Origin of the sequence: Budvicia aquatica DSM 5075 = ATCC 35567, from assembly GCF_000427805.1 — a bacterium.
In the GTDB taxonomy this organism is placed as follows: Bacteria; Pseudomonadota; Gammaproteobacteria; order Enterobacterales; family Enterobacteriaceae; genus Budvicia; species Budvicia aquatica.
This window is the reverse complement of the sequence record NZ_KE386583.1, coordinates 1-57671: the sequence shown is the minus strand read 5'-3', so window position 1 is coordinate 57671 and position 57671 is coordinate 1. Positions and strand designations below refer to the sequence as shown.

The following is a 57671-nucleotide window of genomic DNA, read 5'->3' as shown; positions in this document are numbered from 1 at the left end:
TCAGTACGGGTAACGCGGCGGGTATCGTGCTCACAGCTAATTAAACGCCCCTGCCGATCTCTGGCATGGCCGTTAGAAAAGTGACTAGGGCTACGAAACACGCTGGTCTGCCCGGTGGCTTCATCCCAACGCATAATGGCATTATTAGGAATATCGCTCCAAAGCAACATTCTGGTATCACCAAACCAAACCGGTCCTTCAGCCCATCTTGAGCCGGTTGATATCATTTCAATTTTAGCGCTGGAAAGGCAATATTGATTAAAACTGGCATCTAGCGACTTTACTTTAGGGTCGGGATAACGCTGAGAAGGCTGCCACTCGGCAAAAACTTTGGGGGCCAACACCAGAGAGGCCGCTGCCATGCCACCTAATTTCAACAAATTACGACGGGTTGTAGCCATCAAGATACTCCTTTGTTTTTATTAAAATATGTTGTTTTTACAATAATTATTTTTAGTAAAGGGCAGGATCCGGTACAGAGGATCAGAACAGGTTCTATTTTTTTAGGTTCTATACGAGGTATTTACCGGGTCGAAGCTAATAGGTTTGAAATCTCTGGAAACGATATAAAAATGCCCGCCGGAATACTGGCGGGCAATAAGACGCTATCGGGTTAATTAAGTCACCGGAGCCGGATTAAATACCGCCAGCGCATTATGTAACCCCCATTGATCGGAGAAGGTCTTTTTCCTGCCGCTGGCAATATCCAAAATAAAGTGGAATAACTCCCAGCCAACATCCTCAATGGTTGCATCCCCGGTTGCAATGGTTCCTGCATTGATGTCCATCAGATCGTACCAACGGTTAGCTAATGCTGTCCGGGTGGCCATCTTAATCACCGGAACGGCTAATAAACCGTAAGGCGTGCCGCGCCCGGTAGTAAAGACTTGAACGGTAATACCGGAAGAAAGCTGCTGAGTTCCACACACAAAGTCACTGGCCGGAGTGGCGGCAAAGATCAGACCACGTTTGGTTGGCCGCTGACCCGGAGACAGTACTTCAACAATGGCGCTTTTACCTGATTTAGCAATTGAGCCTAATGCTTTTTCAACCACGTTGGCTAAGCCGCCTTTTTTATTTCCCGGAGACGGATTAGCACTACGGTCAGTTTTGCCCATATCCAGATAATTGTCATACCACTCCATCTCTTCAAGCAGACGTTTACCGACTTCTTCATTAATTGCTCTCGGAGTGAGTAAGTGAATGGCATCACGTACTTCTGTTACTTCAGAAAACATCACGGTCGCTCCGCACCGAACCAGTAAGTCAGAGGCAAAACCCACCGCCGGGTTAGCGGTTACGCCGGAGAAAGCATCGCTGCCACCACACTGCATACCCGCCACCAGCTCAGAGGCCGGGCAAGTCTCACGGGTACGTTGGTTTAAACGAATAAGGTGCCGCTCTGCGGTTTGTAGAATGTCGTCAACCATAGACTTAAAGCCTACGTGGAGTTCATCCTGCAGGCTAATGATGCTGGCTGAATCTAAAGATATCGGATAGACGTCAGAAGTGCCCTGTAGCAACTTCTCAGGCTGTAGTTTTTCACACCCCAGGCCAATTACCATAATCTCGCCGCCAAAATTAGGGTTCAGCGCAATATTATGAATAGTCCGGATAGGAACAATAGCTGCAGGCGCATTAATTGCCACGCCACAGCCATATAGGTGATTAAGGCCAACCACGCCGTCAACGTTAGGGTAACGAGGGAGCAGATCGCGTTCGATAATTTTGACTACATAGTCCACCACGCCCGCCACACAGTGAACGCTGGTCGTAATGCCCAATAAGTTTTTAGTGCCTACACTTCCGTCAGCATTTTTGTATCCTTCAAAGGTATAACCTTCTAAAGGGGGTAATTCAGGGGGGACTTTAGTGGCTAAAGGCAGAGTATGAAGCGGAGGGGCTTTAGGCAACACCACCAGTGATTCATCAATCCAGCTTCCCTGTTTAATATCACGGATTGCATAACCAATAACTTCACCATATCGGATAATATCACCGTCTTTAGTAATATCCGTCAGGGCAACTTTGTGTCCTTGAGGAATATGTTCAATAAGCTCAAGGCCATCTTTAAAACGTGACCCGGCATTTAAACCATTGTCATTAACAATAATAGCAACATTATCTTTCTCATCGACCTTTATATAAAAAGCATCGGTTTCAATAATGTTATTTTTTGATGTTGGCATTGTTACACAATCTCCAGTTCATTAAATCAAAACCTAATATATAGGTAAAAATATTCTATTTATTCGGAAGAAATTTAAGCTTAATTCAGCGTTTTCCTGATTCTGTCAGTTAAAAATCGCCATAAATGTGACGTTGATCACTTAATGTAAGATGATATTTTGAGAATTAAGGAAATAAATAGCATTTGTGATTTATCACGCACCTGACTGTGCACATGCAATAAAAACAACTAAATTATATTTTCATTGCTATGCATATGCACAATTTCATTTAGTCTGATTGGGCTTATACTAGACCAAACATAATATAAACACGTAACAACCTATATCCGTGAGTTTATTTAAACATCACCTCACACCTTATTTAATTCAATTATTATAAATTAATTAGGCGTACGTTTGTTTAGTTTTATTAGATTATTCAGTAACAGATTAAAAATATAAGTATAAATTTATTGAGGATAACAAAATGAGTCTGGATACTACCGTTAGCGTTCCCGAAAAGAGAACACACGTACGTTATATAATACTATTGATAATATTTATTGTTACGGCAATAAACTATGCTGACCGGGCAACACTCTCTATTGCCGGAACTGAAGTAGCCAAAGAACTACAGCTAGATGCCGTTGCTATGGGATACATATTCTCAGCGTTTGGCTGGGCTTATCTGTTAATGCAAATTCCCGGCGGCTGGTTACTCGATAAATTCGGTTCAAAACGAGTTTATACATACAGCCTGTTTTTCTGGTCACTGTTTACCTTTACCCAAGGCTTCGTTGATATGTTCCCGATTGCTTACGCGGCAATCTCGATGTTTATCATGCGATTTATGTTGGGCTTTTCAGAAGCACCTTCATTTCCCGCCAACGCCAGAATTGTTGCCGCTTGGTTCCCGACCAAAGAACGAGGCACGGCTTCCGCTATTTTTAACTCTGCTCAATACTTCTCACTGGCGCTATTTTCACCGCTATTAGGCTGGTTGACCTTTGCCTGGGGATGGCAACATGTATTTACCGTAATGGGCGGATTGGGCTTCGTCTTAACCTTCCTTTGGGTAAAATTCATCCATAACCCGACTGACCATCCAAGCATGAACAAAGCCGAACTTGATTACATCTCTCAGGGCGGTGCTGTGGTTGATATGGACCACAAAAAAGAGGGCGATAAAAAAAGCGGCCCTAAGCTTCATTACATTAAACAGTTACTTTCCAGCCGAATGATGCTTGGCGTGTTCTTTGGCCAGTATTTTATTAATACTATTACTTGGTTCTTCTTGACCTGGTTCCCTATCTATCTGGTTCAGGATAAGGGAATGTCAATTTTAAAAGTTGGGTTTGTTGCTTCAATTCCGGCGCTGTGCGGATTCTTTGGCGGCGTATTAGGCGGTGTATTCTCCGATGCGCTGATCAAACGCGGCTATTCACTGACCGTGGCCCGTAAAATACCAATCATCTTAGGCATGTTATTAGCATCCACCATCATTCTTTGTAACTACGTTGATAGCACCGCACTGGTTGTAACCTTAATGGCACTGGCATTCTTCGGTAAAGGTTTCGGGGCTCTGGGCTGGCCGGTTATTTCTGATACGGCACCAAAAGAGATCATTGGCCTGTGCGGTGGCGTATTTAACGTATTCGGCAACGTCGCCTCCATCGTGACTCCTCTGGTTATCGGTTATCTGGTCAAAGAGCTCCACTCATTTAACGCAGCCTTGATCTTCGTCGGTTGTTCCGCGCTTATGGCTATGGTTTGCTACCTGTTCGTGGTAGGTGATATCAAACGTTTAGAACTTAAGTCTTAATTAAACAGTAGCCTGTACACAGACATATATTTTCAGAGGTACAACATGAGCAATGCAATATTTCCGAATAGCTTTAAACAGAAAATCGTAGCCGGTCAGCAGTTATTTGGATGCTGGTCAGCGTTGGCTAACCCGATTTCGACAGAAGTACTTGGTCTGGCTGGATTTGACTGGTTGGTACTTGACGGGGAACACGCCCCTAATGATATTTCGACCTTTATCCCACAGTTGATGGCGCTTAAAGGTAGCGGCAGTGCACCGGTTGTCAGACCGCCACAAAATGAACCGATCATTATCAAACGCCTGTTGGATATTGGATTCTATAACTTCCTTATCCCTTTCGTTGAAAGTAAAGAAGAAGCTGAATTAGCCGTCGCCTCGACCCGCTACCCTCCGGCCGGAATCCGTGGTGTATCGATTTCTCACCGCAGTAATCACTATGGCACCGTCGCTGATTATTTTGGCCAGATTAACCAGAACATTACGGTTCTGGTACAAATCGAAAGCCAGCTTGGCGTTGATAATATCGACGCTATTGCCAGCACCGACGGTGTCGACGGTATTTTTGTTGGCCCGGGCGATTTATCTGCCGCGCTGGGATACATCGGTGAACCAAATCATCCAGAAGTACAAAAAGTCATTCAGCATATTTTTGCTCGGGCAAAGGCTCACGGCAAACCGTCCGGAATTCTAGCACCGGTAGAAGCTGATGCCAGAAGGTACCTTGAGTGGGGCGCGACCTTTGTTGCCGTAGGCAGCGACTTAGGCTTATTCAGAGGCGCAACTCAGAAACTTTGTGACACGTTCAAAAAGAAATAGCCATCCATTATAGGTCGTTATTTATTTTGAATAACGATCTATACCCAAAGTAATTCGAGTGAGCGAGCGCAGCTAACAAAGATGTAGCTTGAAGTATGGCGGGTATAAAACAAATTGTTAATTAAAGACATATAGGGGTAAATATTATGAAAATCGGCTTTATTGGTCTGGGAATTATGGGTAAGCCAATGAGTAAAAACCTGATTAAAGCAGGTTATTCACTGGTCGTGATGGACAGAAATGAAAGCGTGATTAAAGAACTTACTCGTGAAGGCGCTGACAGTGCATCAACCCCTAAGGAAGTGGCTGAGAAGTGTGATGTCGTTATCACCATGCTGCCAAACTCTCCGCACGTCAAAGAAGTTGCTCTGGGTGAAAACGGGATTATTGAAGGCGCTAAGCCGGGTACTATTTTTATCGATATGAGCTCCATTGCACCGTTAGCCAGCCGCGAAATTAGTCAGGCACTGGCGGCAAAAAATATTCATATGCTGGACGCACCGGTCAGCGGCGGTGAACCAAAAGCTATCGACGGAACATTATCCGTGATGGTTGGTGGTGATAAGAAAATATTTGATCGGTGCTATGACCTGATGAAAACCATGGCAGGCTCCGTTGTTCATACTGGCGATATTGGCGCAGGCAACGTCACTAAACTGGCGAACCAGGTTATTGTTGCACTCAATATTGCAGCCATGTCAGAGGCATTGGTGCTGGCAACAAAAGCCGGCGTAGATCCTGAACTGGTTTTCCAAGCTATCCGTGGCGGACTCGCTGGCAGTACCGTACTGGAAGCTAAAGCACCGATGGTATTAGCGCGTAACTTCAAACCCGGGTTCCGTATTGATCTGCACATTAAAGACCTGGCCAATGCGCTGGATACATCTCACGGTGTCGGCGCTCAACTGCCATTAACCGCTGCCGTGATGGAAATGATGCAGGCATTAAAAGCTGACGACTTAGGTACTGCAGACCACAGCGCCCTCGCCTGCTATTACGAAAAATTAGCCAAAGTTGAAGTGGTTAAAAAGTAAAAATTATGGGCACCGGATCGTCGGTGCCCAAGTATTCCACGGCTAAAAGCTATATCTGTCTATAGCAGCACGGGTAATTTATGAAAATAGTAATCGCTCCGGACTCCTATAAAGAGAGCCTCTCCGCATTCGACGTTGCTCGGGCAATTGAATGTGGTTTCAAAGAAATCTTTCCTACGGCGGAATATATAAAAATTCCCGTCGCTGACGGTGGCGAAGGAACTGTCGAAGCCATGATTGCCGCAACCGGCGGTTCAAAAATAGACGTTGAGGTCACTGGCCCGCTAGGTAATAAGATCAACTCATTCTGGGGAATTTCCGGCGACGGAGAGTGTGCTTTTATAGAAATGGCTGCAGCCAGCGGCCTTGAGCTTGTCAGCGTATCAGACCGGGATCCATTAAAAACCACCTCTCGCGGCACCGGTGAACTGATCGGTTCGGCGCTCAGTCATGGTGTAAAACACATTATTATTGGTATTGGCGGCAGCGCGACTAATGATGGCGGAGCCGGCATGGCTCAGGCACTTGGTGTCAAACTATTGAATCAGTCAGGTGAAGAAATCGGTTTTGGCGGCGGAAGCCTTAATGATATTGCGACCATCGATATTAGCGGCCTTGATGCACGATTATCATCCTGCCGAATTGAAGTTGCCTGTGATGTCACTAATCCGCTAACTGGCAAAAATGGAGCGTCACATATTTTTGGCCCACAGAAAGGTGCTACGCCAGAAGTCATTGAAATTCTGGATAATAACCTAGCCCATTATGCAAAAATCATCGAAAAAGATCTGGGCATCAGCGTAGAAAACAAGCCAGGTTCCGGCGCAGCCGGAGGAATGGGAGCAGCCCTGTTTGCTTTCTGCCATGCAGATTTGAGAAAAGGGATCGAGATTGTTACTGAAGCCTTAAAAATTGAGCCGCATATTCAAGATTGCACTCTGGTCATCACCGGTGAAGGAAGAATGGATAGCCAAAGTGTTAATGGCAAAGTCCCGGTGGGTGTGGCTGCTATTGCTAAAAAGTATAATAAGCCGGTCATCGGCATAGCCGGAAGTCTGACTTCCGACGTTGGAATTATTCATCAGCATGGTATCGATGCCGTATTCAGCACAATCTATAAAATCTGTACGCTTGAAGAGGCGTTTAAAAATGCGTTTGATAACATTCAGAAAACGGCAAGAAATGTAGCCGCAGTAATAAAGATAGGATCGTTATAAAATAGCAGCACGAAAGCAATGCGTAGTATTTCAATAACTCTCCAACTTGATTAAAAAGCCCTCATTAAGAGGGCTTAAATGTTTCAAACTAATGACTGGAATCTAATTGAATAGAAATATAAAGCAGTAATTTGTCATCAAAATTGGATAAGTCCAGACCACAAATATCAGTAATCTTATTTAATCTATAATCCAGCGTATTTCGATGAATAAATAATTTTTTCGCAGTCAACGTATTGTTAGTACTATTTAAATACCAAACTTTCAGCGTTTTTATCAGTAATCCGTTAGCGTCATGAGACTTTAACTTTTGTAATGGCCGGCTCAGCTCTTCCGATTCCCAACCATATCTAAGGTTATCTAAAAGCACCGGCAAGATTAAATCCTGATAAAAATAGCTGCGTTGCTTTGGATACCTAGACTTACCAACGTCTAATACGGCACGGGCAGTACGATAAGAATGTTTAATACCAGCATTACCATGAAAATAATTTCCCAAAGATATTCTGATTTTTAACTTACCAATATCAGTCATTTGAGATAATAGCGCATCCAAAGTCTTTCGGTGTTCTTCAGGATCCCAATGCCCATTGGCATTGAAAGCCGGGGTTAATACCACTATTTCAGTTAATGACATAATGGCAATCAAGTTTTCCTTTTCAGGATTCACCAGCAGAGTTTGTACCAGCTGAAGCTCTTTCATGCCGGTTTCTACCCCTAACTGACCACTATCAATCTCAATAACAATAGCGACCCGAGGGCGATTTAAGTCAATACCCAGTCGCTGAGCCCACTCTTTAAGCGAAGGCGTTATATTATCTGCAGTAATTAGATTAAGAACTAACTCTTCTCTAAGGCGGCTGTCATGAGCCATTAAGTTTAATAACCGGCCTTGCTCAATCATCATTTCTGCTGACATGCATAAAAGTTCGGCGTACTGTTTCAAGTCATCCGGGTCACCGGTTAAACCAATCACGCCGACCACTTCACCATTACACTTCATTGGCAAATTTATACCCGACCGTACACCGTATAAACTTTTGACCGTGGCTTCGTTAATTTCCACCACTCGACTTTGAGATAAAACTAATAGCGCACCTTCGTGAAGTTCGCCAATACGATCAATGTCACCACTTCCAATAATCCGGCCGCTTGCATCCATGACGTTAACGTTCTTATGAATTATCGACATCGTCCTGTCGACAATTTCCTGAGCTTGTTTCGGACTGAGTTGGTAAGTAGACATAATGTCTCTCCAAGTATACATCTAAAAGAAATAGAACCCTGTTGTTACCATTTCGATCAGACCGACTAATAAATAATAAAATACCGGATTAGTTTTATTTAACAAGGATAACTATAGTGAATATTATATGATGAAAATATATATCTAACCATAAAAATATTGTATATCACGCATCGCCAATGAAAATAAAAAATCTCAGGCTAAAAATAACATTTCATTATAACCAACAGGAATAAAAAGGGTTGCAGACAAAGACCAAGCCAATATCATGGCCAAACAGTTTGAACTGCAACCAAGAGGATTAATTAAAATATAATTTAACAAGCGATAATAATAGTAAAATCAGATTATGAGTTGTTTACAACGTCAACCGATTTAATGGTCCAACAATAAATGTGTATGACAGCAATCCAATCAATCCCATTGATCCAACATAAAGAATGGCGAAATCAAATGAATTGGTCCATGATAATATAAAGCCAATGACTAAAGGTGTTATTATGCTCGCTAAATTTCCGCACATATTAAATACGCCACCGGCTACGCCTAAGATCTCTTTCGGCGAAGTATCACTCAAAACACACCAGCCTAAATTACCAAAGCCTTTAGCGAAGAAAGCCATACTCATCGCAGCAACGACAATCACGTCTGAGTTGGTATAATTAGCCATAATAATGGTACAGGATAATAGCATTCCACAAATAATTGGCAGCTTTCTGGCTACCGTCAGGCTATATCCTTTTTTGAGTAAATAGTCAGAGAAAATACCGCCGATAAGGCCACCAATAAAACCTGCAATTGCGGGTATTGAGGCAATGAAACCCACTTTAAGTATCGACATTCCTTTTGCCTGATACAAATATGTCGGAAACCAGGTCAGGAAGAACCATGTTATTGAGGTAACACAGAACTGGCCGATATAAACCCCGATCATCATTCGGTTAACGCAGACTTTCTTTATTTGAGCAAAAGTAATTTTTTCCTTTTTCTCTTCTACACCTAACTCAGGAACCCCGCCACCTTCTCTGATATAGTCGATCTCAGCCTGATTCACTTTCTTATGGCGCATCGGATCGCGGATATAGAGTAACCAAAGTACGCCTAATACAACCCCAATGATACCAATGTAATAAAAGACATAATGCCAACTCCAAAAATGAAGTATAAAGGTCATTAACGGCGTAATTAATCCTAGTGATATATATTGGGCAGCCTGATAAACCGAAGTGACAAAACCCCGTTCACTGTTAGGAAACCATTGAACACTCAGGCGGCTATTTGCAGGAAAAGCAGGCGCTTCGATAGCCCCCATTAATAGTCTTAATATAATTAACATCATCAGTGGGGAAGCAAATAGATATATTGTTCCCTGAAACATGGTAACAATGGACCATCCGATTAAGGCACAACCATAAACTAATCTTGATCCATACTTATCTAATAGCCAGCCTCCGGGTATTTGCATAATGACATAAGAAATACCAAAAGAAGAAAATGCCAATCCCATCATTTCAGGATCAAAATTAAGCTCCTTACTCATAAATGGAGCAACAACAGAAAGCGTTGCTCGATCGGCATAATTAAATACAGTGGCAGCAAAAAGGAATAATAATATAATATATCTTGTATTGGTTCTTTTATTTAATTGTTCGTTCATTTGCAACTCCTAAAATTATGTAGGATTATTCGCAATATAATTTTTATTATTAAGTAAGATATTCTGATGGCTGATGTTCAGATAATTTATGCACCAGCCACCGAATGATTACAGAGACAGAAAAAATTAAGGACGTTTCCCAAACTCACACTGTTTAACCGTCCATTTGCGAGCCTGCTCACTCAGGGTAAAGCCAAGGCCGTGACGATCGGATAACCACATACGGCCATCGCGCAGTTCAAGCTGTTCATTGAATAACGGATTTAACCACTCAAAATGCTCAAGCCATGGTTCAATAGGATAAGCGGCGGCAAGATGTAGATGAATTTCCATAGCAAAATGTGGTGCAAGCTTACGACCATGTTTTGCCGCTAAATCCATAATCTTCAGGAAAGGAGAAATACCACCGACTCGCGGGGCATCCGGTTGAACAAAATCACTGGCATTACCAAGAATCAGCTGTTCATGCTCGCGAAAACTGGTCAGCATCTCACCGGTAGCAATCGGAGTATCTAATGCTGTCGCTAAAGCCGCATGTCCTTCAACATCATAAGCATCAAGCGGTTCTTCAATCCAGACTAAATCAAAAACCTCCATTTTTCGGCCAATACGAATCGCTGTTTCACGGTCCCATTGCTGGTTTGCATCAACCATTAACGGAAAATCATCGCCCAGCTCTTTGCGTACTGCGGTTAAACGCTTTAAATCTTCAGCCGTATCAGGCTGACCTACTTTAATTTTTATGCCGCCAATTCCGCTTTCCCGCGAAATAGCCACATTTTTTATCACTTGATCTAACGGAGTATGCAGAAAGCCACCGGAAGTGTTGTAACACTGTACTGAGTCACGGTGAGCCCCTAATAGTTTAGCTAACGGCAATTTTGCCCGTTTAGCTTTCAGGTCCCAAAGCGCAGTATCAAAAGGAGAAATCGCCTGAACCGCCATACCACTACGGCCAACAGAGGCTCCGGCCCACAAAAGTTTGGTATAAATCTTATCGATATCATTTGGGTCTTCACCCAGTAAATTATCTGCGATCTCTTTAGCGTGAGCATAAATTCCTTGCCCACCGGCACGCTTAGAGTAGCTAAAACCAATGCCTTCAAATCCATCACGCGTATGAATTTCAGCAAATATAATCGCCACTTCAGTAAGTGGTTTTTGGCGCCCGGTAAGGACCTTAGCATCGCTCACCGGCGTTGCCAGAGGTAAAAAGGCTAATGAAACTTTAACCCATTCAATACGATCTCCGGTTTCAGCCGCAGTGCGGGAGTGGGCAACCTGAGCATAGGAAACGGCATCTGAGTTAGCGCTGACTGACATTATATTTCTCCTTGTGAACCTATTTGAAATAGTATTGATTTAAAATGATTGCGCTAACATTTTTACATCGAACAAAAAACATCCGCCACCACCGGTTGTCATTTATGCGTCAATGATCACATAAAATATTTAATAAACAATAAACTATGAGTTTAAATTATAATAAAAAAATGAAGGTAACGTCATAATTTCATTAGCTAAATGATTGCGCAATCATTTAGCTAATGAACCGAACCCAAAAATCCAGCCGGCTTTATTTACCGTCAGATACATAAGGCCTGTTTTGCTATAGTATAATTTCCCCATCTCTAATTTTTATCGTGACAAAAGGATAGGCATGAAGGCTAAAAACGTTCCGCAAGGTTCAGGCAAAGTTAAATCCCCTACACTGGAAGACGTTGCCCGCGAAGCTGGCCTATCCCCGATGACGGTTAGCAGAGCGCTGAATACTCCCCAGATCGTTCGAGCTGCCACCGTTGAAAAGGTAAAAAAAGCCGTAGCCGTAACCGGATATATTCCTAATTTGCTGGCCGGGGGCCTTGCGTCGAAAAAAAGTAAACTGATTGCCGTTGTTGTTCCCCAAATCAATAACAATATGTTTGTTGATTCCGTTCAGGCATTAAGCGATCAGTTGGCAAAACGTGGCTATCACATGCTGTTATGCGTAAGCGGATATACCGAAGAGGTAGAAACAGAAATTGTTTCGGCTATTTTATCCCGCCGCCCGGATGGAATTGTTCTGACAGGTATACAACATTCCCCCGAGATGAAACGCATCATCCTGTCATCCGGCGTACCCGTGGTTGAAATATGGGATCTGACGCCAACGCCGTTAGATATTCTGGTCGGTTTTTCTCATGAAAAAATAGGCAATAAAATTGCCCAATATATGCATGACAAAGGCTATCGTAAATTCGGGCTGATCTGGACTGAAGATCGGCGCGCCTCAGTACGTAAAAAAGGGGTCATTGACGCCTTAGAGAGCTATGGCGATAGTACGGTTGCAACCGTCACCGTTGAGCTACCAGCTACACTATCTCGTGGGCGACAAGGCCTGGGCCAGTTGCTTGATTTAAATCAGCAATATGATGCGATTATTTGTAGCTCAGACACCCTGGCTCAGGGTGCTATTATTGAAGCCAGCGCTCGTGGTTTAAGCGTACCTCGGAATCTGGGTGTTATTGGATTTGGTAACTTAGATTTTGCCCAACATAACGTCCCATCGATCTCGACCATAAGCATTGATAGATGGCGGGTGGGAATTGATGCGGCCAATATGCTGGCTGATAAAATTGAAGGGAAAGAATTAGCCGAACATGTAATCGATATCGGCTTTGAACTCATAGAAAGGGAATCTAGCTGATAGCCGCACTGCCCGAGTCAGGTATCAGAATAAATAAACGGATGGATATATCACTGATATCCATCCGCTTCTAAGGCTAATCGCTAAAGCTATTACTCATCTTCCAGATAGGTATAACCATACAGCCCGGCTTCAAACTCTTGCAGGAACTGAGCTTCTAAATCACTGCTCAAGTTAGCGGCAATAATTTGCTCACGATAGCGGGTCATCAGCGTTTCCGGATTCAGCTGCACATACTCCAGCATTTCTGCCACCGTATTGCCCTCTTCCGACTGCTCAACTTCCACCGTTCCGTCACCGAATACAAATACGTCAACGGATGCAGTATCGCCAAACAGGTTATGCATATTTCCCAAAATTTCCTGATAGGCTCCGACCATAAAGAAGCCCAACAGCGGTGGGTTTTCTGCATCATACGGCGGCATTGGCATGGTTGTAGCCATACCATCACCGTCAATATAGTGGTCGATGGTACCGTCAGAATCACAGGTTATATCCAGCAATACGGCACGGCGCTCAGGATCTTTATCTAATCCGCTGAGCGGCAATACCGGGAATAGCTGATCGATTCCCCACGCATCCGGCATTGACTGGAACAGGGAGAAGTTGACATACAGCTTGTCTGCCATACGCTCATGTAATTCATCAATAATCGGACGGTGCGCACGATTACTCGGATCTAACTGCTGCTGAATCTGATGACAAATAGTCAAAAACAGCTGTTCCGCCGCAGCCCGGTGCGGCAAGTCTAAAATTCCGTGAGCATATTGGGTATGCACGTCATTGAGATCCAACTGGCTGTCATGCAGCCATTCTCTCAGTGACCGACGGTTCTCCGGCTCTTGCATTTCCAACCAGGTATCCCACAGGCTAGACAGCGCTCGTGGAGCATCTTCTTCAGGCTGCTGAGGCTCACTAAATTCGTTGCGCTCAACGCCGATAACGTTAGACACCAGCACCGTATGGTGAGCGGTAACCGCACGGCCAGATTCGGTAATCACTGTCGGATGAGGCAAGCCGTGCTCGTTACAGGCGTCGCCAATACCCCAAATGACGTTATTGGCATACTCATTCAGGCCATAGTTAACCGAGCAGTCAGACTGAGAACGGGTACCTTCATAGTCAACGCCTAATCCGCCGCCAACGTCGAAACACTGAATATTGACGCCCAGCTTATGTAATTCAACGTAAAAACGGGCAGATTCACGCACACCGGTCGCAATATCGCGAATATTGGATAACTGAGAACCTAAATGGAAATGCAGCAGTTGCAGGCTGTCCAGACGCTCTTCCTTGCGTAAAATCTCAACCAGCGTCAGCACCTGAGTGGCCGACAAGCCAAATTTAGATTTCTCACCGCCACTGGCCTGCCATTTACCTGACCCCTGCGACGCCAAGCGCGCACGCACACCAAGGCGAGGAATCACATCAAGGCGACGGGCCTCTTCCAATACCATCTTAATTTCGGACATCTTTTCGATGACCAAATAGACTTTATGGCCCAGCTTTTCGCCGATCAGCGCCAGACGAATATACTCACGATCTTTATAACCGTTACAGACAATCACTGAACGGGTAAAGCCAGCATGGCCCAGTACCGCCATCAGTTCTGCTTTGGAACCCGCTTCTAGCCCAAGTGGCTCACCGGAATTCACCAGGGCCTCAATCACCCGACGGTGTTGATTAACCTTAATCGGGTAAACTAAGAAATAGTTGCCTTCATAACCAAACGATTCACGGGCACGTTTAAAGGCTGCATTAATCGAACGCAAACGATGCTGTAGTATTTGTGGAAAACAAAACAGTGACGGCAAACGCTGCCCTTTGCTCTGCATATCCTGAACCAGATTAGCCAGATCTACCCGCGCATCCGGGATATCAGGATCCGGACAAACTGTAATATGGCCTAATTCATTAACACCATAGTAGCCACTCCCCCAGTGAGCGACATTGTAAGTGCGCATCATTTTGCTTGCGGAACCGTTTGTCATAACAGCAAAACCTCTTAAGATCTTAAAACGAGATAATTCGCCCCGGGGCGACAGAACAAGTAAAACTCCCGAATTACTTAACCTTTTGCTACCCAAAATAGTTCAAGACGTAAAAAAGCGATAAGTGATATGAGTCCCGATACGCTTACTCAGGTAAGTGACCGGTTAAACAAACACTGCCAACACATCTACAACTTGAAGCATGGCGGGTATATCTGAGTGACAACCAGTGACTCTGGTCGGCACCCTATTCCAATGGATTCCATTATGAACCACGGTGGCAAGCAAACATATCCCAATAAACTGAATCAACTCAGTGATGCAGGGAAGTGAGAGCAACCAGCAATAATGCAACTTGAAAAACGCAGGAAATATAGCGGAATAAGGATAGACGATAATCTTGCTATTTCATATTGTTAATAGCCCTATCGGGCGGTCTGCGCTGATATTTTTGTATAGAAATATGTCAACCGGATAGTTTGATTTTGGCATTTAAAAAATGCAATAAAATCAATCAATAAAAATTAATAGCAGCCAATTAAATCATTCAGAAATAGGGTTTAATAACAATCAGACCAAAAGGGCTATTTATCTAATAAGAAAGGGGTAATAAATCATAAAATAAATAGTAATTGGCTGATTAACAACCCGCTTTAGGTTTATCACAAGTTAATTATTGGACGGCCTCTACGCCAAAATAGGCCATTTTGCATTTAGCACAAAAAGAAGAAAAATTACCGAATTAAACGGCAAAAACTTCCCTAAAGTACAGTTCAGCAGATGAAATCCTAGCGAGCTAAATTAAAAACCACTGGTAATCATCTCAGTGACTCCTTAGAATAGCCATCCAGATGTTAATCCGTCTATACCGATTAACCCACATATTCTGTGAATGACTTTATTTGTACGCGCGTTCTCTCTTTGTCCCTTGACTGATGCTAGATGCAGAGCCACGAAAGTGATAACGCCGCACCGTTTTCAATCTGTCTCTAGAGGTAAAAGAAGAAATGGCCCAACACCTGTTTACTTCCGAATCCGTATCCGAAGGGCATCCTGATAAAATCGCCGATCAAATATCTGATGCAGTTCTCGATGCGATTATAAAACAAGATCCTAAAGCCCGCGTTGCTTGTGAAACCTACATTAAAACCGGTATGGTTTTAGTCGGTGGCGAAATTACAACCTCAGCCTGGGTTGATATTGAAGAACTTACCCGTCGTACCATATGCGATATTGGCTACACCCATTCTGACATGGGTTTTGACGCCAATTCATGCGCCGTACTGAGCGCAATTGGTAAGCAATCCCGTGACATTAATCAAGGGGTTGACCGCAGCGATCCATTAGAGCAAGGCGCTGGCGATCAGGGCATCATGTTTGGCTATGCGACCAACGAAACCGACGTATTAATGCCTGCGCCAATTACCTATGCCCACCGCTTAATGGAGCGTCAGGCTCAGGTGCGTAAAGATGGCACCCTGCCATGGCTGCGCCCTGATGCAAAAAGTCAGGTTACCTTCAAGTATGAAGATGGCAAGATTACCGGCATTGATGCCGTGGTGTTATCGACCCAGCATGCAGAAAGCATCGGCCTGAAAGACCTTCAGGAAGCGGTAATGGAACACATTATCAAACCAGTGCTGCCTGAAGCATGGCTTTCAGCCAATACTAAATACTTCATCAACCCGACAGGCCGCTTTGTTATCGGCGGACCAATGGGTGACTGTGGTTTAACCGGCCGTAAAATTATCGTTGATACCTACGGCGGTGCAGCACGTCACGGCGGCGGCGCTTTCTCTGGTAAGGATCCGTCAAAAGTTGACCGCTCTGCAGCCTATGCCGCTCGCTATGTGGCGAAAAATATCGTGGCTGCCGGTTTAGCCGATCGCTGTGAAATTCAGGTTTCTTACGCTATTGGCGTAGCAGAACCGACTTCAATCATGCTTGAAACCTTCGGCACTGAGAAAATATCACACGACCGCCTGACTCAGTTAGTGCGTGAGTTTTTTGATCTGCGTCCTTACGGCTTAATCCAGATGTTAGATTTAATCAAACCTATCTATCAGGAAACGGCTGCTTACGGTCACTTTGGCCGTGAACATTTCCCATGGGAAAAAACCGATAAAGCCGCTGAACTACGCGAAGCTGCCGGCCTGAAATAAAACGGGCATTGGTCATATTAACGGTGGCTACTGTCAGTGGCTGCCGTTTTTTTATTGCTCAACGATAATCCCCCCGCTATGCTAGCCGCTATGACAACACTTCGCCTCCCCATTGCTACTCAACAGGCCGTAATGCGCTGTTTACGCCACTATCTGGCGTTGGCTAACGCTTACCTGAAAGTCGATTATCCCGAACCTAAAGTCAGCTATCAACAACGCGGCACTACCGCAGGAACCGCTCACCTATCAGTCTGGGAAATTCGCTTAAACTCAGTATTGTTAATAGAGAATGGTCAGCAATTTATTGACGAAGTGGTTCCCCATGAGTTGGCTCACCTGTTGGTTTACAAACAATTTGGCCGGGTTGCCCCTCACGGACAGCAGTGGCAATGGATGATGGAAAGCGTACTTGGCGTTTCAGCCAGCCGCACTCATGCCTTCGACGTGATGTCGGTTCAGGGCAAAACTTTTGCCTATCGTTGCGATTGCCAAACTCACGCATTAACCGTTCGACGCCATAATAAAATAGCGCGTAAAGAGAGTGAGTACCGTTGCCGTAAGTGCCGCCAGTTGCTTAAACCGGATATCAATTAGCTTAGCCTGACCAAGTTATTCAGCCAGCTAAATAAAGCATATGGTTCGGATATTCTCACAGCTAAAAGTGCCTCAGGGTTGAAGAGAAACAGCGACACGATTAAGCTTGTTAAGTTAAATTAACAAGTTGTTCTATTAATTAATCATGGTGACTTTGGCTGAATTGCCGGAGAAACCCCCTTTTGAGATATCCTGTTGGTTCAGGAAGATACCGGAAGACAGAATAAAACTATGCGAATTCCACGCATTTACCACCCTAAGCCTCTCAGCGCCCCTGACGATATCGCGCTAAGTGATGACGCAGCCAACCATGTCGGGCGCGTTCTTCGTATGCAACCGGGGAACAAAGTTGCGCTTTTTGACGGAAGTAATCAGATATTCAACGCTGAAATTACGCATATAGATAAAAAGCAGGTTCGGGTTCAGATTACTGACCAACGGCTTGAAGATCGTGAGTCACCGCTAAATTTACATCTCGGACAGGTTATCTCCCGCGGTGAAAAAATGGAATTTACCATTCAAAAATCCATTGAGTTAGGGGTTAATACTATTACACCGCTAATATCAGAACGCTGCGGCGTTAAGCTGGATCAAGAACGTTTTGAAAAGAAAGTCCAACAGTGGCAAAAAATTGCCATCGCCGCCTGTGAACAGTGCGGGCGCAATCGGGTTCCGGAAATACGCCCGGTCATCCGGCTAGAGGAGTGGTGTGCGGAACCAGAAAGTGGACTTAAATTGAATTTACACCCGCGAGCCAGCCTGAGTATTAATACGCTTTCCATGCCGGTTAGTGATATTCGCCTGTTAATTGGCCCCGAAGGCGGGCTATCGCAGGAAGAAATTGATATGACAGCCCGCTATGACTTTACCGATATTCTACTCGGCCCACGGGTTCTTCGTACCGAAACCGCAGCGCTGACTGCAATTGCTGCTCTACAGATTCGCTTTGGCGATCTGGGATAAAGGAGATAAACATGATCAAGCTCGGCATTGTGATGGACCCTATTTCATCCATCAATATTAAGAAAGACACCAGTTTTGCTATGCTGCAGGAAGCCCAAAAGCGCGGCTATGAGCTGCACTACATGGAAATGAACGATCTGTATCTCCACACCGGTGAAGCCCGTGCCCGTACCCAAACGCTGTCGGTTCAAGCGGATAAAGAACACTGGTATGACTTTCATGGTGAGCAAGATATTGCGCTACACGATTTAGATGTCATTCTGATGCGCAAAGACCCGCCGTTTGATACTGAATATATTTATGCCACCTATATTCTGGAACGAGCGGAAGTTAAAGGCACCCTGATTGTTAATAAACCGCAAAGCCTGCGTGACTGTAACGAAAAGCTGTTTACCGCATGGTTCCCTGATTTAACGCCTTCAACGCTGGTTTCACGCAGTGCTGAACATATTCGCAAATTCTATGCTGAACACGGCGATATTATTCTGAAACCGCTGGACGGCATGGGTGGTTCATCCATTTTCCGCGTTAAGCCAAACGATCCAAACCTGTCAGTGATTATTGAAACCCTGACTGAGCTGGGAACCCGTTATTGCATGGCGCAAAACTTTGTGCCACAGATTACTGAGGGCGATAAACGCGTTCTGGTGGTTGACGGTGAACCGGTACCTTACTGCCTTGCCCGCATTCCTAAGCAGGGAGAAACCCGCGGTAATTTAGCTGCCGGCGGACGTGGCGAAGCCCGACCGCTAAGCGAAAGTGACTGGAAAATTGCCCGCAGCGTGGCCCCTACGCTAAAAGAAAAAGGCCTGATCTTTGTCGGTCTGGATATTATCGGTGACAAATTGACTGAAATTAACGTCACCAGCCCGACCTGCGTAAAAGAGATTGAAGCTGCATTCCCGGATGTTTCTATTACCGGCATGCTGATGGATGCAATTGAACGTCGCCTGGCGAAGTAATTACTCTATCTATATCCAACATAATTCGAGTTGCATTGCGGCGGCCTCACTGAAGTGAGGCCCATGGATGGGCTGAGTAGTCCCGAATCACTGACTCAAATAAGTGCTTCGGGTGAACGAACGTAGCTAACAAAGATGCGACTTGAAGTATGACGGATATACATAACCTTAGCCGTCGTCTAAGACGGCTAAGGTTTTTACCATCATCACTATTTCAGTTCTGGTTAATAGCTAAACACCGACAGGCTAATTTGGTTATAATCGGGCCTATATACGTTCCGTGCGTCCTTAAATCCTAAATTTATTCAGGCGGTTAATCTAAAACACCATGAATTTACAAAACCATTTTCTTATCGCTATGCCTTCGCTGGAAGATCCCTATTTTAGCCGTTCAGTGGTTTATATCTGCGAACATAACGAGAATGGGACCATGGGCGTGGTTATCAATAAACCGCTGGAGCAGCTAACGGTTGAAGAAGTACTGTCTAAATTACATATAGATCCGATTCCGAAAGTATCCCGTCTACACCTAGAGTGCCCGGTGTTTGACGGAGGGCCACTGGCTGAAGATCGGGGATTTATCCTGCATACTCCGCTGCAAAAATTCTCATCCAGCATTCAGATTGCTGACTCAGTAATGATTACTACATCTAAAGACGTACTTGAAACATTAGGAACGGCATCTCAGCCGCCTGAAGCTCTGGTTGCCTTGGGCTATTCCGGTTGGGAAGCAGGACAGTTAGAACATGAGCTGTTAGAAAATAGCTGGTTAACGGTTGAAGCTGACAGCAATATTCTATTTCATACGCCAATTGCCGATCGCTGGCAGGCCGCAGCTCAAAAGCTGGGCATTGATATTCACACCATAGCGACTCAGGCAGGCCATGCATAATGACTAACCGCACTGTATTAGGATTCGATTTTGGTACTAAAAGTATCGGCGTTGCTATCGGGCAGGAAATTACCGGAACAGCCCGCCCGTTGACCGCATTCAAGGCTAAAGAAGGTAATCCTGACTGGCAGCAGGTAGAAAAGTTGCTGAAAGAATGGCAGCCGGACCTGGTGATTGTCGGCCTACCCCTGAATATGGATGGTACTGAACAACCGGTTACCGCTCAGGCGCGTAAATTTGCTAATCGATTACATGGTCGCTTTGGCGTTCAAATTGAGCTTCATGATGAGCGCTTAAGTACCGTTGAAGCCAGAGCCGATTTATTCGACCGCGGCGGGTTTCGTGCACTGAATAAAGGCAGCGTAGACGCCGCTTCGGCAGTAATTATTTTAGAAAGTTGGTTTGAAAAACAGCTGGGGTAATGGCTTTCTCTTCAGATTACTGACAACGTGCTTTAATTGGCTTTCAGCGCAGGTTTCGTCCGCATAATCAGCATCGGGATATTGATTTTTTCTGGCGGCCGAAGGGCGATGTTTTGAGGCTAAGGGGCAATTGCTTACCACTCAGATTACTGACAACGTGATTTAATTGGATTTCAGCGCAGGTTTCGTCCGCATAATCAGCATCGGAATATTGATTTTTTCTGGCGGCCGAAGGGCGATATTTTTAAGATAAGGGGCAATTGCTGACCCCTTTTGATTAATACGCTATTGCTGCTGAGGCTATTTCAGCAGGTTATCCAACGTGCCACTCCAGTCAATGCTTAACTTGACGTTACAGGGCTGTTTAGAAGCGTAAAAAACGGTATATCCCTGTTTGTTAGATATCCCTTTATATTCCGGAGTATCAGGGCAGCCGGACAGCATATAGCTGCCTTTCGGCACCGGAATCGGGTTACCTGCACCTAGCAGAGCAAAATATTTACCGTATTCTCCGGTACCGACTTTTTGAACCAAGACATAATCACTTGGGCTCAGTTGAGTACGGCTGACAATACGGGCTGCACGTCCTTGATCGTCAGTAACGCCAAACAGCGGTTTTTTAAACGCAGGATCGGTTTCTGAATCTTTGATGATCACCAAATAAAACGGCGTATTTGGCAATGGATTATCAGTCTGAGGATCTAATAATCCTACGGTTGATTCAAAAGTTCCTTCAGAACCATATTTAGCCAAAGTCCCTTTGTTATAGATATATGCACCAAAACCAATACCTGCCAATATCAATAACACCACGATCCATTTAAACATCTTCACCGTTAAACGTTCCTTTTTCCTGTATCCCCTAGGGTTAATGCTGAAAATAGTTCAACATACTTAAGGTAAATAGAAAAGCCGTTTATTGACCCTGAATACACATTTATCTGATATCAGGAGAATAATATGATTCGCCAATCATCCCCTGATTAACCAATGCATTAATACTCTGCTCCATTGTCTGCATTCCTAAGGCCGAGCCGGTCTGTAATAAGCTTTGCAATTGATGGCGCTTATTTTCTCTAATCATATTACTGACCGCCGGCGTATTGATCAGAACTTCATAGGCTGCAACTCGGCTGCCTTTTAAATCAGGGACCAGCCGCTGGCAGACAACGGCCTGTAGCGTATTGGCCAATTGAGAACTGACAAACTGCTTTTCCTCAGCCGAAAATACGTCAATGATCCTTTCCATCGACTGAATAGCCGAGCGCGTATGCAATGTGGCAAATACCAAGTGGCCGGTTTCCGCAGCGGTCAAAGCCAAGCGGATAGTCTCGGCATCTCTGAGTTCACCTAATAAAATGATGTCGGGATCCTGACGTAAAGCGGCCCGTAGCCCCTGCGAAAACGACGCCGCGTGGTTGCCGATCTCCCGCTGCTGAATCAGGCTGCTATTACTGTGGTGAATAAATTCAATAGGGTCTTCCAGAGTAATAATATGTCGGTGCTCTCTTTGGTTAATCCCGGCAATCAGTGCAGCCATAGTGGTCGATTTACCGCTTCCCGTAGCGCCGGCAATAATTACCAGCCCGTCGCTACGATGGCTAATCTCGACAATAGCGTCAGGGATTTTCAACGCACTGGAATCAGGAATTTTCGTTTGAATAAAGCGAAAAGCCGCCGATATGCCAGAGCGCTGCTGAAAAATATTCGCCCTTAACCGCACGCCGTCACTCCATGACAGTGCGCAATCTAGCTGCCCCTGAGACTGGAACACTCCCAGTTGCTCAGCGCTAAGGCGGGATAAAATCTGTTCCTGCAACTTTATAGCATCCAGTTTACCTTCACCACAGGCCCGTAAATTGCCATTCACACGCAACATCGGTAAATGACCGGCAGAAAGGTGCAGATCTGACGCGTTTTGCTTTACACTAAGGGACACTAATTCGCATATATCCATAACCGACTCCCTGAATAGACTCATGACAACTATCCAACAAAATCTTGATACAGTAAGGCGTCAAATTGCACAGTCAGCACAGCAGTGCAATCGGGATCCACAGCAAATTCAGTTAATTGCAGTCAGTAAAACAAAACCTGTGATGGCGATTCAGGAAGCAATTGACGCAGGCCAGCGCCGATTTGGTGAAAACTATGTGCAGGAAGGCGTAGATAAAATCCAACACTTCGCCGATAGCTCTTTTGCCAGCCAGCTTGAATGGCACTTTATCGGGCCATTGCAATCCAATAAAACCCGCCTGGTTGCAGAGCATTTTGATTGGATGCATACGCTGGACCGAGAAAAAATAGCCCAGCGCTTAAGTGACCAGCGCCCTGCCGGAATGCCGCCGTTGAACGTGCTAATTCAAATTAATATCAGCGATGAGCAAAGTAAATCAGGCATTACCTTAGCCGAATTACCGGTATTAGCGGCACAAATCAGCACGCTGCCTAACATTGTTTTTCGTGGTCTGATGACCATTCCGGCCCCCGAACCGGATCCGGAACGCCAAATTGCAGTATTCCGCCAAATGGAGCAGGCCCTTGATCAGCTTAAAGCTGATTATCCTCAAGTAGATACCCTGTCAATGGGGATGACCGATGATATGGCTGCAGCAATCCGTGCCGGCAGTACTATGGTACGTATTGGAACTGCGATCTTTGGTGCCCGCGACTATTCGTCAGCGACTCATTAACGTTTTAGCTGGTTCAGTCAAGCTACTGTTTAAACATATAAAGTGAGACCTTAATTATGCAGCATCGTAAAATTGCATTTATCGGCGCCGGAAATATGGCAAAAGCGATCATTGCCGGATTAGTCAACGGCGGATACCCGGCCGGACTAATTACTGCCAGCTCTCCGTCGCTCACTAAAGAGTCTGAACTGCATAAGTTATATGGCATTAACTGCACCAATGATAACGTCGAGAGCGCACGTCAGGCCGATGTGGTAGTTTTAGCCGTTAAACCCCAAATGATGGCCGAGGTTTGTACTCCACTTCATCAACAACTCGATCTTAGTGGCAAGCTAATCCTCTCTATTGCCGCCGGAATTAACGTTGAACGCTTTTATCAAATTCTGGGACCGGTCGATATTATTCGCATTATGCCCAATACCCCATCGCTGATTGGCTTCGGTATGAGTGGCCTATACAGCCCGCCAGACGTTTCAGCACAGGATAGAACCTTTGCTGAAGCGCTGATGAAATCCGTTGGTAAAGTCTGCTGGGTCGATAACGAAAGTGGTATAAACGGTGTAATCGCAGCCGCAGGCAGTGCTCCGGCCTATTTCTTTCTGTTTATGGAAGCCATGCAACAAGAAACTGAACGCCTTGGGTTCAGCACTCAAGCCGCACGAGAATTGGTGCAGCAGGCAGCTTTGGGGGCGGCACATCTGGTAGAGGCTAACCCGCAGATTGAAATTAGTACCTTACGTCAGCAGGTAACATCTAAAGGCGGAACAACGGACGAAGCACTGCGTGTCTTTAATGACAACAAACTGTCAGACATCGTGGCATCAGCCATGCAGGCTGCGATAACTCGCGCTACTGAAATGGAAAAATCACTTTAAAATAGGGAGTTGGCAATCAGTTACCGGCTTCATTGCCATTTTTCATTGAATTACTATATGCTAACCCCCAAATTTAGTGAGTTAACCATTTGTCTGTTGTATATACCCACAATAATTCAAGTTTCATCGCTGCTTGCAGCGGCCTTACAAAGGCAAGGCCCATTTATGGGCCGAGTAGTCCCGATGAGCCTACTCAAGTAAGTGATTCGGGTGAGTAAGCTCAGCCAACAAAGATGCAGCTTGAAGTATGACGGGTATATAGGCCTGAGCCAATCAGACAGCTAATAACCAAGGATTGAACATGCAATTTTTATCTTTTGTGATTTTTACCGTGCTCGATCTTTATGTATCGATACTCTTGCTGCGGGTTTGGATGCAGTGGACTCGGGCTGATTTTTATAATCCATTCTCACAGCTTGTCGTCAAGTTAACCCAGCCGGTTATCGGGCCGTTACGCAGAATAATTCCGGCTATCGGGCCGCTTGATACAGCATCAGTATTGCTGGCCTATGTTCTGGTATTGGCGAAATACGTACTGACCATTGTGTTAGCTAATGGCGTATTTGTATTCCTGCCTATGTTTGTGCCATTAGCCCTGTTTGAACTGCTGACCGCTGCAGGAAAACTGGTGTTCTGGGTTATTATTATTCGCGCGATAATGAGCTGGATAAGCCAAGGCCGCAACCCTGTCGATCAGCTATTAATTCAGTTAACTGAACCGTTACTTTCACCTATTCGCCGAGTTTTACCCGCCATGGGTGGCATTGATTTCTCCAGCATGATTGTCATTCTGATTCTGTATGCGCTGGACTATCTGAAAAGCGATCTGATGGCGCTGCTTCTCTAATGAGTGCGGTTGAACAACTCTCCGACGCCATGGTTTTACGCTTATACATTCAGCCTAAAGCCAGTCGGGATCAGATTGTTGGTCTGCACGGAGAAGAGTTAAAAGTGGCCATCACCGCACCGCCGGTAGATGGCCAGGCTAACGCCCACTTGATCAAGTTTCTGGCAAAACAGTTCAAAGTCGCCAAAGGAATGATTGTTATTGAAAAAGGCGAGCTGGGCAGGCATAAGCAAGTAAGAATTAATAATCCACAGCTCATTCCTGCAGCAATAACCACCATTATTCAGCCATAAAATTAGCCAATCTTTCGGCTGCTGGCCTTCTAGTTTATAGCTTGCCCGTCGTCTTCAATAAATCACACTGATAGTCTTGAATATCACCGGTATAGCCTAAATTCAGTGACAAAATATTCAATTTATTGGCTAACAATAGATACATCGGAACATGGGTATTACTGGTATAAGGAACCAGCGCCAAACCATAGCTTCCCATATGATTCTCTGCATCAGGAACTTCTTCAGCTAAGCGCAGGAACAGGCTCATCTGCTGGAACTGATCTTCGGTTAAAGTCCGGGCAATATAGTCATTGCCATTGATACCGTCTTCAACCTTAGACCATTGCTCACTGAACTGGTCTAACTGGGAGTAAAGATGGGCCTTTACGTCAGGTTTAATGCAAGAAATATGAATATGGAGCTGATCCTGACTGCGTCCATAGGAAGAATTAATAGTCAGAGAGACTATATCTCTTGGTAACGGTTCATCGGACTGTTGACCAATGAAGCCACGTTCATCCCAGGCTTTTTGAAAGTAGTCAGTTACCGTTGAATCAAGTAATTCGGGGCTTTCAATACCCTCGATCTTTGTCGTCGGAATCAATAAGAAATGCAATGGACCATGCTGGTCTCTAAATACCACATACCCGCGATCGACATTAGGTTCTAAAACCACGTTAAGACAAGGCGACGACTCAGGCAGTGCTGAGGATTGAGGAACGCATTCTTGGCTAACAATATCCCACAGTTGGTCTGACTGGCTGCGAAACCAGCCCCAAATAATGGCTAAAATAACCAACAGGATGACTAAGGTTCCTATCATCCACTTAAACACCTTTGGGAACTTGTTTTTATTTATCATCAAACACTTTCAAATTAAATATCAATAATCACTCTTTGCAATTATAACAGAGATGTAACAGAACATATCAATCCAACGAATAATGTTTCCGCCAGACAATATGCCGACTTAAAACGTAATAAAATGCCCCTCTTTATCAGAATTACTCATCAGCCTAAAAGCTTTGAGTTATGCTATGCACCATCAGAATTTTATTACTCATCTTTAACTCACTGGTGGACTCCCCTAATGCAAAAACTCGTTCTGGCAACCGGTAACCCCGGTAAAGTTCGTGAGCTGGCAAACTTATTGGCAGACTTTGGTTTTGACGTTATCGCTCAGACCGACCTCGGTGTCGATTCGGCAGATGAAACCGGGCTGACGTTTATTGAAAATGCCATTATCAAGGCCCGCCATGCGGCACAGGTTACCGGATTACCGGCGATTGCCGATGACTCGGGCATTGCCGTTGACGTATTAGGGGGGGCGCCGGGTATCTATTCAGCCCGCTATTCTGGTATTGATGCCAGCGATAAAGACAATCTCGAAAAGCTGCTTGAAACCCTGAAAGATGTACCTGAAGGCCAGCGTCAGGCCCAGTTCCATTGTGTACTGGTCTATATGCGCCATGCAAATGACCCAATCCCGTTAGTTTTTCACGGTAGCTGGCACGGTGAAGTGCTGTTCAGCCCGGCCGGTGAAGGGGGATTTGGGTATGATCCTATATTCTATATTCCGGAACTGGGTTGTACCGCGGCCGAGCTCAGCCGTGAACAAAAGAGCCAAATATCTCACCGCGGGCAAGCGCTGAATATGTTACTGGATGCCTTACGTAATGCTTAATTTGCCACCGCTGAGCCTCTATATTCATATTCCATGGTGCGTACAGAAATGTCCGTATTGCGATTTCAATTCTCACGCCCTGAAAGGCGGGATCCCGGATCTCGAATACGTAGACCACCTGTTATCTGATTTGGATAGCGATGTAGCCCTGACCAGCGGCCGTACCATCAGCACTATCTTTATCGGTGGGGGAACGCCGAGCCTGTTAACCTCTGAGGCGATGCAGCGCCTGCTAGACGGGGTTCGCAGCCGATTAACCCTGGCTAATGATGTAGAAATCACCATGGAGGCTAACCCCGGTACCGTTGAGGCCGAGCGTTTTAGCGCCTATCAGAAGGCCGGGGTTAATCGAATATCGATCGGCGTTCAAAGCTTTAGCCAGAGCAAGCTGGAGCGCTTAGGCAGAATACATGGCCCGCAAGAGGCGAAACGCGCAGCAAAGCTGGCTCAGGATCTGGGCTTGCGCAGCTTTAATCTTGACCTGATGCATGGTTTACCGGACCAGTCGGCTGATGAAGCGCTGGACGATTTACGTCAGGCCATTGAGCTGAATCCTCCACATCTTTCATGGTATCAATTAACCATTGAACCCAACACGCTGTTTGGTTCCCGCCCGCCGGTTTTACCTGATGATGATGCTCTTTGGGATATCTATCTGCGCGGTCATGCATTACTCAGTGAAGCTGGCTACCAACAATATGAAACCTCAGCCTATGCTAAGCCCGGTTATCAGTGTCAGCATAACCTTAACTACTGGCGTTTCGGTGATTATCTGGGTATCGGCTGCGGCGCTCACGGAAAGCTCAGCTTTTCTGACGGGCGTATTCTGCGCACGGTTAAAACCCGCCATCCCCGTGGTTATATGACCGGCAAGTATCTTGATAAGCAACATCTGGTTGAAGCTGACGAACGCCCGTTTGAGTTCTTTATGAATCGTTTTCGGCTGTTAGAGCCGATGCCGCGATCGGACTTCACCCGACTGACCGGACTTGATGAAAGTGTAATCAGAGACAAGATCGATAATGCATTAGAGAATGGCTATCTGGTGGAGACAGAGCACCAATGGCAGCTGACCGAGAAAGGAAAATTATTCCTGAACTCGTTGCTGGAACTGTTTTTGTAGCAGACAAATCAACATAAAGCCTGCCGGATGCGTAAGACTGTCAATTAGGGGCAGTCACTAAGCTGAATATGTTCATTAGCCTAGTTATCCTCGGCCTATCTCCCTCGTCACCCCGTTGAAAAACGGGGTACAGCCTTTAGGCTCTGTATTCGCTGGTTAGATAAAACCTGGATCCCGGCTTTCGCCGGGATGACGATATTGTAGGCTTAGATGGTCTAGAAATGCTTAATTGACAAGCATTACGCCGGGATGCGTAAGACTGTCAATTAGGGGCAGTCACTAAGCTGAATATGTTCATTAGCCTAGCTATCCTCAGCCTATCTCCCTCGTCAACTCGTTGAAAAACGGGATGACGACATCATCAGCTTATTGCGGTAACGCTTTCAGTAATTCAGCGCGCTGTTGTTCAAGTTGAGAAACGCGTCCGCAAGCTTCTTTACCGAACTGGTTAAAGCCCTGCTCCTGCTTTTTCCACTCGTTTTGAATATCCTGCTGTAAGCCACCTAAATTACCTAATAAAGCCTGTAATGGATTATCAGATTTAGCCACATTGCCAACCTGCTTAGCCCCTAACTCATTGATGCTGTCCTGAAGTACGCCACCCAAAGTTTGATTGAGTAAGGTACGCCCGTTGGCTTCAACCTGAGCAATTGCCTGATGATGGAAAGCTAACCCTTCGGCACGAGGCTCCAGCACTTTTTCCATCTCTTTGGTTAGGTCTGAGCTTAAGGTCGTCAGACGCTTACGCACATTGCTTTCACTACCTAATTGTTTAACGATAATGCCATCCAGCGCGTTTTGCGCCACGTTCAAGCGAGAACGAACGCCGTCATTAACATAAGGCAGAGTAGTACGCAGATTCTCCTGATAGCTCACCGCCTGCTGACGTGCCGCAGCCGATAACGTTAGAGCTTTACCATTTCGAGTCACATCACCATTCTTAGCAATCACCAACTCACCGCTGGCACCGGCAACCTTCACCGATTGCGGGCTAATAAAAATATCATCCTGCGGTTTAATATTACAGTCGTAAGCCGCATTCGCCTGCATGGCCACTAGCATAACTAAGGCTGCGCCGGTTTTTCGTAACATAACTCTTCCTCGATAATTGATGTGCTAATCGTATTTCACCAGTGTATAGACACCGTCTTACCTTGAGCGTTCATTTATATATAAACGGGTTTAGGGAAGTGAAGAAACAAAAACGCCTATAAAAATAGGCGTTTATTTCAAATCAAAAAAGACTACTACTGCCATTATTAATCGAAGTAGTTAATATCCATTAATTCGCTGGTTTTAACATTAGTCATGCCTTTGGACTCTAACCATTTGCTGACTATGGCACGATGTTCTTCGGTACATTTACCAATTTTTTGCAGGCAAACAAGGCCATCCCACTGTAAATAACCACCGCCTTCAAAAGAGAGGTCCTGAGCTTCGAACACTTCGTTGATTAAGCTGTCGATTGTTGCATCAACTTTTTCAACTTCGGTTCCTTCAGGAAACTCCCAGCTCACCATAAAACCGATTTCCTGAAACTCATCAAGACGCATCTTTTTACGTAAACGACGACTACGTTGCTGTGCCATTATTCAATCCTCTCAAACATCAAATCCCAAACGCCATGCCCTAAACGTTGACCGCGCAGCTCAAACTTAGTGAGCGGACGAGAATCAGGGCGCGGCACATAAGTACCATCAGCAGACAAATTACGATACGCAGGAATTGCATTCATAACGTCCAACATATGTTCGGCATAGTTCTGCCAGTCGGTGGCCATATGGAAAACGCCACCCACTTTTAATTTCTGTAATACTAACCCGGCAAACTGCGTCTGAAGAAGACGACGCTTATGATGACGAGCTTTGTGCCACGGATCGGGGAAAAATAGTTGCACCATATCCAGTGAAGCATCGGGAATCATTTTCTCCAAAACTTCAACCGCATCGTGACACATTACCCGTAAATTGGCTACGTTAGCCTCATGAGCAGAAGACAAACAGGCGCCAACGCCCGGGCTATGAACTTCAATACCAAGGAAATTCTGCCCCGGATTCGTCTCAGCCATTTTGACCAGAGACATCCCCATACCAAAACCTATCTCTAGCGTTACCGGGGCTTCGCGGCCAAACAAGCCAGATAAATCTAATGGCTCTGGTTGGAACTCTACGCCCATCACCGGCCAAAAATTATCTAACGCAAACTGTTGCCCTTTGGTTAAACGCCCCTGACGGCGGACAAAGCTGCGTATACGGCGCAACGCTCGGCCGTTCTCATCAAATTCAGGAGAAACTACATCATTCATCATAGAGATTCTGTTTTTTTAAATAGGGTATATAACGGGACATAGCCGCACTATTGCTACGTCTATACCCAAGTTACTTCGAGTGCAGGGGTATTGGCTGCATCTTGAAGGACGACGGGTATAATCCAAATTCAGTCGGCTATAATACCTTATATTGCGCCGGTTCTTAAATAATCCTACTGACAATCGATGCTGAAATTAAAGATTCAGTACTTCCATAGCAGAAAGATAACCGATAAAAAGGCAAGTTACAGTTTACTCTGTTGCTTGTCTGTGCTGGAATCACGCCATAATTTTTATCATGCTGGAAATATCACACTTTATGATGCAAGCGCAGCCATTTGCACAGGCCGTCCTGAATTGGTATCAACAATTCGGCCGAAAAACACTCCCCTGGCAAATAGAAAAAACGCCTTATCATGTATGGCTGTCTGAGGTTATGTTGCAACAAACCCAGGTGGCAACGGTGATCCCCTATTTCCAGCGCTTTATAGAGAAATTCCCCACCATCTCGGATCTGGCCGCGGCACCGACTGATGAAGTCCTTCATCTATGGACCGGCCTTGGCTACTACGCCAGAGCCCGTAATCTGCATAAAGCGGCTAAAAAAGTCGCCGATAGCCATCAGGGAATATTTCCTACCGACTTTGAAACCGTCAACGCGCTGCCGGGTATTGGCCGGTCTACCGCCGGTGCGGTGCTGTCTTTATCGCAAAACCAACACTACCCGATTCTCGACGGTAACGTTAAGCGGGTTCTCGCCCGCTGTTATGCTATTGAAGGTTGGCCGGGCAAAAAAGATGTCGAGAATCGGCTATGGGAAATCAGCACCGAAGTAACCCCGGCGAAAGGCGTTGCCCAGTTTAATCAGGCCATGATGGATCTCGGCGCTCTGGTCTGCACCCGCTCCCGACCAAAATGCGAACTTTGCCCGCTTAACATGGGGTGTATTGCCTATGCCAATCAGAGTTGGGCCAGTTACCCCGGTAAAAAACCAAAACAGCAGATACCAGTAAGAAACGCATGGTTCCTGTTACTTAAGAACAATGATAAAGTCTGGCTGGAACAACGACCGGACGCTGGACTTTGGGGTGGTCTTTATTGCTTCCCGCAGTTTAGCGATATTGAGTCAATGGAACTCTGGCTGGAAGCGCGCGGTATGTCTGCCCGCAACCTAGAACAACAAATCGCGTTTCGCCACACATTTAGTCATTTCCATCTGGACATAGTCCCGATGTTACTCGACCCGCTGCCCGCAACGAGCTGCATGGACGAAGGCCCCGGCCTTTGGTATAACCTGAGTCAGCCACAGTCAGTCGGGTTAGCGACGCCGGTCGAACGATTATTACATCAGCTTAAATAGCAATACGAGGATTGAGCATGAGCAGAACGATTTTCTGTACTTACCTGCAAAAAGAGTCCGAAGGACAAGACTTCCAGCTTTATCCCGGTGAAATTGGTAAACGTATTTTTAATGAGATTTCAAAAGAAGCCTGGGCCTTGTGGATGGCAAAACAGACCATGCTTATCAATGAAAAGAAATTAAATATGATGGATACTGAGCACAGAAAACTGCTTGAACAAGAAATGGTGAATTTCCTGTTTGAAGGAAAAGAAGTTCACATTGAAGGCTATACGCCGCCTAGCCAATAATCTCTATACTCTGAATAGTTGAAGCTGCATCAAGGCAATAGGCCAGTGCAGCTTCAAATACCACGGATATACATTTATACAGTGTGCCATCATCACTATGACAGTTAACTTAAAAAAAATCTGTGCGATATTGCTGATAACCCCGCTATTGTTCTCATGCGGTGGCGGTAAAAAACAGCAGGATGACAGCGATCTCTATGTTAAAGACACCAATGCTTTTGACATTCTTATGGGGCAATTTGCCCATAATGTAGAAAACATTTGGGGCATAAAAGAAGTCTTAATCGCCGGTCCAAAAGACTACGTTAAATACAGTGATCTGTACCGCACTCGTAGCCACATTAACTTTGACGCTGGTACGATTACCATTGAGACGTTAGCGCCGGAAAATCCGCAGGCTAGCCTGCGTCAAGCCATCATCAATACCTTACTGATGGGCGAAGATCCGCAAACTACCGATCTCTACTCTGATGCCAACGATATTCATATCAGTAAAGAACCCTTTCTTTACGGGCAGGTCATGGATCAGGATGGAAATCCTATCCGCTGGGAGTGGCGCGCCAGCCACTTCGCTGACTACCTGCTACAAAATAAACTGAGAAAGCGCACTTCAGGCCTGAAGGTTATCTGGTCGGTTGAAATACCGTTAGTACCAAACCACCTGGATAAACGGGCTCATAAATATCTGCCTTTGGTTCGTAAGGCGGCACTAAAATATAAAGTCGAAGAGTCACTGATTCTGGCAATTATGCAAACGGAGTCCAGCTTCAACCCTTATGCCGTCAGTCGTTCAGATGCCATGGGTCTGATGCAGGTAATGCAGCATACTGCCGGTAAAGACGTATTCAAATCTCAGGGTAAATCCGGTGTTCCAAGCCGTAATTATCTGTTTGATCCGGCAAGTAATATCGATACAGGTACCGCTTACCTTGCCATACTGCAAAATACTTATTTGGGCAGTATCAGCAACCCGACATCTCGTCGCTATGCGGTTATTACTGCATATAACGGTGGTGCAGGCAGCGTGTTGAAGGTATTCTCCAGCGATAGAACCAAAGCGCCGGATGTGATTAACCGGATGTCACCGGGCGATGTTTATGAGACTCTGACGACCAAACACCCGTCGGGCGAATCACGTAACTACCTCAAAAAGGTAAATAACGCCCAGAAGAGTTATCGTCGATAGCGGCGGCAGCACTAAAACCACCCAGCAGAGGGCGTTTTACGCCCTCTGACAAGCACTGAGTTTGACTTAAAAGGATATGACCTATGGCTGGAATCAGCTTACCCCAGATTATTACTGTTGCCGCGGTGGTTGCTATCGCGTTCTATTTTCACAAAAGTAAACAACGCAAACGAGATGCGGAAGCGCAGGCCAAGCAACAGCTGATTGACGACCAAAAAAAGAATCAAACCCCACCCGAATAAACCATTTCGGCTATAGCAGATTGATAACCTCATGATGCCGTTAATTAAATTAATTACACGGCATTAAATTAACCAATCAACGTTTATTTAGCAATAAAACTCAAGCTGAATCATGTCAGCTTACTAATTTAGCCGATAATTAAACATTCTATTTTTCTTGGTCATAAATCGATTGATTTAAATATAATTTGGAATGTTTTATCATTAATAAAACTTAATGGCGTGACCACCGTGGGCTTGGTTACAGTGACCCTTAAAATAAAAATTAACTTAACCTCTTAATTTCAATAGCGGAATTTAGATATAAATCACAAATTTGAAAATTTAATAAAATTATTTATTTATGACAACCATCACAATTCATCTATTGACTTTACTTTAAATAAAAAATTTTCATTTAAATTCTGTGATGTCAATTCACATTTATCCATTATTAAAAAAAACCGAGAAGCAGATCATAAAATAGGGATCTACTTTCGGTATATTGCTAATAAATAGTAACCCCCATATTCTCCACTTCAATCTAATCACCGGATTAAATCTAATTAATCAGGTTGGTCATTATCAAAAATTAATTACGGTTAATGTGCACTCAAAGGCATAAATAAACATCAATAAATCATGACTTGTTAATAAATTTCTTTATTTATCGCCATTTAATAAAAAGGCTTAAACATGACAACTCTCATAGACTTTTTCACCCCGGATGCCTTCTCTATCCATCAGTCGGCCTCAGACTGGCAGCACGCAATTGACCTGACAACTGAGAGCATGATTAGAAACCAACATGTAGAACCGCGCTATTCACAAGCAATTAAAGATTCAACTAATAGCACCGGGCCTTACTACATTCTGGCACCCGGCATTGCAATGCCTCATGCCCGGCCCGAAGAGGGCGTTAAACAAACGGCCTTATCCATGACAATCATCAGAGACGGTGTCGACTTTGGCCATGATAACGAACCGGTTTACTTACTGATTGGATTGGCTGCAAAAGATGCTGACTCGCATATCTATGCCATTCAGGCGTTAAGCGAAATGCTGTGCGAAGAAACCTGTATCGACCAATTAATCAATGCGACGTCGGTCAGTGAATTACAAGAAATCGTTAAACGTTATTAAAACCAGAAGTTATTCATACCCTGAATAATTCAAGCCATAGACGGCGTGACGGGTATATCTATTCAGAGAAACAGGACAATAATTATGGCATCGCTATCAATAAGAGCTAAGGTCCAGTCATTCGGCGGTTTTCTCACCGCTATGGTTATCCCCAATATCGGAGCCTTTATCGCATGGGGATTTATTACCGCACTATTTATCCCAACCGGCTGGATGCCCAGCGAACACTTCGGAGCCTTAGTCGGCCCGATGATTACCTATCTGCTACCGTTAATGATCGGTTATACCGGCGGTAGCCTGATCGGGGGCAAACGCGGTGGCGTTATGGGCGGAATCGGTACCATCGGCGTGATTGTTGGGGCTGATATTCCAATGTTTATCGGCGCAATGGTCATGGGGCCGTTAGGCGGATGGGTGATTAAAACTATCGACCGCCGACTGGAACAGCGCATTCCTGCCGGTTTTGAAATGGTGATCAATAACTTTTCATTAGGTATCGCCGGTATGCTGCTGTGCCTGCTGGCTTATGAAATTATTGGCCCAATGGTGCTTGAAGCCAACAAAGTAGTGAAATCAGGGATTGAGGCCTTAGTTGCCACCGGCTTCCTGCCCCTGCTATCTATCATCAATGAACCTGCCAAGGTGTTATTCCTGAACAATGCTATCGACCAGGGAATCTATTATCCCTTGGGCATGCAGGAAGCAGCGCAAACCGGCAAATCTATTTACTTTATGGTGGCTTCTAACCCCGGCCCCGGCCTCGGCATGCTGATGGCATTCGCCATCTTTGGTAAAGGAATGAGTAAACGCTCAGCTCCGGGTGCGATGATTATCCACTTCCTCGGAGGGATTCATGAGCTGTATTTCCCTTATGTCCTGATGAAGCCACTGATGATTATCGCCATGATTGCAGGTGGAATGACCGGCACATTTGTCTTCTCATTACTGGATGCAGGCCTGGTTGCAGGCCCGAGCCCTGGCTCTATCTTCTCTTATCTGGCATTAACACCACGCGGAGGCTATCTGGCAACTTGTGCAGGCGTCGCGGCAGGGGCTGTGATGTCCTTTGTTATTGCCAGCATCATTCTAAAGCTGGAACCATCGTCAGAAGAAGATCGTTTTGCCGACTCTCAGGACAACGTTAAGCAGATGAAATCAGAAGGCAGTAACAAAGCAAACATTCGCTTTATTGCTTTTGCCTGTGATGCAGGAATGGGCTCCAGCGCCATGGGAGCAACCACCTTCCGCAAGCGTCTGGCTCAGGCCGGGCTTGAAATAGAAGTTAAACACTTTGCTCTGGAAAATATTCCTGACCATGCTGACCTTATCGTCACCCACTTAAATCTTGAAGAACGGGCCCGTTCCGCAACAGATAAGCCTTTAGTTTTAATAAAGAATTATCTTGGTGATAAAAACTTGGATGTGTTGTTAGAACAGCTTATCAGCAGTCAAAAAACGGCGAAAGAATAATATTTAATTGAGACAGAGAGCCATACGATGAAAACTAAAGTTGCGGCCATTTACGGCAAAAAAGATGTACGGATCCGCGAATTTGAACTGCCGCCGATTACCGATGATGAACTACTGGTTAAAGTGATCTCTGACAGCGTCTGCTTATCTACCTACAAAGCTGCGCTGTTAGGGAGTGAGCACAAACGTGTACCTGATGATATTGCTGAACACCCGCCGATTACCGGCCATGAGTGCGCAGGCATCATCGTTGAAGTCGGTAAAAACTTACACCGGCGCTTTACCGCAGGTGATAAATTTGTCTTACAGCCGGCCATGAACCTGCCGACCGGCTATTCCGCAGGCTATAGCTATGAATTTTTTGGTGGCAACGCTACCTATATGATTATTCCTAAGCAGGCGGTTGATCTGGGCTGTGTTCTGCCCTACAACAGCAGCTATTTTGCTAACGCCTCGCTGGCTGAACCCATGTGCTGCATCATCGGCGCTTATCATGCCAGCTATCACACCACGGCCTATGTTTATGAACACCGAATGGGGATCAAACCCGGTGGTAATTTAGCGCTGCTGGCCTGCGCGGGTCCTATGGGATTAGGCGCTATTGATTACGCCATTAACGGCGATATTAAACCGGCCAAGATTGTGGTTACCGATATTGATGAAGATCGCCTGAATCGGGCCCGTCAGCTATTACCAGAATCAATGGCGAAAGAAAAAGGCATCGAGCTGCAATATGTTAACGTCAGCCAGCTTAGCGACCCTGTTACTACGCTGAGAGGCTATACTGACGGCCATGGCTATGATGACGTTTTTGTTTTTGCCGCTATCGAGCAAGTTATTGAAATGGGTGATGACCTGTTAGCCGAAGACGGATGCCTGAACTTTTTTGCCGGCCCGACGGATAAGCAGTTCAAAGTTCCGTTTAACTTCTACCACGTGCACTATTCCGCGACCCATATCGTCGGAACCTCAGGCGGCTCAACGGGCGATATGATTGAAGCGCTTGAAATGTCAGAGAAAGGCCTGATTCAGCCGTCCTTTATGGTAACCCATATTGGCGGGCTGGATGCGGTACCTGATACCGTAGTGAATCTGCCGGATATTCCCGGCGGGAAAAAGCTGATCTACAACCATATCACCATGCCATTAACCGCCATCAGCGACTTTGCCCGTTTAGGCGAGACCGATCCATTCTATGCAGAACTGGCAAAAATCTTAGCTGAAAGCCATAACGTTTGGAGCGAAAAAGCTGAACGTTGGTTATTAGCGTACTTTAATGTCAGTATTGACTATTAATCGCTGACCAGTGGTTAAATAATCGAGAAATTAAGGGTGTTTGGCCAGACGGTTAACGGCTTCTCTGGCCAGCACTTTTGATTACCCGTAGGCAGGGAACCTGTAATATAATTCGTTCACTCTACAATTGATAAGGTTTGATAGATAAGGATGGTTGAACTTACAGAAGATGAAATCATTGAACAGCTTGAGCAGATTACCAACCTGCCTGAGTTTATTCAGAGATCGAATGATTTCCTCTTTATTGGGCTTAGAAACTTTCTTCCCTATCTTTTTATCAATGACGATCCTGATATTCAGGAATATGCCGTTAAGCCGCTATTAGCCAAGGCTGGCCCGCTGGATGATATTCATATTTCTCTGCGCTTAGTGTATGCCTTAGGCAAAGTACGCAAAGAGTTATATGCCGATATCTTCAGCCTGACCCAGTTTAATGAATATCTGGCGAATGAAGTTCAGGCTGCCGATTTTAGTAGTGATATTGTTTATACCTTGTTGAGCAACTTAAATGCTGCAACGGAGAATTCACAGCTTATTGATGCCATCACTAAGATGAAGTTCTCTGACTTCACTATTTATAGCAAACAACGTTATAGCAATTTGGTAAAAACAGCGCTGATACTTTCAGTCATGGCGATCTTGAAGGAGCTTGTCGATGAATGTGGAATTAAGAGTTAACGGATTTAGCTATATCGCCTCATTTCCCGATCGGGATATTAAAGATATCCATCTTCCCCTGCTGCACCGGCTCACCCAATTATTTAAACAAAAGCAGCGTGAACATCAGCAACGCTTAGTGGTTTTCTTAGCCGCACCGCCGGGAATTGGTAAATCAACGCTAACCGAATTCTGGCAAATACTCGCTAAGCAGGATACCGAACTGCAAGACTTTCAGGGCCTGCCGATGGACGGTTTTCACCATTACAACAGCTATCTGGATGAGCACCACCTGCGCGGTCGTAAAGGCGCGCCGGATACCTATAACTTAGAGTTACTCAAAGAGTATCTGGCTGAACTGCAAAAACCACAGGCAACATGGCCAGCCTATGACCGTAATCTGCACGATCCGGTACAAGATGCCATTGAAGTCACCGCACCGATTGTGGTCATTGAAGGAAACTGGCTCTTGCTGCAGGAAGCCGGCTGGCAGGATTTGATTAACCGCTGTGATTACAGCATTTTTATTGCCGGTGATATTAATAATCTGAAGCAACGTCTGGTTAGCCGAAAAATGAAAGGCGGACTAAGCAAAGAAGATGCTGAGCGTTTCTTTGAGAAATCAGACGGCCCTAATGTGATGCGGGTACTTGAGCGCAGTCATCAGGCTGACCTGATGCTGATGATGCAGGAAGATGGATCGTATCTTATTCACCAGCCACGGGCATGAATTCGAAGTGAAGATCCGTTATCGATTTTCCGGTTCGTGATTTGGCCATTACTACTATCTGAGGAAGCTAAGCGTGTTAAAGGTGATTGCAGAAGATTTTATCAAGGCTGATGCTGTACACATTGTCCTTCCTTTCTACCGTGAACTTGTGGCAGCAACTAAGCGAGAACCGCTTTGTATTGCCTACGATCTATTTGTCGATCAAAACGATCCCGGCCATTTTATTTTTATCGAGGAGTGGCCCGATCGGGCAGCATTAGCGGCTCACTGTGCCACTGAACATTTCACACGCCTTGTACCGATGATTGATCAACACAAACGAAAAGACGCCGTTTATACGCTGATGGACAATGCGTTAGCTAAAACCACAAATAGTATATAAACCTGCGACCTACGGCTGAAAAGGCCGTAGGTCGGTTGATAAGCTAAATATTCTTAGTACCTAATCAATATTTAAACCCGTTCCACCACTATCGCGATTCCTTGCCCGCCGCCGATACACAGCGTTGCCAGCCCTAATGATTTATCATTGGTGTGTAACGCATGAACCAGCGTGACCAAAATCCGCGCACCGCTGGCACCGATTGGATGACCAAGGGCTATAGCGCCACCGTTGACGTTGACTTTTTCCGGGTTAAAGCCAAGATCCCGGCCCACGGCCAAAAACTGGGCAGCAAAGGCTTCATTGGCTTCAATCAGATCGATATCGCCCAGCGCCAGACCTGCCATTTTGAGCGCCTTCTGAGTCGAAGGAACCGGACCCAGCCCCATAACGTCTGCCGCAACCCCGGCAGAGGCCCAACCGCGAATGCGCGCTAAAGGCTGAATACCTCTGGCAAGGGCTTCATCTTCACGCATCAAGACCAGCGTTGCCGCGGCATCATTAATACCGGAAGCATTACCGGCAGTTACCGTGCCATCGGGTAAGAATGCTGGGCGTAAGCCGGCCAGCGATTCCATGGTAGTATCACCGCGCGGATACTCATCCTGATTGAATATCAGGCTGCCTTTACGGCTTTTGATTTCAATCGGCGTAATCTCATTGGCAAAACGGCCATTCTGTATAGCGGCTACCGCTTTTTGTTGTGATGCCATCGCTACGGCATCCTGCTCTTCCCGCGTTAAACCATAACGGCGGGCAATATTTTCCGCCGTGATTCCCATATGATAATCATTGAACGCACACCATAGGCCGTCTTTAATCATCGAATCAACCAAAGTGCCATTGCCCATACGGTAGCCCTGACGGGCCTTATCTAACAGATAAGGGGCGGCACTCATATTTTCCATGCCGCCGGTAACATAAACCGAACCGGAGCCGGATAAAATAGCCTGAGCGCCTAACACCACCGTTTTAAGACCGGAACCACAAACCTTATTCACGGTAAACGCAGGGACTTCAATCGATAACCCAGCGTGAATAGAGGCCTGACGGGCCGGATTTTGACCGTTGCCCGCCTGCAAAACATTACCCAGAATAACTTCGTCTACCGCCAAGTCTGAAGGCAGAGAGCTTAAACAATCTGCAATCGTTTTAGCCCCCAGCTCAACGGCCGGAACCGAGGCCAGAGAACCGGCAAACTTACCAATTGCCGTTCTTTTTGCTCGTACAATCACCACGGAATGATTCATTTTCTTAACTCCTTAGTCGATCTGTATTGGTTTTAAGTCAGCAGAAACGACAAAGCTGGCTTCGGTTATTTCACGCAGCTTATCCAGCGAGATCTCCTCACTAATTTCGGTCAAAATCATTTGCTGTTGTTCAAACACAAACACCGCCAGTTCAGTCACTACCATGCTGACTTTGCCCTGGGCCGTCAGCGGGAAGTTGCATTTATGCAGCAATTTGGCGCCACCGTCTTTGGCACAGTGTTCCATGGCAATAATCACTTTTTTAGCACCAACCACCAGATCCATTGCACCGCCCATGCCCGGTACCATTTTTCCCGGAACGACCCAGTTAGCTAAGTTGGCATGCTCGTCAACCTGCAGGCCGCCCAAAACGCAAACGTCTACATGACCGCCGCGAATCAACGCAAATGAAAATGCACTGTCAAACATCGCTGCGCCCGGCAGCATGCCGCACGGTTGCCCGCCGGCATTGACTAAGTTGGGATCGATTTCAGTCACCGGCCCGAGGCCTAAAAAGCCATTCTCAGACTGGAGAGTGACGTGAATATCAGAGGCCAAATAGTTCGCCACCTGCGTCGGTAAACCGATGCCTAAATTAACAATATCTCCGTCTTTAAGCTCTTTTGCTACCCGACGGGCAATAATCTCTTTTGCGTTCATTGGCTATCTCCATGATACAGGTGGTCAACTAAAGCGCCCGGGGTCATCACGTGGTCAGGGGCTAATTCACCGACTTCAACCAGTTGATCAAACTGCGCAATCACGGTATCGGCAGCCAGCGCCATAATCGGATTAAAATTACGCGCGGTGAGGGAATAAACCAGATTTCCCAAGCCGTCGGCTTTCGCCGCCTGCAATATTGCTAGATCGGCACGCAGCGGTAGCTCTAATAGATAGGTCACCTGATTGACTTCAATTTTTTGCTTATCCAATTCCACCACAGTACCAACGCCGGTTGGCGTCAGAACACCGCCTAAACCTGCACCGCCGCAGCGAATTCGTTCAATCAGCGTCCCCTGAGGTACCAGTTCAACCTCCATTTCACCGGCAATCATGCGACGGCCTGTTTCAGGGTTAGTCCCAATATGAGAGGCAATCACTTTCTTAACCTGCCCGCTGGCAATTAACGGGCCAACGCCGGTATCAACAAATCCGGTATCGTTACCGATAATCGTCAGGTCACGTACGCCCGATTTTATAATTTCATTGACCAGCAGTTGAGGTGTGCCAATGCCCATAAAGCCGCCAAACATAATGGTCATACCGTCGCGTAAATAAGAGCGGAACGCCCCGGCATCGATAATCTTTTTACTCATAGCTATTCTCCGGTCACTATTTTCACAAACGCGTTGCCCAAATAATGACAATACTGACCCGCATGCCTGATAAGTCAGGCATGGGTAATCAGCGTATTAAATATCTCTTGGGTTACATTCCGGCCGGGGAACTGGCCGGAATGTATCAGCGGGATTTAACGATTAAATATCCATATCCATCATGGCCGAACTCAACCCTTTCCCGTGCATATCCAGCGCTAAAGAGCGGGTAACGCCTCCGCCTAATGCTCCGCGCATCACAAAATTCAGGGCGCCGATAGCAGGCAGTTCGTAACGAATAACTTCACCTTTTACCGTATCTTTAAAGAAGGCTTTCACTTTCTCAGCGGTAACCGACTGCTTTAGTTTTTCATAGTCATCAGGGGAATAGGCAATCAGTGAAATATTAGAAGTATTTCCTTTATCACCGGTCCGGGAATGCGCAATTTCACGTAGTTTCATAATCAAATCTCCAGATAATCGACGGTTGCAGTCACTAAATCACGGGAAATTAAGGTTGAGTCCATTGCCAAAATTTCTTTTACCGACTTAGTTGCACCGCCACCACCGGCCGGGCCGTTGGTATACAGAGTTTCCACTTCATTACCCACTTTGGCTGCGTCAGCCTTAGCATTACAGCGAGCAGCAACTCGAACGCGTACTTCATAAGGCTGGCTGCTCTGCGAGAGAGTGTCACCGTGCAGAGAATTAACCCCAATCAGATCGTAACGCACCTCTTCCGGCTTAAAGCCGCAAATATCAAAGCGCTGTTTAACAATATCTAACGCTAGCTGACCACGAGCTACCGCACCCGGTCCGGCGTAAGAGATCTCGCCTTCACCGATAAACCCGTCCGGATAACCGACGGACACTTTTAACGTGCCGGTACGCTCAACGCCGTTGCCACCGCGAACTTCAACTCTATCGGCAGCAATTTGCGTAAAGGTAACCTGAGAGAAGTCAGCCACTACGTCAGGTGTGATATAGCGATCGGGCTGATGAATCTCATACAGCATTTGCTCTTTACAGGTATCGACCGTAACGCAGCCACCGGAACCGGCCACTTTAGTAATAACCGCATTACCCTGTTCGTCTACTTCGGCAATAGGGAAGCCTAAACGGGCTAAATCAGGCACATCTTTAAAACCGGGATCGGCATAGTAACCACCGGTAATCTGCCCGCCGCACTCCAACAGGTGACCGATTAATGTTCCTTTGCCCAGCATTTCCCAGTTGTCACTTTTCCAACCAAATTCATGCATCATCGGCGCTAAAAACAGTGAAGGATCGGAAACCCGGCCGGCAATAATAATGTCTGCGCCATTATTCAATGCTTCAACCATCGCCTCGGCACCAAGATAAGCATTAGCTGAAAGAATCTGCTTGTTACATTGAGAGATAGGCTTACCGATTTCATCCAGTTTCAGATCTGACTTGATTGCCATATCCAGCACGTCATCACCGCTGACGATAGCAATCTTCAGCTTCTCAGCCCCCAGAGACTTAGCAATTTCTGCGACCAGCTTACCGGCATACAGCGGGTTGGCCGATCCCATATTGGTAATGATTTTGATGCCTTTCTCAATACAGGTTGGCAGGACCATATTCATTCGGTCGGCCAGCAGTTCGTTAAAACCCTTAGTCGGATCGGCCGCTTTTTGCTTCTGGCCAATGGCAATGGTGCGCTCAGCCAGACACTCGAAAACTAAATATTGAATCTCGCCCTTTTGAGCCAGTTCAAGGGCTGGTTCAATACGGTCACCGGCATATCCGGCACCACCACCAATTCTGATCTTTTTCATGATATCCACGCTTAACGTCATTAATTAAATAGGGAATAATCCGATTAAAACAGCGGCTACGGTCATCACAATCGATGCCGCCCACAGGAAGAAGAATGAAAACTTCTGGTGTTCACCTAGATCAATCCCGGCTAACCCTACCAATAAGAAAGTCGCCGGAGTCAGTGGACTAACAGGGAAACCTGTCGTCATTTGTCCCAGAATCGCCGCCTGTCCCATTTCGATAACAGGAACACCCAGCTCATGGCCCGCCGATGCCATTACCGGCAAGATGCCGAAATAGAACGAATCAGGGTCAAAAATCATGCTTAACGGCATGGCTATCAGGCCGATAATAAACGGGAAGTGGGATGCGGATTCAGCAGGGATATGAGTCGCCACGTATGACGCCATCTCTTTCAACATGCCGGACTCTTTCATCACTCCGGTAAAGATACCGGCGGCAAACAGTATGCCGGCCATCATCAATGCAGACTTAGCGTGGGCATCAATACGGGCTTTTTGCTGATCCGGCTTACGATAATTCACCAGTAGCGCGATAACAGTACCCAACATAAAGCAGATAATAGGATCAACTTTGCCGCTGATCATCGAACCTAAAACAATCACTACCAGACCGATATTGACGAGGAACAGATGAGGACGACGAACCGCTTTCTCTTCGTCAGTCAGTCGGGTCTCCTGATGTCCCTGCTCGTCTGATGACACAACACCATTAACATAGCCCAATCTCTTTTCTTCTCGTTTACCCAGTAACCATGCACAGGTGTAAACAAAAGCGAGGCCGGTAAGCATCACTGGCAGTACCGGTAAAAAGAGTTCCATGACCGGGATTTGTAACGATGATGCCGCTCGTAGCGTTGGTCCACCCCATGGCAGCATATTACAAACACCCGCCGCCATAGCCACCGAACAGGCCAGTACCCTAGGATCCATTTTTAAACGTTTATACAACGGCAACATGGCAGGAATAACCACCAGGAAGGTCACGGCACCCGAACCATCCAAATGAACGATTGAAGCCAATACGGCGGAACCTAAGGTAATACGTGAAGGCTTGTTGCCGACAACTTTAAGTACCCGGTCGATGATAGGATCTAACATCCCGGCATCGGTCAAAATGCCAAAAAACAGAATAGCAAAAACAAACATGCCGATAACCGGTGCGATGTTTTTTACACCGCCGACGGCAAATTTATTGACTGCGCCAATATCAAAACCGGCTAACAAAGCCATCACAATTGGAATAGCGATTAGTGCTGCCATTGGAGACATTTTCTTGGTCATTATTACTGCTAAAACAACCAGAATAGTCAGTAGGCCAAATAAAGCGATCATATATAAGATCTCCTGCCCTTAATTTATAGAGGTAATAAAAGTTAAATAACATTTAGGGTTGATTAATTATTATCACCACCATAATAATAGCAATAAGAAAACAGGGAAATTCAATAATCAAATAATCGTATCCAAAAGATGAATTATCGATTAAATAATAATGGGACGTTCATCACAATATAAAAAAATTAAATGACATATACAGTCATTTACTATGGAGAAACGGGTCATTATGAATTTATCAATTAAACAATTTCGTGCCTTTCTGGCCCTGTGTGAGCACCGAAATTTTACCCGTGCGGCAGAGTCGGTATTCTTATCACAACCGGCATTCAGCCATCTCATTTATTCTATCGAAAAAGAGGCCGGAGTACGCCTTTTTGACCGAAATGCCAAAAAAGTGGACTTAACGTCTGATGGTGAAGTGTTCCAAGGCATTGCTGCCGGCATAATGAGGGAGTTTAACCTCGGTCTTTCTCACTGGCACGATCATCTGAACCGAGAACAATTCAATGTCTCGGTCGCCACATTACCCTCAATTGCGGTTAAGCTTTTGCCGAACTACATTGAACATTTTAAACAAATACAGCCTAAAGCCATTTTTGACGTTAAAGATCTGCCCTCAGACTACTGTTTATCAGCGGTGCTAAACGAAGTAACTGAACTTGGCATCGTCGGTTTTCTCCCGAAAGAGAACGGAGTAGATAGCCATAGAATATATACCGAAAAATACTTTTTAGCGCTCAATAAGCACCACCCGCTGGCACAACACAGTGAGATCAGTCTGGAAGACATTAGTCATAATACGGTTATTCGATTTGGCCCTACAACCAGTATTTATCAGTCTTTACATGTTGATATAACAAATAATGAGAATATTAATTATATCGAAATAGAGCAATTAAGTACGCTATTTGGTTTATTATTATCCAATTCAGGAATAACATTCCTTCCAGAATTAACTTTATATATGTTTCAACACCCGGATATTTTAGTAAAACCAATAACAGGAGATAACTTGATAAGAAATATTTATTTAATTAAAAAATCAGGCAAACAATTATCTAAATCAAGCCATGATTTTTACGATTTCTTAATAGAAACGCAACGCATACCTTAACAAATATAATTAAATACCACTGTTTTTTTGACAGAGAGACTAAATCTTTGCTCAAATACTGAAACGTTTTAACACTAAACTTGTTCGCTACCGGAGTAACACCCGATGTTCCGTCAGTCATTACTAAAACTATTATGCTTGTCTTTCGGCCTGTTTATGCCCGCTATCAGCGTTGCTGCTGATATTGACGGTAGCAGTCTGAACTTGGTCTGGGGCATTCCATTTGTCGGCATTCTGCTTTCAATCGCACTGTGCCCGTTACTGGTCCCGACTATATGGCATCATCACTTCGGTAAAATTACCGCCTTATGGTCCGTTTTATTCCTGATTCCCTTTACTATCAGCTTTGGCATGGGCACCAGCATCAGCGTTATTGCTCATGCCATGCTGGCTGAATATTTGCCTTTTATTATCCTACTGCTATCACTGTTTACCGTCTCCGGTGGCATTCTGGTCAAAGGAAACTTACACGGTTCGCCTAAGTTAAATACCGCACTGTTGGCCATCGGCACCATACTGGCTTCGCTGATGGGCACTACCGGTGCCGCCATGTTGCTGATTCGCCCGTTAATCAGAGCCAACGATAACCGCAAGCATCGGGTCCACGTTATTATTTTCTTTATATTCTTAGTGGCCAACATAGGCGGCGGGTTGACGCCGTTAGGCGATCCTCCGCTGTTTATTGGTTTCTTAAAAGGCGTCGATTTCTTCTGGACCGCCAAGCATATGCTGTTACCGGTCTTTATCTGTGCGATTATACTGCTGACCATGTTCTACTTTATTGATAGCTACTACTACAAGCGTGAAGATGAAATAGAAGAACACGACCCGACGCCGGACTCCAAGCTGCGTCTGTATGGTACTTTCAACTTTGTGTTACTGCTCGGCGTTATTTGCAGCGTATTGCTTTCTGGCTTTTGGAAATCAGGTATCAGTTTCACCGTATTGGGGGTGCCCCTAACCTTACAGGATATCTCCCGCGATATACTGTTATTAGTGATTACTGCACTTTCAATGATATTTACTGCCAAACAGGTTCGGTCAGTTAACCAGTTTAACTGGGAGCCGATTCTGGAAGTGGGTAAGCTGTTTGCCGGTATCTTTATTACCATCGCTCCGGTGCTGGCTATTCTTCGTGCCGGACAAGCCGGGCATCTGGCCGGGTTAGTGGCGTTAGTCTCAGACCCACAGGGTTCACCGGTTAACTCAATGTACTTCTGGCTGGCCGGAATGCTCTCTGGCTTCTTGGATAATGCGCCGACGTATCTGGTGTTCTTTAATCTGGCCGCCGGTGATGCCGCAACCTTGATGGGGCCGTTACAGCAAACCCTGTTGGCAATATCGATGGGATCGGTATTTATGGGCGCTCTGACCTACATAGGTAATGCGCCAAACTTTATGGTAAAAAGCATCGCCACCCAGAGCGGCATTGCGATGCCAAGCTTCTTTGGTTATATGAAGTGGTCTATCGGCATCCTGATACCGCTATTCTTGTTATTAACGGTGATATTTTTTGTCTTTTAGTCAATAACCGTTAATTAAATAGATTAAAGGGCCATAAAAATGGCCCTTTTGTTTTTTGCTGACAAAGTGGTTTTATTTAATTTGAGTGTAAGTTTCGTCCGCCCTATCAACATCGGAATATTGATTTTTTCTAGCGGCCGAGGGGCGGTACTTTTGAGTTTACAAAGCTCCGGCTGCTCGCGCAGCTATTTTTAAATATCAATAATTCATCATCAAGACAAAGGGCCATAAAATGGCCCTTTGTCTGCTTTAGATAATACCAACGCTAAGTTAGCTATTAGCTTCTACCGGAACAGGCTGAGGCTGCTCCTTTTTCTTAAATATCAGGTCAGTATCTTTAAAGAAGATAAAGAACATCACCGAAACAACCACCGCAACGGCTGCCGGGTAGTACCAGAATACATGCCACTGCTGTAGTGCAATATCCGGCGTTCCGGTGACGGTATTATTAAAGATATAACCACAGATAGAAGAGGCAAACATTAAGCCAACGCCGTTTGAAATAACGAAGCGTAAGCTTTGTGCCTGGGCCTTAATATGTGTCCCTGCTTTATGGTCTACGTAGATATCACCGGCGGTAAAGAAGAAGTCCCAGCAAATTCCCTGCAGCATCAGGCCGACCACAATCCACAGAATATTGTCATCTATGGCTGCGTAAGAGAACAGCAGAGAACGAACAATCCACACCACCGCGCCACACAGAATGATCTTCTTAAAGCCAAAGCGCATTAAGAAGAATGACAGCACAAACATAAATACCACTTCGGTAGCGATACCGATTTGCATCATGGTTGCAGCATTGTCGTAGCCTAATGCTTTCAGGAATACCGGTACATAAGCACTGTAAGCAGTTTTAGGGATCATCAGGAACACGGTACAAATCATAAACACGCTGAAGTTACGGTCTTTAAATAAGGACAGTGCATCAAGGCATAACAGATCGCGCAGTGAGAATTTCTTCCCTTTACCATTAGGCGGAGTACTTGGCAGGGTAAAGCAGTACAGACCTAACACAATGGCAGAACCGGCGGCGATTTCATAGGTAATAGTGCTGCCGGAGAAGCCCATTTGGCCCATAATAAAGCCGATACACATAAAGCCAAAAGTCCCAAACACCCGAATGATCGGAAACATTTTTACGCCGTTAATATGACGGAAGCTGATGCTGTTAGCCAATGCGGTGGTCGGGTAAAACAGAATCCCGACAACAAACAGCAGCGTTAGGAACATGGTACCGTTTTGCGCTTCAATAAAGGCAGGGATAGAGAACAGCACACAGGCATTAACCAAATGTAAGCTGCCCATAATCTTTTGCGAAGAGATAAACCTGTCGGCAATCATCCCGACAAACAGCGGGGAAATAATGGTCGCTAGCCCGAGTAAAGCATAAGAAGTGCCGATAATCGACGATAGGCCAAATGTACTCAGTACCAGTCCCATAGTCATATTCCATGAGCCTTGCACAAAGTACTGCAAGAACATCATGATCAGCAGCCGTGGCGTTTTATTTTGCATTATTATTATTCCTTCAGATTAATTTAATTAATCCGTCATAGGCAACTTCAATGGAATGCGGCTCAAAAATGCTGACCAAATCTTCATGCATAAAACCGCTACTATGGGACAAATGGGATACAACCAGCTGGCTGGCAGAATGATAAATGCCATTGGCTTTCAGTTTTTCTTGCGTGGCAAGCACCGTTTCTATACTCATATGTCCGTCAGAGCGGGCATTTTGATTATAGCCATAGGTACATTCCAGTACGGTCAGGTCTAATTTCTTTCCCTGTAACCATTGCCAGGTCAGCTCAGGGAACCAGCCTGAATCATGACCATAGAGCATCGTTTTGCCCTCTTTCTCGATAAAGTAGATATAACAAAACTCCCACTTAGCGTGGTTAGCCAGCAACGGCGTTACCTTCGCTCCTGAGCTGGTTTCTACCGTGACAAAGGGGATCAGGCAATTGAATTTAAAGCGCTGTTTGCTATAGCCGGGTAACACATCAAGGCAACCGTTAATTGCAATGTCATTACCGTAAACTTCAAGCGGATGAGTAATCTCAAACCCATACCCTTCCATGCGGCTGAATAAATCCCCCACGTTGAAATGATCCGGATGAGTGTGGGTAAACAGCAGGTCTTTAATCTGAGTGACATCAACATTGTCACGCATCACCTGATAGCTGAACTCAGGCGACATATCAATTTGCATAACATCATCAATCACCGCTGCCGAACGGGTTCTTATATTTTTGCCTTTAACCGTTCGTGCCCGTTCACAAATCTCACATTTACAATAGGGATTCGGGATACCTTCCGATGCCGATGAACCCAAAAAATGGAGTTTCATAGTGTTTCCTCTTAAATAAAACTAAACGGGCTGAGAGTGGGATCGGCTATTCCCGACCCGTTGCTCTTATTCAGCCCATCACTAACAAATTAAAATTGGAACGTGTCAATTATGATAATCAGTAAAGATTGATCGATGCAATACACCTCGTCTGATTTAGTGATAGAGGTCATAGTAAGTTGGTGAGAGATAAATTAAATTCAAATTAAATCAAAAAGATAAATATTATTTATTAAATACTGATTAATTCTCTTTATTGATCCAACAAATTTTTGGGCTCTGTTGTTAAAATATCATCATAAAACGGAGATAAATCTAAGATTCCATGTATCAATAATTTAATTAAATACGTTATAAAACAATGAAATAATATAATTCAACGTTCCAAGTCTCTCATGTTACCCGCCTGCCGTGCTGTTGGAAACGCCCTATTACCGCGATATTATTTGATAGAATAGCGCCCAATTAAATGGTACGTTCCAAAAACCATCATTCACAATGATATCCGGATAACTAAAAGGATTTTTATCTGATATCCAGCGGGAGAAATAGCCATGAAACGTATATTTATTATGGTATTAGACTCATTTGGCATCGGAGCCAGCCCGGATGCCACTCGCTTTGGCGATGCCGGAGCAAATACCTTAGGCCATATCGCAGCCGCCTGCGCTCAAGGCCGAGCGGATAATCACCTACGCTCAGGGCCGCTACGTTTACCTAACTTAGTCCGCCTTGGTTTAGGTAAAGCCGCAGAGGCTGCCAGCGGCCAGTATCCGCAAGGGCTGGAACAGGCTGACGCGATTATCGGGGCTTATGGCTATGCTCAAGAGCTGTCATCCGGCAAAGATACGCCGTCTGGTCACTGGGAAATTGCCGGCGTACCGGTACTGTTTGACTGGGGATATTTTGAAAATAAGCACAATAGCTTTCCGCCAGAGTTGCTCAATACTTTAGTCAATCGGGCAAATCTGCCCGGTTATTTAGGCAATTGCCATGCATCAGGAACTGAAATTCTTACCCGTTTGGGTGAAGAACATCTGGCCAGCGGCAAGCCTATTTTCTATACCTCTGCGGATTCAGTATTTCAAATTGCAGCCCACGAACAGAGCTTTGGTCTCGACAGGCTATATCAGCTATGTGAAATAGCCAGAGAAGAGCTGAATATCGGCGGCTACAATGTGGGCCGGGTTATTGCTCGCCCCTTCACCGGTACCTGTGCTGATAATTTTGAACGCACCGGCAACCGCCACGATTACGCAGTAGAGCCTCCGGCGCCAACGGTGTTGAAAAAACTGGTGGATGAAAAACGCGGTCATGTGATTTCCATTGGCAAAATTGCTGATATTTACGCTGACGTCGGCATTACCAAAAAAGTAAAAGCTACCGGCCTTGATGATTTGATGGATGCGACATTGCATGAAATAGATAATGCGACAAATAACAGCATTGTTTTTACTAACTTCGTCGATTTTGATTCATCTTACGGCCATCGTCGGGATGTCGCCGGGTATGCGGCTGCGCTAGAGCGATTTGATCGCCGACTGCCTGAATTACTGACTAAGGTCACCGGTGATGATGTGGTGATTTTTACCGCTGACCACGGCTGCGATCCGACATGGCCGGGCACTGAACATACCAGAGAATATATTCCGGTATTGGTTTATGGTGCGAAGATTCAAGCAGGATTTTTAGGCAAAAGCGAAACTTTTGCCGATATAGGCCAGTCAATCGCCGGTTATTTTGGCCTTTCTCCGATGGACTATGGTAAAGCGATCTTTTAACTCCCGATAAAAAGACCCCCAATAATGGATTGCCCAACTATTGGGGGTCACTTCAATATCAGATTGTTTTATTTAAATCCGTTAGCTATATCAGTTCACTACAGACCGGCAACGACCGAAAGCGTCACAATACCGACCAGCAGAGCACCACAGATTAGCGCACCAACCAGATTAGTACCGCCTTTAGCCTGTAATACCGGGACAATTTCACTGCCTTTTACTACCGACAGCGTTTCTGCAATATTTTTATCAATATGACTTTTATACAGATTATTGGCCAGCATGCCTGCACCGATACCCAGCGCCAGACTAACCACATTTGAAAACTCTTCCGGAATCCCTAACAGGGTCTGTGCGGCTGTCAGAAAAATGCCGATGCCTAAATAGATGGCAGCATAGACATACATTTTACGATAAACAAACCAGAACACACCGAGGAAGAAAGCAGCCCAGTTCCACTTTTTAGGGATACCTGCGCCGTGAGGAAAAAAGGAGTAATACTTAGGACCGATGAATGCTTTAACGTAATCATCCTTATCCGCGGTTGCCGTCGATGCCGAGAACTCCGGTTGCGCTGAGTCAGTTACCGCCGCAGAAACAGCATAAGGATTTACGGATGCAGTTTCATCACAAACAACACACTCGCCTTTTTCATTAACCGATATATTTCCACACTTCGAGCACTGCTCCATTGCATCATCCCGTTTCTATTTAAATATTGTGCCTGATGCGCCATTAACTCCATTAACAACGCTGCCTGCGGTTATAGTAACGTTCATCTGCGGGCCTTTCAACACGATCCTGTACCATTATTTGCCCTTCTCGATGAGTAAATTACCCGCCCCGTTCCGGATTTGAGAAATAACGCCCGAATTATAAACGGTTGCGCCTGCGGCTTATCAGGTAATATCTCTTGTATAGTGAGTACCCTACCAAAGCGGGCACTCAGGAAATCAATAAAAGTAAGCGATAACGATAACAACGGCCCAGCCGTTGATTGAGGTTGGTTTACCTGAGATGCTAGAATCCAGCTTATGGTTTAGCGCGGATAAATTTATGCCTACTATCAAAGATATTGCAAAAATGGCGGGTGTGTCTCACGGCACCGTTTCCAACGTTTTAAATAACCGGGGAAACGTCAGCATTGAAAAAATTAGAGCCGTAGAGGCTGCAGCCCGAGAAGTCGGCTATCAGTTGAATGCCCAGGCAAAATCTTTAAGAGAAGGCCATACCAATACCATTTCGGTTATTCTGCCTAATATCACGACCACACATTACAACAAACTCTATCTTGGCTTAGATAATCTGCTATCCCGACAGGGGTATAACGTTGACCTCTATACCACCAATGACCAGCAACAGAACGAGCTGCAGATTATCCAAAAGATTGCTGCTAATCGCAATTACGCCGTGATAGCCGTCTCTTGTTTAGAAGATGCTGATGAGTATTACAGTCAGTTAAAAATCTCGCCGGAAAAAATTATTTTTGCTTATCGCCATCTGTATAATGCCCGCAACTATCAGACATTAGATTTTCGGCTGGCGGGTAAAGAGATAGCTCAGGCGTTAGATAAGAAAGCGCTGAAGAATGTCGGCCTGTTTACCGATCTGAACCAATACAGCTGTACTGCAGATTTTATGCAAGGATTTGAACAGCAGTGGCTATCTCAAAATCCCGATCGGCAAATAACCCACATTCCGACTTCGCCCTCGCGTAGTTATAATGATGCATTCAACTTTTTCACCGGCACACCGCCTGATGCGATTATTACCAGTGATATAGAGAAAGCCCGCTATATTAAAAATGCCAATTTTTTAGGTAACCTTGGCCAAGCTCCCCGAATCTATAGCCTGTCAGATGCTGAGTTCATCATTGAAGAACAGGTACATCAGTACCATATGAATTATGAGCTGTTAGGCAAACAAATCGCCGAGTGGCTGCTTAATTCAACTGATGATAAAACCCCGCCAAAGATTAATATTCAGAACCGCGGTTTTATGTTCGACCATCGGCTAAATGCGCATCTCGCCTCACGGCCAGCAACCACCCTCAATATATTAACCTTGCCCAGCCCGTCAACCGATGCGCTTAAAAAGCTGTTGCCCAACTTCAGGCATAAAACCGGTATTGATGTCCGGCTGAATATTCATCCGTTTAATGATATTTATGAAATCCTGACTAACCTAGAGCACCATCAGTATTACGATATTATTCGTATTGATATGGCCGGCCTGCCCTGGTTTGCTAAATCAACGCTAAAACCGCTCAGCGAACTGGGTGATGAGGTTTATCAGCTACTGAGTCATTATTCTCAGCAAATCGTTAAGCGTTACAGTCAGGTCAACGGTCAGTTTTACGCCATTCCGTTTGATCCCAGCATTCAAATGCTGTTTTATCGTAAAGACATCTTTAACGATGCCAAGGTAAAACGGATGTTTTATGAACAACATAAACGCGAACTTGCTCCGCCGGCCACCTTTGAAGAGTTCGATACTATCGCCCGCTTCTTCTCCCGCGCCCTGAACCCACAGTCGCCGCTGGAATACGGAGCCTGTGCCAGCTTAGGTAACACTGAGATTGTGGCATCTGAGTTTTTACTGCGCTATTACTCGTTAGGTGGTCGCCTCAGGCAAGAAGACTGCACGCTGAAGCTAGATCCGGTACTCGGTGCAGAGACTATCCGGGAATATATTGACAGCCTGAAGGTAGTAAAAAACCTCTCGGCGACCTGGTGGAATGAATCCGTATCGCTGTTTGAAAGCGGCAGTGTTGCCATGATCATTGTGTATATGAACCTGTTTTCACATACCTTACACAGCACCATATCTCCGTTAGTGGGTTTTGATAGCGTCCCGGATAATAAGGCACTGATTGGCGGAGGCTCGCTGGGCGTCTCAAAATACAGTCAAAAAGAGAGCGAAGCGGCAGAGTTTTTTAAATGGGTTTTCTCTGATGAAATCGCCGAACAGATCGTACTGTTAGGCGGCACTTCCGCCAATAACTGCATTTATGATAACCCGGACATTATGGAATATTATCCATGGCTGGATTTACCCCATAAAACCGGTTACAACGGCGTTCGGGAGACCTTCTTTCAGGATGGCAGCAGCCTGAATTTGCGGATGGTTGAGAAAGTTATCGGCCAAAGCATCGTCAACCGGATTAACGGTATGATGACCACTGAAGAAACGATTAAATACCTCAATACCCGGCTGGCGGGCAGCGAATTTAAAAGTTAGTCACAATCAATAAGGGGAGGAACAAATCATTGCCTCCTCCCCTTATTAGTATGCTGTTGCTAGCAACTATATTGCCCGGTTAATAACCCGATCAGTGCGGCAGCATCGGCTGATAAGTCCGCACAATTTCCAGAACGCCGTTAATAACAAACTGCACGCCCATACATACCAGTAAAAAGCCCATCACCCGCGAAACGGCCTCAATGCCCTCTTTACCAATGGCTTTCATAATCACATCAGAGCTTCTTAAGCTTATCCACAGCACCAGAGACAAAATCAGGCTGGTTACAATCAGGGCGGTGTAAGCAATCCAAGGGCTAGGAGCCCCGCTCTGATGCCAACTGGATGCTCCCGAAATCACCATCGCAATGGTACCGGGGCCTGCGGTACTCGGCATCGCTAGCGGAACAAACGCAATATTGCGCGATACCGGCTTAATCACTTTCGGCTCATCGCCAGTCTTCTGGGTTTCAGCCTGAACAGCGGCAGGGTCGGGAAATAGCATTCTGAATCCGATATAGGCAACGATCAGCCCGCCGGCGATACGCAGGCCCGGAATCGAAATACCAAAAGTATTCATAACAACTTCACCGCCAACAAACGACAGCACTAAAATCATAAATACATAAATCGAAGCCATTTTAGACTGGCGGTGGCGCTCCTCCAGGCTCATATCACCGCTCAGGCTGAGAAACAGAGCGACGGAAGTCAGCGGATTGGTTAAAGGAATCAGTAGCACCAACCCTAAAAAAACCAGATGAGAGATCTCTAATATTGTGCTCATGATTCAAAATTCCATCGTTAAAATTAAAACCTGATATCCCGCCATTAAGTTATCCGGTACAGAAATACACCACAGAGCTTCCCCCGCTGGACAACCCTTTATACCAACGTCAAACAAGCTTTATATAATTGATAATTATTATGGTAGTGCAGTATAAGTAAGCCCGCTAGGGGATTATTAGCTATCAGAGCTTTCACCCCAAATGTTTTCACTACCAGCCACGGTAAAAGCTGATTTTTAGCCAACTTGATTGAAAAGAGAGCAGTTAATCCTATTTTCTACAGTGATGATGTTAAAGTGTTTGACCTTCTGAACGTAATCCTGTTTAATTACGCACCGTTGCCCGGATAGCTCAGTCGGTAGAGCAGGGGATTGAAAATCCCCGTGTCCTTGGTTCGATTCCGAGTCCGGGCACCATTTTAACTTCTACACAAGTCAACTCGATTCAATAAATATCCCTTATATTCCTTGCTATACTTAACATTCATTACATGCAAGCTCCACTACTTTCTCCCTATGTCAATCTAAGTCAAGTGACTACTGGGGGCCCGTATGGGGGCCTTTCTTGTTCAACGTGATTTTGGGGCCCCCATATGCCACTCAATGCTAGACAAGTCGAGACTGTTAAGCCTAAAGACAAAGAGTATAAACTCACTGACGAACGTGGGCTTTATTTACTAGTAAAACCAAATGGCTCTAAGTACTGGCGTCTCAAATACCGCATCGCCGGAAAAGAAAAAAAGCTCGCCATTGGCGTCTATCCTGATGTATCACTCGCTGATGCCCGCCTTAAACGTGACGAAGCCCGAAAAGCCCTCACTCAAGGGACTGACCCCAGCGAGAAAAAACAACAAGAGAAGCAAGCTAAAAAATATACCATTGAAAATACATTTAAAGCCCTTGCTATGGAATGGCATGCCCATAAGTGTAAGTCTTGGTCTGAAGGCTATGCTGAGAGTGTCTTGGATGCATTAAATAAGGATATCTTCCCTCATGTGGGTAAACGCCCTATCGCTGACATCCGCCCGCTCGATATGCTTCAGGTATTGCGTATTATCGAAAAACGCGGTGCGCTTGAGAAAATGCGTAAAGTACGGCAAAGCTGCAATCAAATATTTCGCTATGCGATTGCCACTGGCCGGGCAGAAATTAATCCTACCGCCGAACTCGTCGGCACACTAGCGACACAAAAAGCAGAACACTTCCCTCACCTTTCTGCCGGGGAATTACCTGAACTATTAACCGCATTAGCTTCGTACTCTGGAAGTCCTTTAACCCGGTTAGCAACACGACTGCTCTTGTTAACCGGTGTCCGTACAATTGAACTGCGGGCAGCACAATGGAAAGAGTTTGACTTTGAACAAGGCCTTTGGGAGATCCCCATAGAGCGCATGAAAATGCGCCGACTACATCTTGTTCCGTTATCTAATCAAGTAATATCAACGCTGCGTGAACTTCATGCCATTACAGGTCACTATCCATTGCTATTCCCTGGCCGCAACAATGTTAATAAACCCATGAGTGAGGCCAGCATTAACATGGTTCTCAAACGCTTGGGTTATGACGGTAAAGCAACCGGCCACGGATTTCGGCACACCATGAGCACCATTCTGCATGAACAGGGATACAGTTCGGCCTGGGTCGAAACTCAACTTGCTCACGCCGACAAAAATTCCATTCGTGGAACCTATAACCATGCTCAATATCTTGATGGTCGCAGGGAAATGCTTCAGTGGTATGCGGACTACATGGATAATTTAGAGCATGGCGGTAATGTCGTGCATGGAACCTTTAAAAAGCAGGCGTAGTCTGTTGTGAAAAGGTATTTTGCGTTCTAAGGCAGTCAGTAAAATAAAGAGAATAGAGGGGAGGCTTTTTAGCCTCCCCTCTTTTTGTTCATAATAAACCATACGAATGAGACGTATTCATGAAAATAAAATCTACTCGACTAAAGAGAAAAGCACCACACTTAACGATTACCTGTGATT

General features: G+C 45.5%; 54 protein-coding genes and 1 tRNA gene (1 of these 55 running past the window's edge). 33 read left to right on the top strand and 22 right to left on the bottom strand.

The window, feature by feature from the left end; all coding sequences use genetic code 11:
- A protein-coding gene (locus YWE_RS0121230; protein ID WP_029096266.1) for an SMP-30/gluconolactonase/LRE family protein crosses the window boundary here: on the bottom strand, positions 1–401 show its start. Its footprint begins 616 nt before the window's first position; 401 of the gene's 1017 nt are visible here — the first part of the coding sequence; the start codon lies at positions 399–401; its stop codon lies beyond the left edge, outside the window.
- 216 nt (positions 402–617) lie between these two features.
- Entirely contained in the window at positions 618–2189 is a 1572-nt protein-coding gene (gene garD / locus YWE_RS0121225) for a galactarate dehydratase (RefSeq protein ID WP_051323494.1), read from the bottom strand.
- A gap of 469 nt (positions 2190–2658) precedes the next feature.
- On the opposite strand from garD, the gene YWE_RS0121220 reads away from it, so the two are divergent.
- The 4 genes from YWE_RS0121220 to YWE_RS0121205 all read left to right on the top strand — a co-directional run bounded on the left by YWE_RS0121220 (position 2659) and on the right by YWE_RS0121205 (position 7063).
- Positions 2659–3993: an MFS transporter gene (locus YWE_RS0121220; protein ID WP_029096264.1), complete on the top strand. Its 1335-nt coding sequence runs from the start codon at positions 2659–2661 to the stop codon at positions 3991–3993.
- 45 nt (positions 3994–4038) lie between these two features.
- A complete protein-coding gene (gene garL, locus YWE_RS0121215; RefSeq protein WP_029096263.1) occupies positions 4039–4812 on the top strand; it encodes a 2-dehydro-3-deoxyglucarate aldolase in 774 nt (257 codons plus the stop codon).
- 146 nt (positions 4813–4958) lie between these two features.
- On the top strand, positions 4959–5846 hold the full coding sequence (garR, locus tag YWE_RS0121210) for a 2-hydroxy-3-oxopropionate reductase (protein ID WP_029096262.1): 888 nt from the start codon (positions 4959–4961) through the stop codon (positions 5844–5846).
- Positions 5847–5926: 80 nt separating this feature from the next.
- A complete protein-coding gene (locus tag YWE_RS0121205; protein ID WP_029096261.1) occupies positions 5927–7063 on the top strand; it encodes a glycerate kinase in 1137 nt (378 codons plus the stop codon).
- 88 nt (positions 7064–7151) lie between these two features.
- Here YWE_RS0121205 and YWE_RS0121200 read toward each other — a convergent pair whose 3' ends face one another.
- From YWE_RS0121200 to YWE_RS0121190, 3 genes are all read right to left on the bottom strand, one after another.
- Positions 7152–8309 (bottom strand): CdaR family transcriptional regulator, encoded by a 1158-nt coding sequence (locus YWE_RS0121200; RefSeq protein ID WP_029096260.1) that lies wholly within the window; start codon positions 8307–8309, stop codon positions 7152–7154.
- Between the two features lie 358 nt (positions 8310–8667).
- On the bottom strand, positions 8668–9966 hold the full coding sequence (locus tag YWE_RS0121195) for an MFS transporter (RefSeq protein ID WP_029096259.1): 1299 nt from the start codon (positions 9964–9966) through the stop codon (positions 8668–8670).
- 126 nt (positions 9967–10092) lie between these two features.
- Positions 10093–11289, bottom strand: coding sequence for an L-talarate/galactarate dehydratase (locus YWE_RS0121190; RefSeq protein WP_029096258.1), 1197 nt, complete (start codon positions 11287–11289; stop codon positions 10093–10095).
- Positions 11290–11626: 337 nt separating this feature from the next.
- Here YWE_RS0121190 and YWE_RS0121185 point away from each other — a divergent pair, with 337 nt between their 5' ends.
- A complete protein-coding gene (locus YWE_RS0121185; RefSeq protein ID WP_036016812.1) occupies positions 11627–12652 on the top strand; it encodes a LacI family DNA-binding transcriptional regulator in 1026 nt (341 codons plus the stop codon).
- Between the two features lie 92 nt (positions 12653–12744).
- Here YWE_RS0121185 and speA read toward each other — a convergent pair whose 3' ends face one another.
- A complete protein-coding gene (speA, locus tag YWE_RS0121180; protein WP_084167160.1) occupies positions 12745–14643 on the bottom strand; it encodes a biosynthetic arginine decarboxylase in 1899 nt (632 codons plus the stop codon).
- A 1007-nt stretch (positions 14644–15650) separates the two neighbouring features.
- On the opposite strand from speA, the gene metK reads away from it, so the two are divergent.
- The 6 genes from metK to ruvX all read left to right on the top strand — a co-directional run bounded on the left by metK (position 15651) and on the right by ruvX (position 20638).
- Entirely contained in the window at positions 15651–16805 is a 1155-nt protein-coding gene (gene metK, locus YWE_RS0121175; RefSeq protein ID WP_029096255.1) for a methionine adenosyltransferase, read from the top strand.
- 90 nt (positions 16806–16895) lie between these two features.
- Positions 16896–17399 (top strand): SprT family zinc-dependent metalloprotease, encoded by a 504-nt coding sequence (locus YWE_RS0121170; RefSeq protein ID WP_036016828.1) that lies wholly within the window; start codon positions 16896–16898, stop codon positions 17397–17399.
- Between the two features lie 231 nt (positions 17400–17630).
- Positions 17631–18362 (top strand): 16S rRNA (uracil(1498)-N(3))-methyltransferase, encoded by a 732-nt coding sequence (gene rsmE, locus YWE_RS0121165; protein ID WP_029096253.1) that lies wholly within the window; start codon positions 17631–17633, stop codon positions 18360–18362.
- Positions 18363–18373: 11 nt separating this feature from the next.
- Complete coding sequence (gshB, locus tag YWE_RS0121160; protein ID WP_029096252.1) at positions 18374–19324, top strand: glutathione synthase; 951 nt, start codon at positions 18374–18376, stop codon at positions 19322–19324.
- Positions 19325–19652: 328 nt separating this feature from the next.
- Positions 19653–20216: a YqgE/AlgH family protein gene (locus tag YWE_RS0121155; RefSeq protein ID WP_029096251.1), complete on the top strand. Its 564-nt coding sequence runs from the start codon at positions 19653–19655 to the stop codon at positions 20214–20216.
- Positions 20216–20638 carry a Holliday junction resolvase RuvX gene (gene ruvX, locus YWE_RS0121150; protein WP_029096250.1) on the top strand — a complete coding sequence of 141 codons (423 nt, stop codon included), beginning with the start codon at positions 20216–20218 and terminating at the stop codon, positions 20636–20638. The genes YWE_RS0121155 and ruvX overlap by 1 nt, the downstream gene beginning before the upstream one ends.
- Positions 20639–20938: 300 nt before the next feature.
- Here ruvX and YWE_RS0121145 read toward each other — a convergent pair whose 3' ends face one another.
- Together YWE_RS0121145 and YWE_RS0121140 are read right to left on the bottom strand one after the other, a co-directional pair.
- Positions 20939–21472, bottom strand: a complete 534-nt coding sequence (locus tag YWE_RS0121145; RefSeq protein ID WP_127526493.1) for a hypothetical protein — start codon at positions 21470–21472, stop codon at positions 20939–20941.
- A 103-nt stretch (positions 21473–21575) separates the two neighbouring features.
- A complete protein-coding gene (locus tag YWE_RS0121140; protein ID WP_029096248.1) occupies positions 21576–22595 on the bottom strand; it encodes a type IV pilus twitching motility protein PilT in 1020 nt (339 codons plus the stop codon).
- Between the two features lie 22 nt (positions 22596–22617).
- Here YWE_RS0121140 and YWE_RS0121135 point away from each other — a divergent pair, with 22 nt between their 5' ends.
- From YWE_RS0121135 to yggU, 4 genes are all read left to right on the top strand, one after another.
- Positions 22618–23331, top strand: a complete 714-nt coding sequence (locus YWE_RS0121135; protein WP_029096247.1) for a YggS family pyridoxal phosphate-dependent enzyme — start codon at positions 22618–22620, stop codon at positions 23329–23331.
- 56 nt (positions 23332–23387) lie between these two features.
- Positions 23388–24206 (top strand): pyrroline-5-carboxylate reductase, encoded by an 819-nt coding sequence (gene proC / locus YWE_RS0121130; protein WP_029096246.1) that lies wholly within the window; start codon positions 23388–23390, stop codon positions 24204–24206.
- A gap of 301 nt (positions 24207–24507) precedes the next feature.
- Positions 24508–25053 carry a YggT family protein gene (locus YWE_RS0121125; RefSeq protein WP_029096245.1) on the top strand — a complete coding sequence of 182 codons (546 nt, stop codon included), beginning with the start codon at positions 24508–24510 and terminating at the stop codon, positions 25051–25053.
- Entirely contained in the window at positions 25053–25346 is a 294-nt protein-coding gene (gene yggU / locus YWE_RS0121120) for a DUF167 family protein YggU (protein WP_029096244.1), read from the top strand. Before YWE_RS0121125 ends, yggU begins: the two co-directional genes overlap by 1 nt.
- 34 nt (positions 25347–25380) lie before the next feature.
- Here yggU and YWE_RS0121115 read toward each other — a convergent pair whose 3' ends face one another.
- Complete coding sequence (locus YWE_RS0121115) at positions 25381–26151, bottom strand: CDP-diacylglycerol diphosphatase (RefSeq protein WP_036016808.1); 771 nt, start codon at positions 26149–26151, stop codon at positions 25381–25383.
- Between the two features lie 267 nt (positions 26152–26418).
- On the opposite strand from YWE_RS0121115, the gene rdgB reads away from it, so the two are divergent.
- Both rdgB and hemW read left to right on the top strand, forming a co-directional pair.
- A complete protein-coding gene (rdgB, locus tag YWE_RS0121110) occupies positions 26419–27012 on the top strand; it encodes an RdgB/HAM1 family non-canonical purine NTP pyrophosphatase (protein WP_029096242.1) in 594 nt (197 codons plus the stop codon).
- Positions 27005–28135: a radical SAM family heme chaperone HemW gene (hemW, locus tag YWE_RS0121105; protein ID WP_029096241.1), complete on the top strand. Its 1131-nt coding sequence runs from the start codon at positions 27005–27007 to the stop codon at positions 28133–28135. The genes rdgB and hemW overlap by 8 nt, the downstream gene beginning before the upstream one ends.
- 366 nt (positions 28136–28501) lie before the next feature.
- Here the strand turns inward: hemW and YWE_RS0121100 are convergent, their stop codons facing one another.
- The 3 genes from YWE_RS0121100 to trmB form a co-directional block, all read right to left on the bottom strand.
- Entirely contained in the window at positions 28502–29227 is a 726-nt protein-coding gene (locus tag YWE_RS0121100; protein WP_036016805.1) for a DUF2884 family protein, read from the bottom strand.
- A gap of 167 nt (positions 29228–29394) precedes the next feature.
- Positions 29395–29724, bottom strand: a complete 330-nt coding sequence (locus tag YWE_RS0121095; RefSeq protein WP_029096239.1) for a YggL 50S ribosome-binding family protein — start codon at positions 29722–29724, stop codon at positions 29395–29397.
- Positions 29724–30443, bottom strand: coding sequence for a tRNA (guanosine(46)-N7)-methyltransferase TrmB (trmB, locus tag YWE_RS0121090; RefSeq protein ID WP_029096238.1), 720 nt, complete (start codon positions 30441–30443; stop codon positions 29724–29726). The genes YWE_RS0121095 and trmB overlap by 1 nt, the downstream gene beginning before the upstream one ends.
- Before the next feature lie 319 nt (positions 30444–30762).
- Between trmB and mutY the strand changes: the two genes are divergently transcribed.
- From mutY to YWE_RS0121040, 10 genes are all read left to right on the top strand, one after another.
- Positions 30763–31803 (top strand): A/G-specific adenine glycosylase, encoded by a 1041-nt coding sequence (gene mutY, locus YWE_RS0121085; protein ID WP_051323502.1) that lies wholly within the window; start codon positions 30763–30765, stop codon positions 31801–31803.
- A gap of 17 nt (positions 31804–31820) precedes the next feature.
- Complete coding sequence (locus YWE_RS0121080; RefSeq protein ID WP_029096236.1) at positions 31821–32093, top strand: oxidative damage protection protein; 273 nt, start codon at positions 31821–31823, stop codon at positions 32091–32093.
- Between the two features lie 97 nt (positions 32094–32190).
- Positions 32191–33279: a membrane-bound lytic murein transglycosylase MltC gene (gene mltC, locus YWE_RS0121075; protein WP_029096235.1), complete on the top strand. Its 1089-nt coding sequence runs from the start codon at positions 32191–32193 to the stop codon at positions 33277–33279.
- An 83-nt stretch (positions 33280–33362) separates the two neighbouring features.
- Entirely contained in the window at positions 33363–33521 is a 159-nt protein-coding gene (locus tag YWE_RS30755; protein WP_154661450.1) for a hypothetical protein, read from the top strand.
- 675 nt (positions 33522–34196) lie between these two features.
- Complete coding sequence (locus tag YWE_RS0121065; RefSeq protein ID WP_029096234.1) at positions 34197–34643, top strand: PTS sugar transporter subunit IIA; 447 nt, start codon at positions 34197–34199, stop codon at positions 34641–34643.
- An 84-nt stretch (positions 34644–34727) separates the two neighbouring features.
- Positions 34728–36113 (top strand): PTS mannitol transporter subunit IIBC, encoded by a 1386-nt coding sequence (locus YWE_RS0121060; RefSeq protein ID WP_029096233.1) that lies wholly within the window; start codon positions 34728–34730, stop codon positions 36111–36113.
- Positions 36114–36140: 27 nt separating this feature from the next.
- Positions 36141–37409 carry a zinc-binding dehydrogenase gene (locus YWE_RS0121055; RefSeq protein WP_029096232.1) on the top strand — a complete coding sequence of 423 codons (1269 nt, stop codon included), beginning with the start codon at positions 36141–36143 and terminating at the stop codon, positions 37407–37409.
- Between the two features lie 150 nt (positions 37410–37559).
- Positions 37560–38087, top strand: a complete 528-nt coding sequence (locus YWE_RS0121050) for an MltR family transcriptional regulator (protein ID WP_029096231.1) — start codon at positions 37560–37562, stop codon at positions 38085–38087.
- Complete coding sequence (locus YWE_RS0121045; RefSeq protein WP_029096230.1) at positions 38065–38796, top strand: nucleoside/nucleotide kinase family protein; 732 nt, start codon at positions 38065–38067, stop codon at positions 38794–38796. The genes YWE_RS0121050 and YWE_RS0121045 overlap by 23 nt, the downstream gene beginning before the upstream one ends.
- Before the next feature lie 73 nt (positions 38797–38869).
- On the top strand, positions 38870–39178 hold the full coding sequence (locus tag YWE_RS0121040) for a putative quinol monooxygenase (protein WP_029096229.1): 309 nt from the start codon (positions 38870–38872) through the stop codon (positions 39176–39178).
- Between the two features lie 71 nt (positions 39179–39249).
- Here the strand turns inward: YWE_RS0121040 and YWE_RS0121035 are convergent, their stop codons facing one another.
- The 6 genes from YWE_RS0121035 to YWE_RS0121010 all read right to left on the bottom strand — a co-directional run bounded on the left by YWE_RS0121035 (position 39250) and on the right by YWE_RS0121010 (position 44884).
- Entirely contained in the window at positions 39250–40428 is a 1179-nt protein-coding gene (locus tag YWE_RS0121035; RefSeq protein WP_029096228.1) for an acetyl-CoA C-acetyltransferase, read from the bottom strand.
- 12 nt (positions 40429–40440) lie between these two features.
- Positions 40441–41088: a 3-oxoacid CoA-transferase subunit B gene (locus YWE_RS0121030; RefSeq protein WP_029096227.1), complete on the bottom strand. Its 648-nt coding sequence runs from the start codon at positions 41086–41088 to the stop codon at positions 40441–40443.
- Positions 41085–41744, bottom strand: coding sequence for an acetate CoA-transferase subunit alpha (atoD, locus tag YWE_RS0121025; RefSeq protein ID WP_029096226.1), 660 nt, complete (start codon positions 41742–41744; stop codon positions 41085–41087). Before atoD ends, YWE_RS0121030 begins: the two co-directional genes overlap by 4 nt.
- 162 nt (positions 41745–41906) lie before the next feature.
- Positions 41907–42206 (bottom strand): AtuA-related protein, encoded by a 300-nt coding sequence (locus YWE_RS0121020; protein ID WP_029096225.1) that lies wholly within the window; start codon positions 42204–42206, stop codon positions 41907–41909.
- Positions 42207–42208: 2 nt separating this feature from the next.
- Positions 42209–43546 carry an acyclic terpene utilization AtuA family protein gene (locus tag YWE_RS0121015; protein ID WP_029096224.1) on the bottom strand — a complete coding sequence of 446 codons (1338 nt, stop codon included), beginning with the start codon at positions 43544–43546 and terminating at the stop codon, positions 42209–42211.
- Positions 43547–43570: 24 nt separating this feature from the next.
- Positions 43571–44884, bottom strand: a complete 1314-nt coding sequence (locus YWE_RS0121010; RefSeq protein WP_029096223.1) for a CitMHS family transporter — start codon at positions 44882–44884, stop codon at positions 43571–43573.
- 232 nt (positions 44885–45116) lie between these two features.
- On the opposite strand from YWE_RS0121010, the gene YWE_RS0121005 reads away from it, so the two are divergent.
- Both YWE_RS0121005 and YWE_RS0121000 read left to right on the top strand, forming a co-directional pair.
- A complete protein-coding gene (locus YWE_RS0121005) occupies positions 45117–46004 on the top strand; it encodes a LysR family transcriptional regulator (RefSeq protein ID WP_029096222.1) in 888 nt (295 codons plus the stop codon).
- 105 nt (positions 46005–46109) lie between these two features.
- A complete protein-coding gene (locus tag YWE_RS0121000) occupies positions 46110–47528 on the top strand; it encodes a sodium:proton antiporter (RefSeq protein WP_036016799.1) in 1419 nt (472 codons plus the stop codon).
- Between the two features lie 270 nt (positions 47529–47798).
- On the opposite strand, the gene YWE_RS0120995 is transcribed toward YWE_RS0121000, so the two are convergent.
- Positions 47799–49046, bottom strand: a complete 1248-nt coding sequence (locus YWE_RS0120995) for an MFS transporter (RefSeq protein WP_174768738.1) — start codon at positions 49044–49046, stop codon at positions 47799–47801.
- Between the two features lie 10 nt (positions 49047–49056).
- A complete protein-coding gene (locus tag YWE_RS0120990) occupies positions 49057–49878 on the bottom strand; it encodes an MBL fold metallo-hydrolase (protein WP_029096219.1) in 822 nt (273 codons plus the stop codon).
- 554 nt (positions 49879–50432) lie between these two features.
- Between YWE_RS0120990 and YWE_RS0120985 the strand changes: the two genes are divergently transcribed.
- Positions 50433–51659, top strand: coding sequence for a phosphopentomutase (locus YWE_RS0120985; RefSeq protein ID WP_029096218.1), 1227 nt, complete (start codon positions 50433–50435; stop codon positions 51657–51659).
- A gap of 98 nt (positions 51660–51757) precedes the next feature.
- On the opposite strand, the gene YWE_RS0120980 is transcribed toward YWE_RS0120985, so the two are convergent.
- Complete coding sequence (locus YWE_RS0120980; RefSeq protein ID WP_029096217.1) at positions 51758–52351, bottom strand: DUF2628 domain-containing protein; 594 nt, start codon at positions 52349–52351, stop codon at positions 51758–51760.
- Between the two features lie 364 nt (positions 52352–52715).
- Here YWE_RS0120980 and YWE_RS0120975 point away from each other — a divergent pair, with 364 nt between their 5' ends.
- Complete coding sequence (locus YWE_RS0120975; RefSeq protein WP_029096216.1) at positions 52716–54899, top strand: extracellular solute-binding protein; 2184 nt, start codon at positions 52716–52718, stop codon at positions 54897–54899.
- A gap of 91 nt (positions 54900–54990) precedes the next feature.
- On the opposite strand, the gene YWE_RS0120970 is transcribed toward YWE_RS0120975, so the two are convergent.
- A complete protein-coding gene (locus YWE_RS0120970; protein WP_029096215.1) occupies positions 54991–55683 on the bottom strand; it encodes a MarC family NAAT transporter in 693 nt (230 codons plus the stop codon).
- 341 nt (positions 55684–56024) lie between these two features.
- On the opposite strand from YWE_RS0120970, the gene YWE_RS0120965 reads away from it, so the two are divergent.
- Positions 56025–56100: transfer RNA gene (locus tag YWE_RS0120965), tRNA-Phe, on the top strand.
- 176 nt (positions 56101–56276) lie between these two features.
- A complete protein-coding gene (locus tag YWE_RS0120960; protein WP_029096214.1) occupies positions 56277–57491 on the top strand; it encodes a tyrosine-type recombinase/integrase in 1215 nt (404 codons plus the stop codon).
- The last annotated feature ends 180 nt before the right edge of the window (positions 57492–57671 follow it).

Coding starts and splice junctions, on each gene's coding strand:
- garD (WP_051323494.1), bottom strand. CDS start 2,189: ATGCCAACATCAAAAAATAACATTATTGAAACCGATGCTTTTTATATA.
- YWE_RS0121220 (WP_029096264.1), top strand. CDS start 2,659: ATGAGTCTGGATACTACCGTTAGCGTTCCCGAAAAGAGAACACACGTA.
- garL (WP_029096263.1), top strand. CDS start 4,039: ATGAGCAATGCAATATTTCCGAATAGCTTTAAACAGAAAATCGTAGCC.
- garR (WP_029096262.1), top strand. CDS start 4,959: ATGAAAATCGGCTTTATTGGTCTGGGAATTATGGGTAAGCCAATGAGT.
- YWE_RS0121205 (WP_029096261.1), top strand. CDS start 5,927: ATGAAAATAGTAATCGCTCCGGACTCCTATAAAGAGAGCCTCTCCGCA.
- YWE_RS0121200 (WP_029096260.1), bottom strand. CDS start 8,309: ATGTCTACTTACCAACTCAGTCCGAAACAAGCTCAGGAAATTGTCGAC.
- YWE_RS0121195 (WP_029096259.1), bottom strand. CDS start 9,966: ATGAACGAACAATTAAATAAAAGAACCAATACAAGATATATTATATTA.
- YWE_RS0121190 (WP_029096258.1), bottom strand. CDS start 11,289: ATGTCAGTCAGCGCTAACTCAGATGCCGTTTCCTATGCTCAGGTTGCC.
- YWE_RS0121185 (WP_036016812.1), top strand. CDS start 11,627: ATGAAGGCTAAAAACGTTCCGCAAGGTTCAGGCAAAGTTAAATCCCCT.
- speA (WP_084167160.1), bottom strand. CDS start 14,643: ATGACAAACGGTTCCGCAAGCAAAATGATGCGCACTTACAATGTCGCT.
- metK (WP_029096255.1), top strand. CDS start 15,651: ATGGCCCAACACCTGTTTACTTCCGAATCCGTATCCGAAGGGCATCCT.
- YWE_RS0121170 (WP_036016828.1), top strand. CDS start 16,896: ATGACAACACTTCGCCTCCCCATTGCTACTCAACAGGCCGTAATGCGC.
- rsmE (WP_029096253.1), top strand. CDS start 17,631: ATGCGAATTCCACGCATTTACCACCCTAAGCCTCTCAGCGCCCCTGAC.
- gshB (WP_029096252.1), top strand. CDS start 18,374: ATGATCAAGCTCGGCATTGTGATGGACCCTATTTCATCCATCAATATT.
- YWE_RS0121155 (WP_029096251.1), top strand. CDS start 19,653: ATGAATTTACAAAACCATTTTCTTATCGCTATGCCTTCGCTGGAAGAT.
- ruvX (WP_029096250.1), top strand. CDS start 20,216: ATGACTAACCGCACTGTATTAGGATTCGATTTTGGTACTAAAAGTATC.
- YWE_RS0121140 (WP_029096248.1), bottom strand. CDS start 22,595: ATGGATATATGCGAATTAGTGTCCCTTAGTGTAAAGCAAAACGCGTCA.
- YWE_RS0121135 (WP_029096247.1), top strand. CDS start 22,618: ATGACAACTATCCAACAAAATCTTGATACAGTAAGGCGTCAAATTGCA.
- proC (WP_029096246.1), top strand. CDS start 23,388: ATGCAGCATCGTAAAATTGCATTTATCGGCGCCGGAAATATGGCAAAA.
- YWE_RS0121125 (WP_029096245.1), top strand. CDS start 24,508: ATGCAATTTTTATCTTTTGTGATTTTTACCGTGCTCGATCTTTATGTA.
- yggU (WP_029096244.1), top strand. CDS start 25,053: ATGAGTGCGGTTGAACAACTCTCCGACGCCATGGTTTTACGCTTATAC.
- YWE_RS0121115 (WP_036016808.1), bottom strand. CDS start 26,151: ATGATAGGAACCTTAGTCATCCTGTTGGTTATTTTAGCCATTATTTGG.
- rdgB (WP_029096242.1), top strand. CDS start 26,419: ATGCAAAAACTCGTTCTGGCAACCGGTAACCCCGGTAAAGTTCGTGAG.
- hemW (WP_029096241.1), top strand. CDS start 27,005: ATGCTTAATTTGCCACCGCTGAGCCTCTATATTCATATTCCATGGTGC.
- YWE_RS0121100 (WP_036016805.1), bottom strand. CDS start 29,227: ATGTTACGAAAAACCGGCGCAGCCTTAGTTATGCTAGTGGCCATGCAG.
- YWE_RS0121095 (WP_029096239.1), bottom strand. CDS start 29,724: ATGGCACAGCAACGTAGTCGTCGTTTACGTAAAAAGATGCGTCTTGAT.
- trmB (WP_029096238.1), bottom strand. CDS start 30,443: ATGATGAATGATGTAGTTTCTCCTGAATTTGATGAGAACGGCCGAGCG.
- mutY (WP_051323502.1), top strand. CDS start 30,763: ATGATGCAAGCGCAGCCATTTGCACAGGCCGTCCTGAATTGGTATCAA.
- YWE_RS0121080 (WP_029096236.1), top strand. CDS start 31,821: ATGAGCAGAACGATTTTCTGTACTTACCTGCAAAAAGAGTCCGAAGGA.
- mltC (WP_029096235.1), top strand. CDS start 32,191: ATGACAGTTAACTTAAAAAAAATCTGTGCGATATTGCTGATAACCCCG.
- YWE_RS30755 (WP_154661450.1), top strand. CDS start 33,363: ATGGCTGGAATCAGCTTACCCCAGATTATTACTGTTGCCGCGGTGGTT.
- YWE_RS0121065 (WP_029096234.1), top strand. CDS start 34,197: ATGACAACTCTCATAGACTTTTTCACCCCGGATGCCTTCTCTATCCAT.
- YWE_RS0121060 (WP_029096233.1), top strand. CDS start 34,728: ATGGCATCGCTATCAATAAGAGCTAAGGTCCAGTCATTCGGCGGTTTT.
- YWE_RS0121055 (WP_029096232.1), top strand. CDS start 36,141: ATGAAAACTAAAGTTGCGGCCATTTACGGCAAAAAAGATGTACGGATC.
- YWE_RS0121050 (WP_029096231.1), top strand. CDS start 37,560: ATGGTTGAACTTACAGAAGATGAAATCATTGAACAGCTTGAGCAGATT.
- YWE_RS0121045 (WP_029096230.1), top strand. CDS start 38,065: ATGAATGTGGAATTAAGAGTTAACGGATTTAGCTATATCGCCTCATTT.
- YWE_RS0121035 (WP_029096228.1), bottom strand. CDS start 40,428: ATGAATCATTCCGTGGTGATTGTACGAGCAAAAAGAACGGCAATTGGT.
- YWE_RS0121030 (WP_029096227.1), bottom strand. CDS start 41,088: ATGAACGCAAAAGAGATTATTGCCCGTCGGGTAGCAAAAGAGCTTAAA.
- atoD (WP_029096226.1), bottom strand. CDS start 41,744: ATGAGTAAAAAGATTATCGATGCCGGGGCGTTCCGCTCTTATTTACGC.
- YWE_RS0121020 (WP_029096225.1), bottom strand. CDS start 42,206: ATGAAACTACGTGAAATTGCGCATTCCCGGACCGGTGATAAAGGAAAT.
- YWE_RS0121015 (WP_029096224.1), bottom strand. CDS start 43,546: ATGAAAAAGATCAGAATTGGTGGTGGTGCCGGATATGCCGGTGACCGT.
- YWE_RS0121010 (WP_029096223.1), bottom strand. CDS start 44,884: ATGATCGCTTTATTTGGCCTACTGACTATTCTGGTTGTTTTAGCAGTA.
- YWE_RS0121005 (WP_029096222.1), top strand. CDS start 45,117: ATGAATTTATCAATTAAACAATTTCGTGCCTTTCTGGCCCTGTGTGAG.
- YWE_RS0121000 (WP_036016799.1), top strand. CDS start 46,110: ATGTTCCGTCAGTCATTACTAAAACTATTATGCTTGTCTTTCGGCCTG.
- YWE_RS0120990 (WP_029096219.1), bottom strand. CDS start 49,878: ATGAAACTCCATTTTTTGGGTTCATCGGCATCGGAAGGTATCCCGAAT.
- YWE_RS0120985 (WP_029096218.1), top strand. CDS start 50,433: ATGAAACGTATATTTATTATGGTATTAGACTCATTTGGCATCGGAGCC.
- YWE_RS0120980 (WP_029096217.1), bottom strand. CDS start 52,351: ATGGAGCAGTGCTCGAAGTGTGGAAATATATCGGTTAATGAAAAAGGC.
- YWE_RS0120975 (WP_029096216.1), top strand. CDS start 52,716: ATGCCTACTATCAAAGATATTGCAAAAATGGCGGGTGTGTCTCACGGC.
- YWE_RS0120970 (WP_029096215.1), bottom strand. CDS start 55,683: ATGAGCACAATATTAGAGATCTCTCATCTGGTTTTTTTAGGGTTGGTG.
- YWE_RS0120960 (WP_029096214.1), top strand. CDS start 56,277: ATGCCACTCAATGCTAGACAAGTCGAGACTGTTAAGCCTAAAGACAAA.